This is a genomic window from Curtobacterium sp. SGAir0471 (assembly GCF_005490985.1).
GTDB lineage: Bacteria > Actinomycetota > Actinomycetes > Actinomycetales > Microbacteriaceae > Curtobacterium.
Map to the genome: position 1 here is coordinate 2,681,894 of NZ_CP027869.1, position 57,671 is coordinate 2,739,564.

The following is a 57,671-nucleotide window of genomic DNA, read 5'->3' on the forward strand; positions in this document are numbered from 1 at the left end:
ACGGGCGAGGTCCGGGTGCTCCACAGCGTGCAGGCCGTCGACGCCGGCACCGTGCTGAACCCCGAGCAGCTGCGCGGACAGGTCGAGGGCGGCGCCGCGCAGGCGATGGGCTCGACCCTGTACGAGGAGGTCGTGCTCGACGACACCGGCCGCGTGACCACCGACGCGTTCCGGTCGTACCGGGTGCCGAAGATCTCCGACGTGCCCCGCACTGAGGTCCGCTTCGCCGTCACGCACGACCCCCTCGGGCCGCTCGGGGCGAAGTCGATGAGCGAGGCGCCGTACAACCCCGTCGCACCAGCCGTCGCGAACGCCGTGCGGGACGCGATCGGCGTCCGGCCGTACCGGCTGCCGATGACCCGCGACCGCGTGTGGGCGCTGCTGCAGGACCCGGCCGTGGACAGCACCCGCGCCGGGGGTGCGTGATGTTCGAACTGGCACCGCGCCTCCTGGCCGTCCTCGACACGGGTGCACCGGTCGTCGTCGCGACGGCGGTCTCCATGACGGGCAGCGCACCGACCGGGGTCGGGACGTCGATGGCCGTGCTGCCGGGCGGACAGGTCGTCGGCACCATCTCGGGCGGCTGCGTCGAGGGGTCGCTGTTCCTCATCGCCGAGCAGGTGCTCGAGACCGGCGAACCGGTGCTCGAGCGGTTCGGCTTCGACGACGACCCGGACGATCTCGACGCCGTGTGGGCGCCGGCGCTCCGGTGCGGCGGTCGCGTCGAGGTGCTCGTCCACCGGGTGACGACGGACGACCTCCTGCTCGTGGGTGCACTCCGTGACGCCGCGGCCGGTCTGCCGACCTCGCTCGCCCTCTCGCTCGAGCCGGAGTCGCTCGCTGCCGTCGTCACTGCTCCGGACGGGTGCGGCGACCGGGTCTTCGTCGAGCGCAGCGACCACCGCCCGCGCTGCGTCGTCGTCGGTGCCGTCGAGACCGCCGTCGCGGTGACGAACGCCGCCGCGGTGCTCGGCTACGCGGTGACCGTGGTCGACCCGCGCCCGGTGTTCCTGACCGACGAGCGCTTCCCGGCCGCGGACGAGCGGATCGTGGGGTGGCCGACGCGCGTGCTCGAGGGGATGCACGTGGACGGGACGACGGCCGTCGTGGTGCTCTCGCACGACGACCGGTTCGACGCCGAGGTCGTCGACCAGGCGCTCCGCCGCCGGGCCGGGTACGTCGGCGCGATGGGCTCCCGATCGACCCACGAGCGGCGACTCGCGGAACTGCACGCGATGGGGACCCCGGACCTCGACCGGCTCCGGTCCCCGATCGGTCTCGACATCGGTGCCCGGACCCCGGCCGAGATGGCACTCGCGATCATGGCCGAGGTCGTCGCCGTTCGGACGGGCTCCTCGGGCGGCGCCCTCGCCGACGGCTCCGGCCCGATCCACCGGCGCGCGGCCCGCACGCCCTGACGGCGGCGCGGCCCGGCGTCCGCGGCGGCGCCGGCGTCGGGCGTCGGGCGTCGGCGTCGCGTGCCCGGCGTCGAACCACGTTCCCGACGTCGAACCAAGTGCCGCGCGTGGTTCCATGTCGGTTCCGTGGTTCGACGCGGCCCTGATGCTCGATCGGCGCGCGCTCGTCGAGGCGCGGCGAGACCGGGCCGGCGGAGCGCGGTGTCGCGGCGCCTTGAACGGTATGACGATTCAAGCGCGCGGGGTGCCTCCCCAGCGCCGGGGACTTTCGTCCGGGTGCCACATGACGTCGGCCCAGCGACTGGCACTCAGCGCCGTGCGACGACACGGCGGCGTCATCACGAAACGGTCCGACGCGTCCGAGACACCGCCGGATCTGCCGTCGTCTCGACCGCACCGCGGCGTCTCGACGTCACGACGGCGTCTCGACATCACGCCGGCGTCTCGAACACCGGCGTCTCGACGTCACGACAGCGTCTCGACATCACGCCGGCGTCTCGAACAGACACTGCGTCTCGGCGGCTCACCGGCGACGCGAGGCCGGCGAGGGAGCGCGCGCTCAGACGGCTGCGGGCGTCCGTGCGAGCCGCTCGGCCAGCCGGGCAGCGATCTCGCGCTCGTCGCCCGTGACGAGCCGGAAGTCCCGGACCACCACGCGCCCGCCGACCACGACGTGCCGCGGTCGCCGCCCCGGGGATGCCCAGAGGAGTCCTGCGACCGGGTCAGCGACGCCGGCGTCGGCGACGCCCGAGACGTCCCACACGCACAGGTCGCCCGCGGTGCCTGCGCCGAGGTGCCCGAGCTCCGGCCGGCCGAGACCCGCTGCCGACCCCTCCGTCATCATCCCGAGCACCTGGCGCGCGGGCAGCTGCGGCCCCACGAGCGCGGACACCTGCATCGCCAGCCGCCCGTCCGCCAGCAGGTGCCCGGCGTCGTTGCTGCCCCCGCCGCTCGTGCCGAGGCCGACCGGGACCCCGGCTGCCGCGAGCCGGGCGACCGGGGCGATCCCCCACCCCATCGGCACGTCGCAGCCCGGGGCGTGCGTCGCCGTCACCCCGGCGGACGCCACCCGTGCGATCTCGTCGTCGGTGACGTCGCAGAGGTGCGCGATCGTGACGTCGGGTGCGAGCCAACCCCACTCCTCGAGCAGGTCGAGGGGCCGTCGGCCGTACCGCTCGAGCGCGATGGCGGTGTCGACCTGCTCGTTCGCCTGGGTGCGACGACGGAGACCGTGCCGCGCCGCGACCTCGCCGAGCGCCCGGAACGTGGCCTCGCCGTCGGAGTGCACCCCGGCCGGTCCCACGGCGAGCTGGAGTCCACCGTCCGGGTCGACTCCCCCCTCCGCTCGCTCGTGCAGCAGTCCGGTCGCGATCGCCTCTGCCGAGGCCGCAGCACGCTCCGGCTCGTCCCGCGCCGACCCGCGCACGAAGACCAGCCGTCCGCCGAGTCCCCGGACGGCGTCGACGGTCGCCGCGGCGAGCGCCACCGTGTCGTCGGCGGTCGCGTCCACGGGCCAGTTCAGGTGGTGGTCGGCCACGGTCGTGACGCCGGACAGGAGGCCCTCCGCGGCTCCGGCAGCCGCCGCCAGTCCGTACAGCTCGGGGTCGTGCCCGGCCCGGCCGTACGCCGCGGCCATCGTCGGCAGCCACTCGGCCATCGGGACGCCGCGGGTGCCGGGGAGGGTGCGGAAGGCGGTCTGCAGCAGGTGGTGGTGCGCGTTGACGAGGCCGGGCGTGACGACGCAGCCGGACGCGTCGAGCGTCGTGGCGAGGTCGCTGCCGTCGTCGAGGACGACGTCGCCCTCCCGTTCGGTGCGGGGGTCGACGAGGACGCGGCGGGCACCGGTGACGGTCAGCATGCGAGGGATTCTGGCAGCCGCCTGTTTCCGGCCCGTGTCACGGTCGTGACGCCTTCCGGCCGCGTTGCGGTCGCGTTCCTGCCGTGTTCCGACGGGGGTCGCGGGCACCGTGGGGAAACCGGGCGGTGACACCCGCGAAACACGGGCACCCTAGGTTCGCCCCATGACGCAGACCCTGATCCGCGCCGGCTGGGTGCTCACCGCCGCACCGGACGACTCCACCACGCCCGCAGCGATCCGCGACGGCGCCGTGCTGCTCGACGGGGACCGCATCGCCGCCGTCGGCACCTTCGCCGAGCTGTCCGCCGCGCACCCGGACGCACCGGTCCGCGGCGGCGCGTACGACATCGTGACGCCGGGCTTCGTGAACACGCACGGCCACTTCAGCGAGGGGCTCATCACGGGCATCGGCTCCCAGTACACGCTGTGGGAGTGGCTCACCGCGCTGATCGGCCGGGTCAACCCGGTGATGACCCGCGAGAAGGCGTACGCCGGCACGGTGCTGCAGGGGATCCAGCTGCTCCGGAGCGGCGTGACGACCGCGAACGACATGTTCTGCGCGGACCCGATGCCCGACGAGCCGGCCACGCCCGGCGTCGTGCAGGCGCTCGAGGACCTGGGCCTCCGCGGCGTCGTGTCGTTCGGCTCCGGCGACGTCGACCGCGACTTCGGCGCGACCCCGATCCTCGAGGAGTTCGAGGCCCTGCGCGAGGCCGCCGACGCCAGCCGCTACAGCACGTTCCGGGTCGGTGTCTCCTCGATCGGGCGGTACACCGACGACACCTGGCAGGAGCACGTCGACTACGCCGTCGCGGGCGGCCACGGGGTGCACGTGCACTTCCACGAGGTGCGCGAGGAGGTCACCGCCGCCCGGCAGCGCACCGGCCGGACGGCGATCGGCCACGCCGAGGCGACGGGCATGTTCCAGGTCCCGGTGATCGCCGCGCACAGCGTCTGGGTCGACCGCGAGGACCGCGAGCGCTACGCCACGAACGGCGTCGGCGTCGCGCACAACCCGGTCGCGAACGGCATCCTGGCGAGCGGCATCGCCCCGGTCGCCGAGCTGCGGGCACTCGGCGTCCCGGTCGGCATCGGCGTCGACGGCCCGGCCTCGAACGACTCGCAGGACTTCCTGCAGGCGATGAAGACCGCCGCGCTCCTCGCCCGCGTCCGCGACCTGCAGGCCACCGCGATGAGCGCCCGGGAGGCGTTCGAGACGGGCACGATCGGCGGCGCCCGAGCCCTGCGGATGGAGCAGGAGATCGGCTCGCTCGAGCCCGGCAAGCGCGCGGACCTGGTGGTGTTCGACGGCGACTCCCCCACGCTCGCGAACGTGCACGACCCCTACCAGGCGGTCGTCTTCGTCGCGGGCAGCCGGGAGGTCCGCGACGTCTGGGTCGACGGCGAGCTGAGCCTGGCCGACGGCGACGTCACGAAGGTCGACGTCCGCGAAGCGGTCGACCGGGCTCGACCGTTGGCGCGTCAGCTGGTCGCCGAGGCGGGACTGGAGCGCCTGTCGGCGCTCACCGGGGGCGCGCTCGACGACACCGAGCGTCCGTAGCGGCGCACACGGCCCGGGTCGGGGACGGTCCGGACGGGAGGCGGTGCGCACGTCGTGTGCACCGCCTCCCGTTGCGTCACAGCACCGGTCGACGGTCCGTCACAGTTCCAGGACCAGGCGCGGGCAGCCGCGCCGGGCACGTGAGACGCACACCATCATCGTCCGGTCGTCGGCCTGCTCCTCGGGACTGAGCACGGTGTCCCGGTGCTCCACCGCGCCCTCGAGGACGGGGGTCTCGCAGGTGCCGCACGTGCCCTCGCGGCACGAGGACAGGACGAAGGCGCCCGCCTCCTCGGCGACCTCGAGCAGCGTGCGGTCGGCCGGCACCGTGACGGTCACGCCGGTGACGGTGAGCTCGACCTCGAAGGGTTCCCCCGGGGCGTCCACGTCGGCCGCCGGCTCGAACCGCTCGACCCGGACGCTCCCGGTGGGCCAGTGCGCTGCGGCTCCCTCGACGGCGTCCATGAGCCCGCGCGGACCACAGCAGTACACGACGGCGTCGCGCGGTTCGGCGAGGAGTCCGACGACGTTCAGCCTCGGGTGCTCGTCCGCTGCGGCGACCACGACCCGGTCGGGGTGCGCCGCGACGAGCTCGTCGACGAAGGCCATGCGGCTCCGGCTGCGGCCGGCGTAGTGGAGCTCCCAGGGCGTGCCGGCGCGTTCCGCTGCGTTGATCATCGCCACCAGGGGCGTGATCCCGATGCCGCCGGCGACGAACACCGCGGGCCTGGTCGGGTCGAAACCGAAGTGGTTCCGCGGTCCGGCGACCACGACCTCGGCTCCCTCCGTGAGCCCGTCGTGCACGGCGAGCGATCCCCCGCGGCCGTCCGGTTCCCGGAGGACCGCGATGCGCCAGTGCCCCTCGGGCGTGGTCGTGACGAGCGAGTACTGCCGCTCGGTGCCCGGCGCGACCTCGAGGTCGACGTGCGCCCCGGGCTCCCAGTCGGGCAGCGGCGTGCCGTCGACCGGTGCGAGGTCGAGCGCGACGACGTCGGTCGCGACCTGACGGCGCGCGGCGACCCGCACGCGGCGACGCTCCGGCGCGGCGGTCACGCGACCACCCCGTTCGGGACCGGTCCGGCGCCCGCGACCACTGCGGCACGCGGCGTCTCCTTGACCACGATCATGTGGAACCGGCTGCCGTCGGCGCTGCACCAGCGGTGCCCGGTGCCGCCGCGGTAGTACGCGGAATCACCCGGTCCGAGGCGCAGGGGCTCCTGGCCGCGGAGGTCGAGCAGGACGTCGCCGGCGAGCACGGTGAGGAACTCGTCCTCGCGGTGCTCGAAGTAGTCGCCGAGGTCGGTGTTCTCCCCGGTCCACTCGAGCGGCTCGAAGGCGTGCGGGCCGGCGTGCACGAGGAGCCTCGCCTCGCCGCTCGAGAACGGGCCGCGGGCACCCTCGCCCGCGCGGATGACCTCGGGACCGCGGTCCTCCTGGTCCGACCGTTCCGGGGCGCCCGCGGCGAGCAGCTCGACCTGGGTGGTGCCGAGCGCCGCGGCGATCTTCTCGAGGGACACCATGCTCGCGCGGGAGTGCCCGCGTTCGACCTGGCTGAGGAACGGGTGTGACAGCCCGGTCAGCTCGGCGACCTGCACGAGGGTCAGCCGTGCGGCGCGTCTACGGGCGCGGATGTGCTCCCCGATCCGCTGGGTCTGGTCGTCGACGACGCGGTCGGTCTCGGTGGTGGTGCCGGTGCTCACGCGCACTCCTCTCGGCCTGGTGGTGGCGGCTCCGACGCCCTCGCGCGGACGGCTGACGACCCGCCCGCCGGAACCGTCGTTCCGAGTTCCCGGTCGGACCGGGACGGGTGTCACACACGGCAACCGCCTCGAAACGAGAGGGAAACACTGCCGCCCTAGCATCGGAGATGTTGATGCGATCAACATTCTCACACGCGATCAGGAGGCCCCGCATGGACGCCACAGCACCCCGTCAGGTCGGGCTCCTGCGCTCCGCGCTGCTGCCGGACGGCCGTCTGGTCGACGTCGCGATCGACGGGGACACCGTGTCCGCCGTCGCTCCGGCCGGCACCCTCACCGCACCCGACGACGCCGTGCTCGACCTCGACGGGCGCCTGCTGCTCACGGCCCCGGCCGAGCCGCACGCGCACCTCGACAAGGCCCTGAGCGCCGATGCCATCCGGCCGCCGCTCGGCGACCTCGGTGCCGCGATCGCCTCGTGGTCCGCGCACGCCACCACGATGACCGTCGAGGACGTCGCCGACCGGGCACGGACCGCCGCACTGGCCCTGCTCGCCGCCGGCACCACCTCCGTCCGCACCCACGTGGACGTGCTGAGCGGCCGCCGCACCGTCGCGGATGCTCCCGCACCGGTCGAGTCGGCCACCCGCGGCGCCCGGGCCCTCGTGCATGTCCGCGACGAGCTCGCCGGCCTGATGGACATCGAGCTCGTCGCCCTCGCCGGCCCGCTCGCCCCCGACCATCACGTCGAGGCCGTCCTCGACTGCGGCGTCGACCTGGTCGGCGGCGCCCCGCACCTCGCCGAGGATCCGCTCGCCGACGTCGACCGACTGCTCGCGATCGCCGAGCGCCGCGGGGTCGGGGTCGACCTGCACACCGACGAGAGCCTGGACGGGCCCGTCACCCTCGACCACTACGCCCGCGCCGTCACGCGGCTGTCGCGCGACGAGCGCACGGGCCGCCAGTACTCCGCCGGGCACTGCGTCCGGCTCGGCACGCTCGGCCCGGAGCGACTCGCGGAGGTCGTCGCCGACGTCGCTGCGGCGGACCTCGGCATCATCACCCTGCCGATCACCAACCTGTACCTGCAGGGGTGGCAGCACCCGGTGTCCACCCCGAGGGGACTCACCGCGATCCGCGCCCTCACCGAGGCCGGCGTGCGGGTCGCCGCGGGCGCGGACAACGTCCGCGACCCGTTCAACCCGGTCGGGCGGAGCGACGCCCTCGAGACGGCGAGCCTGCTCGTGTCGGCCGGGCACGTCACGCCGGACCAGGCGTACGCGATGGTGAGCGACACCGCCCGGAGCGTGATGGGCCTCCCGGCCGCCGGTCCCGTCCCCGGACGGCGAGCCGACCTGCTCGCGATCGCCGCGACGAGCGTCACCGACGCGGTCGCGAACGCGCCCGCCGACCGCATCGTCCTGTCCCGCGGGCGGCTCGTCGCCCACACCGAGGTCCGCACGACGGTCGCTGCACCGGCCTCCGCCCGTGCCGCGGCCCCCGTCCCCGCCTGACCCCTCGTCCCCCACCACCACGAACCCGTGAACCGAGAACCCGAGGTGCCCGTGACCACCACCGCCCCGCCGCCCGTCACCACGACGGACACGCTGCTCGACTTCCGGAACGTCGAGATGACCTTCCCGAACGGCACCGTCGCCCTGCAGGGCGTCGACCTCACCGTCGACCGCGGGCAGTTCGTCTCCGTCGTCGGCCCCTCCGGCTGCGGCAAGTCGACCCTGCTGCGCATCGCCTCCGGCCTCGAGTCGGCGTCCGACGGGACCGCCGACGTCGCCGCCCACCGGATCGGGTACGTGTTCCAGGACGCGACCCTGCTGCCGTGGCGCACCGTGCAGGGCAACGTCGAGCTGCTCGCCGAGCTCGGGCACGTGTCGAAGGCCGAACGGGCCGCCAAGGCCGCGCGGGCGATCGACCTGGTCGGGCTGAACGGCTTCGAGACGAACCTGCCGAAGCAGCTGTCCGGCGGCATGCGGATGCGCGTCTCGCTCGCCCGGTCGCTGACGCTCGACCCCGAGCTGTTCCTGTTCGACGAGCCGTTCGGCGCCCTCGACGAGATCACCCGCGAGCGCCTGAACGACGAGCTCCTGCGGCTCTTCGTCGAGCAGCAGTTCGCCGGCCTGTTCATCACCCACTCGGTGTCCGAGGCCGTGTACCTGTCCACCGAGGTCGTCGTCATGTCGGGACGCCCGGGCAGCATCGTCGGCCGGTTCGACGTGCCGTTCCCGATGCCCCGCGACCCCGACATCCGCTTCACCCCCGAGTTCGCCGAGCTGGTCGGCGAGGTCTCGCACGCGCTCCGGGAAGGACACCGCTGATGGTCACCCTGCAGGAGGTCGCCGAGACCCGTGCCGTCCGAGCGGCCGCACGCCGCACCGCACCGCGCTCCCGCCGGAGCGTGTCCTGGTGGCAGCCCGTCGTCGTCCTCGCCGTGCTCGTCGGCATCTGGTACGCCGCTGCCGCCTACTACGACCACGTCCGCGGCCTCGCGTTCCTGGTGCCGTACCCGCACCTCGTGGCGAAGGCGATCGTCGCCCCCACGATGCCCGACGGATCGCCCTCGACCTTCGGCAGCGACCTGTGGTCCGCGCTCGGTCGCACCACGGTGGTGTCCCTCGTCGGCCTCGGCTTCGCGATCGTGATCGGCGTCGTCTGGGCGATGGCGATGGCGCAGGCGAAGTGGCTCGAGCGCTCGCTCTACCCGTACGCGGTGGTGCTGCAGTGCGTGCCGATCCTGGCGCTCGTGCCCCTCATCGGCGCCCTGTTCGGCTACGAGTTCGCGAGCCGGGTCATCGTCACGGTGATGATCGCCCTGTTCCCGATGGTGTCGAACACCCTGTTCGGGCTGCAGTCAGCCGACCGTGGGCAGCGTGAGCTCTTCCGGCTGCAGCGGGCGAGCCGGTTCGCCCAGCTGGTGAAGCTGCAGTTCCCCGCCGCGCTGCCGTCGATCTTCGTCGGCCTCCGGACCTCGGCCGGCCTCAGCGTCATCGGCGCGATCGTCGGCGACCAGTTCTTCCAGCGCGGCAACCCCGGGCTCGGCGTCCTCATCCAGGTGACCGCCTCGCGGCTGATGGGACCGGAGCTCTACGCGACGATCATCATCGCCTCGCTGTACGGCGTCGCCGTCTTCCTCGTGTTCGGACTGATCGGCCGTCTCGCCGTCGGCCGCTGGCACGACTTCAGCTGACCCGCGTCGCGGCGGCCTCCCCCCGGTGCGCCGCGGCGCGGGTCTCCCCCGCCTCCCCTTCCCTCCCGTCCCCTCACCCGACCCACAGCACCACGAGACCCGCACCACGAACGGAGCCTCCATGCGCACCACCACCCGACTCGGCGTCGCCACCGCAGCCCTCGCGGCGACCGCCCTCGCCCTGACCGGATGCGCCGCCGGCTCGTCCGCCGGCACCACGGCGTCGAGCGCCAGCGCGAAGGCCGCGACCGGCCCCGCGATCGACCTGTCCGACGTCTGCCCGGCGACGGTCGTCGTCCAGACCGACTGGAACCCCGAGGGCGAGCACGGCCACCTGTACGAGATGCTCGGCCCGAACCCGTCGATCGACGCCTCGGGCAAGACCGTCACCGGCGACCTGTACGCCAACGGCAAGAGCACCGGCGTGAAGCTCGAGATCCGCGCCGGCGGCCCCGCGATCGGCTACACGAAGGTCGCCTCGCAGATGTACCAGGACAAGGACATCACCCTCGGCTACATGTCCACCGACGAGCAGGTGCAGTTCTCCGGCAACCTGCCCACCACCGCCGTCTTCGCCGAGAACGACTCGTCCCCGATGTCCATCATGTGGGACCCGAAGACCTACCCCGACGTCGACTCCATCGAGGACCTCGGCAAGGAGCTCGAGAAGAACGGCGGCGTCGTCCGCTACTTCAACGGTGCCGCGTACATGACGTACCTCGAGCAGTCCGGCATCCTGCCGAAGAAGGTCCTCGACGGCAGCTACGACGGCACCCCGTCGAAGTTCGTCTCGGCCGGCGGCAAGGACGCACAGCAGGGCTTCGCGACCGCCGAGCCGTACATCTACCAGAACCAGGTCGCCGCCTGGGGCAAGAAGGTCGCCTACAAGCCGGTCTCGAGCACCGGGTGGAACCCGTACCCCGAGGCCATGTCCGTCCGCACCGGCGACCTGTCGAAGCTCACGCCCTGCCTGCAGAAGCTCGTCCCCGTCATGCAGCAGGCCGACGTCGACTACCTGAAGGCCCCCGAGGCGACGAACGACCTCATCACCCAGCTCGTGCAGCAGTACAACAACGGCTGGACCTACGACTCGAAGGTCGGCGCGTTCGCGGCGTCGCAGATGGTCAAGCTCGGTCTGGCGAAGGACACCGACGGCTACATCGGCTCGATGGACGAGCAGCGCATGCAGGACTTCATCGAGAAGGCCACGCCGGTGTTCGCCGGTACCGGTGACGTCAAGAGCGACCTGAAGCCGTCCGACCTGTACACGAACGAGTTCCTCGACAAGTCCATCGGTCTGGGCAACTGACACCGGGTCGGCTGAGCCGACCACATCCGGACGGGAGGCACGGCACACGTCGTGTGTCGCGCCTCCCGTCCGTCGTCTCCCGCACCACCCACCCCACAGGAGTGAGCATGACCACCGTCACCCCCACCTCCCCCACCGTCCCGGCCGAGGCGCTCGCGGCGCTCCGCGCCGAGCTCGTCGACCTGCTCGGTGAACGCGGCGTCAGCGCCGACGAGCGCACCCGCGCCCGCGCCTCCGTCGACGAGGCGACCATGAGCCCGATCCTCAGCGCGCAGCTGCCGCTCGGACTCGCCGACCTCGTCGCGTACCCGGCGTCCGCCGAGCACGTCGCCGCGACGCTCGCCGCGGCCGTCCGGCACGGTGTCCCGGTCACCACGCGCGGCAAGGGCACCGGCAACTACGGCCAGGGCATCCCGCTGCACGGCGGGCTCGTGCTCGACACCTCGCGGGCGCGGGCCGTCGTCGAGGTCGGCGACGGCTGGATCACCGCCGAGGCCGGCGCCTCGATGGTGGCCCTCGAGCAGGCCGCAGCCGCAGCCGGGCAGCAGCTCTGGATGTACCCGTCGACCGCGCAGTCCACCATCGGCGGGTTCCTGTCCGGCGGGTCCGGCGGCACCGGCTCGATCGCCCACGGCTCGAACTGGCAGGGGTTCGTCACCGCGCTCGACGTCGCTCTGCCCGGCTCGGGCGAGCTGCTGCACGTCGAGGGTGACGAGGCGCAGCCGTTCGTGCACACCTACGGCACCGCCGGCGTCATCGCCCGGGCGACCGTCCGGCTCGAGCCGCTGCAGGAGTGGCGCGCGGTGTACGCCTCGTTCCCGACCTTCGAGGACGCCCTCGTCGCGGTCCGGACCCTGCGTGGGCTCGACCCCGTGCCGCGACTCGTCAGCGCCGACCGGGCCGAGGTCGCCGCGACCCTGCCGTCGGACACCGCGATCCCGGACGACCGTGCGAGCCTGCGCGCGATCATCGACGACGTCATGCTCGACGAGGCCCGCGCCCTGATCGAGCAGGCCGGCGGCACCGTGTCCGACGTCCGCGAGGGCCTGCAGCAGACCACCAAGGTGTCGATGCTGTCCTACAACCACCCGATCTGGTGGCTGAAGCGGAACACGCCGGACACCGAGTACTTCCACGTCGAGGTCGGCGGCGAGGCGCTCATCGACCGGATCGCCGAGGTCGAGGCGGTCTACCCGGGCGGGATGCTGCACATCGAGGCGGCGCACGTCGGCCCGATCGGCATGCTCACCGCGCCCTACACCGGTGCCGAGGACGTCTACGCCGGGTACCCGGTGCTCCGTGACCTGGGCGTCCGGGTGCACAGCCCGCACCAGTACTACGTCGACCACGGCGTCGAGGAGCTCGTGGCCCTGAAGCGGCGCACCGACCCCGAGGGGCTGCTCAACCCGGGGCACGTCATCGACCCGTCGCTCGTCGTCAGCGGTGGTTCGACCGCCTCAGCGCAGCCCGTCGTGCCGGGGTTCGGCAAGTGAGCGGCGCGACGAACCCGGGTCCGGCCGCCCGCTCGCGTCTGCTCGCCGAGCTGTCGGGTCCGGCGGTCGCCGCCGGGATCGGTCCCGACTCGATCGTCGTGCAGCCGACCGGTGCCGTCGAGCACCACGGGCCGCACCTGCCGCTCGTCACCGACTTCCTGCTCGCCGACCACATCGGCGGTGCGGCCGTCGAGCGCGCCGCTGCCGAGGGCCTCGACGTGTGGCAGCTGCCGACGCTGGCGTTCACGAAGTCGGACGAGCACAGCTGGGCGCCGGGCACCGTGTGGCTCGACGAGTCGACGATGTTCGACACCGCCGTGCAGATCGGCCGGGCCGTGGCGCTCACGGGTGCCGGGTCGCTCGTCTTCGCGAACGGGCACGGTGGGAACGTCGCCCTGCTGCAGGTCGCCCTGCGGGAGATCCGGAAGCGGTACGGCCTGAAGACGTTCCTGATGCCCACGCTCGCGCGGATGCCCGGCCCGTCCGGCGAGGACGCCGACGAGCGCGGGCTCGGGATCCACGGCGGAGCGGCGGAGACGTCGATGATCCTGCACCTGCGGCCCGACCTGGTGGACATGTCGCTCGCGGAGCGGTGGGTACCGGACCACCTGGCGGAGTTCGAGAAGATCCGCTTCAACGGCGGGCCGGTGTCCTTCGGGTGGCTGTCGAACGACTTCGGGACGCCCGGGGTCGTCGGTGACGCGAGTCGGGCGACCGCGGCGTACGGGCAGGCGCTGTGGGACCTGTCGCTCGACGAGGCCGTGGCGTCCCTGCACGAGATCGCCCGGTTCGACCCGACGGTCGCGAAGCCCGCGATCGGTGCCGGCGCGGGTGCTGCCGGCGCAGGTACTGCCGGCTCGGGCGCTACCAGCGCGGGTGCTGCTGGTGCTGATGCCGGTGCCGGTGCCGGTGCCGGTGCCGGCGATGGTCCGCTCGCGGCGGACGTGGTGGCGGTGCCGTGACCGTCCTGCCGGGGCAGGCGGCTGCCGCCGACGACGCTGCCGCCGCGCAGCACGACGCTGCCGCTGCCCCGGCCGACCCGCTCGTCCTGGCGGCGTCGTGGTTGCCGTCCGCCGGGGACGGGCCCGGTCCGACCATGACCCTGTCCACGCTCGGCCTCGACGGCTACCCCGCCGCCCGGACCGTGCTGCTGTCGTGCTTCGACGGGGAGCGCCTGCACTTCCACACCGACAGCCGGAGCCGGAAGGCCGCCGAGCTCGCCGCACTCCCCCGCGCCGCCGTCACCCTCGTCTGGCCCGAGGCCGCACGGCAGCTCGTGGTCGTCGGCGACGTGACACCCGTCACCGACGCCGAAGCCCGCACCGCCTACGCCGCCCGGACCCGGTACCTGCAGGTGCTGGCGTGGGTGAACGACCACGCGGCCGCGGCCGACACCCCCGCACGCCGGCGGGAGCTCTGGGCGGCGTTCGAGCACGAGCGGCCGGGCACCGACCTGGAACCGCCGTCGACGTGGGCCGGGTTCGCGCTCACGCCGGTGCGGATGCTGTTCTGGCGGGGCGCGACCGATGCCGCGAGCAACCGGCTCGCCTACGAGCGCCAGGCCGACGGCTCCTGGTCGCAGGAGTCCTTGCCCGGCTGACCCGGCAACCCTCAGTTCTGTCGATCCCGCCAGATGAGTGCGCCAGCGTCGTACTGGTGCTTGACCTTCGACCAACAGGCCCTGACGCCAGCGAGTCGATCAGCGGAGATCCCCTTGCCGTAGCGGACCTTCACGCTCGCATCGTGCAACACGAGGTATTCGGCGTAGATGGGCCGGTAGAGCGTCCGGACGAGGTCGTTGACCCCGATGTCCCGCCTTCCGCCGAGGATGCGACCCTCGTGCCGGCTGGTCTCGCGGTGCTGCACGGAGATGCGAGGATCGACCTTCGGCAGATCGACCAGTGAATCGAAGACCGGATCCACCAGGATCGCCGCACGCACGCGATGGTACGAGGCGTAGAAGTACGCGACCGCTGCCCACTCCTCGCCCCGCCCGTCGAGCAGCTGCGCCGCGGTGTCGTGGCAGGCCGCGCGCGACAGGCAGTCCGTCGGCGCTGTCAGGTTCTGTGTCTGGGGCACGTCACACCATCGCGTAGCTCGGCCGGGACGTCACCGGCGCGGACCGGATCGTCTCGACGTCGACGAAACGGAGGCGGAGGACCGCGTCGGGGAGGAACAGCTCCTCGAGGTGCGCGAACGCGTTCGCGACGTCCAGCATCGCCTGCGTCGTCTCGTCAGCGAGCGCTGCGCTCACCGTCGCGGTCAGGTCGATAGCGTCGAGCGTCACGGACAGCGCTCTGAGTCGGTCGCGCCCGAATGATGCGACCGCGTGTTCCCCGATGGACTGCGCGAGTGCTCGAAGCTCAGTATCGCTCGTCATGGCGGCGACGGTAGCAGTGCGCATGGCCGGAACTCGCGTATTCCACATACCTGTTGGTCATGCAGACGAGGATCGGGTCGAGCGGGCGGTCGACGTCACGACCGGTCGCGCGAGCGCAGCGTGATCTCCTGGATCGTCGCCGACACCGTCGAGGGGTCGTCGGCCGAGGTCTGCACGGAGCACGACCACTCGATCGTCTCCGACGCCGTCCCACGCTCCTCGCGCTGCACGGACGACTCGCCCGTGACGGATGCCGATGCCGCCCCACTCGATCCGCCCGCACCCTGCTCGACGCCCGTCGAGTGGGTGTCGACGACCTTCCACGGGGTCATCCCGTACTCGTCCCGCCACCACGCGACGATGGCCGGCCCCGCCTTCGTCTCGCACGCCGCCCGCGCGACCCCGTCGAACGCGGTCTGCTGCCGTGTGCACCCGGTGAGCGCGACGAGGAGCACCACGACGGCCGTGGCCGCGACGGTGCGGCTCCTCATGCCCTCATCGTGCCGGACGCCGCGCCGGCCGTACAGCCCGGCGACGACGGAGCGCGCGTCGCGGCCCGCGGCGCTAGGCCCCGCCGAGCGCCCGCGTCGCCAGGTGCAGCGCGAGCCGGGTCTCCGGGTCGCCGAGGTCCACACCGAGCAGCCGCTGCACCCGGTCGATCCGGTCCGCCACGGTGTTCCGGTGCACCCCGAGCACCGCGGCGGTCTCCGCGACCGAGGACTCCGCGTCGAGGTACGCCGCGAGGGTCGAGCGGAGCGCCCCGCCCCCGCGCTCCAGCGGCGCGAGGAGCTGTTCGGCCGCGGGCAGGAACGTGTCCGTCTGCGTCCACGCGAGCAGCAGCTGCGCGAGCCCGAGCCGGTCGACGTGCACGAAGAAGCCCGACTCCGGACGCGCGGCGGCCAGGCGGACGGCGTCACCCGCCTCGCCGAGCGTCCGCACGAGTCCCGCCGGACCGGCGTGCACGCTGCCGACACCGGCGTTCGTGTCGACCGCGGAGCGCAGGGCGTTCTGCGCCGCACGGACCGAGGCGGCGAGCGCGGCGACCGCGGCACGATCGGGTTCGTCGGGCGTCGAGGACCACACTGCCCACCCGTCGGTCTGCTCCACGACCACGACGTCGAGTCCGTGCCCGCCGAAGGCCGTCTCGACCTCGCCCCGCAGCGCCACGGCGTCGACCGGACCCCGTGCGACGAGCCGGACGCCGACGTGCCAGGCGTCCAGCTCCCACCCGGCGGCGATGGTCCGTTGCACCAGGGGCGGGGCGGGTGCTCCGTCGGCGGCACGGAGGTCGTCGAGCATCGCCATCCGGTAGCGGGCGTCGCGCTCGTCGTCGAGCCGGGTGAGCACGAGCCGGTGGCCGGCCGCGACCGCCGCCACCCGGAGCGCGGTCGCCAGCACCGCCCGTTCGGCGCGCAACGGCGTCGTGGTCCCCACCGCGAGCCACGCCCGCGGTCCGATGCCGGTCGGGACGGGCACGGCCACGACGGTCTCACGGTCGTCGGTCGCCCAGACCGGTTCGCTCGTCCCCACCGTGCGCGCGAGCAGTGCGGCGGTCGCCGGTGCGACGCCCGCTCCGCGCAGGGGGCGCCCCGACGCGTCGAGGAACCGGATCGCGTGGCCGAGCTCGCGTTCGAGCCGCGCGAACAGCTCGTCCAGGGCGGGCCCGGCATCGAGCCCGACGCGCGCCGCGACGACGGCGGCGCGGGCAGCGGGCGCATCGCCCGACCCGATGAGCTCGTGCACCCGGACCGAGGCCGCCCACGGATCCGGGGTGACGACCACCGCCACGCCGAGTCGCTCGGCGAGGGCGGCGGTGCCGGCTCCCGGCCGCGGCGTGCCGTCGACGGTCCCGACGAGGAGCACGGGGACCCCGGCGGCCGCCGCGCGACGGAGCAGCACGTCGAAGCGCGCGTCGAACCGTTCGACCGGGGTGAGCAGGACGACCGCTCCGTCCTCCGTCCCGAGCAGCCGACCGACGTGCTCGGGTGGGCCGACGATGCCGCGGACGGTGGCGACCGTGCCCGACGCCGGTCCGACGAGCAGCGCGGTGCCCTCCGGCAGCAGGGGCAGGAACTCGGCGACCGGGATCACGCCGCGACCTCCGGCACGACATCGGCGTCGATCCCGAACGCCCGCGGCGACACGCGCGCCGTCCGGTCCGGAGTCGCCCACCACCACGGTGCGCCGGGCAGCACGAGCACGGCGAGCTCGTCCCCGACCCGTGCCCGCTCGGTGGCGACGGGACGCAGGGAGCGCGCGTCGACGACGACGATGCAGCTCGGCGTGCTCGCGACCGGCTCGCCGTCCACCAGGCAGTGCACCCACTCGCTGCCCGCCTCGACCCGGACGACGGCTCCGGTCGCCGCGTCACGGATCGCCATCGATCCGTGGACGAAGGCGACGACGTCGCCGCTGCGCTGGACGTCGAGCACGCGACCGCGGGCGACGACACGCGCGCCCTCGAGCCCGCGGACGAGGTCCTCGACCCCGGCCGCGGTCGCGGCGGCGCGACCGGCGCGCAGGGCCCGGTCGACACTCCCCGTGACGCAGCGTCCGGCGAGCACCCCGGCGTCGACCGGGCCGACCGCGAACGCCGCCCACCCGCCGCTGTGCGACACCGCCTCGCGCCACACGGTCTCCAGGTCGCGGGCATCGGCCGTGTCGACCACGATGCGCAGGCCGCTCGACGTCACCGCCGCCGCGGTGACCACCGGCAGCGCGTCGACGAACAGGGACAGCTGGTCGATGCGCGGCGTCGCCCGACCGACCAGGTCGGCGTCGACGAGCGGCAGGCCCGCCGCGTGCGCCGTGAGCGCCGCCGCCGGCCCGGTGACGCCACCGATCTGCGCGGCGACGACCGCGTCCGCCCGACGGCCGGTCCAGCGCTCGACGGCGGCGAGCGCGTCGGGCAGCTCACGACCGCTCGGCGTCTTCTCCTCGAGGACCGTGGTGGAGCCGACGAGTCCGACGGCGACCACCGCGCCGAGACCGGCGTCGACCGGGACGACGGGCACCCCGCCGGTCCCGAGCGCGCGCCGGAGCGCGTGCGCCGTGTGGTCCACCTGGCCGCCACCGCCGCACCCCAGGAGCGCGGTGCCGCGTGCGAAGTCGTCGACGTCGTCGGCCTGGAGGCCCGTCACGACCCCGTCACGCTGCTCACCACGGTGCACACCAGCGATCCTCGCGCATCGGCGCCGCTCAGCGCGGCCCCACCGGGGTGCGCTCGTGCAGCTGCTCGACCGGGACGAAGTCGTCGTCGAGGCCGAAGCACGACGGGCCGAAGACGGCGAGGGCCTCGGGTGTGCGCATCAGGTCGGGCGTCGACACCCCGATCACCCGGACACGCTGGCCGTAGCGCAGCCGCTCCGTCGTGATCGGTTCGGCGGTCTCCGCGTCGAGCACGCAGATCAGGTCCGGCACGACGGCGACCAGGCGGCCGTCCCGTCGGGCGACGAGGTTCTCGTTCTGGAAGGCGATCTCCAGCTCCGAACCGTCGGCACCCTGCACGACCGCGCGACCCTTCGCGAAGCCGTCGAGCGTCCGGCGCTCCACGTCGACGACCTTGCCGTCGAACAGCTCGCGCAGGTGCGTGTAGACCGTCTGCCCGAACGCCTCGGCGAGTCCCTCGACGGGGTCGCGGTGCTCCTCGCGTGCGCGGCGGATCGCACGCCCGACCGAGAGCGCCAGGGACAGCGTCCTGGGCACCGCGGTCGCGCGGACCTGACGGCCGGTCATCGCGTACTCGGCGATGTACGCGACGCCGCCGAGCCGGATCGTCACGCCGCGGGCGAGCCACTCCATCTGCCGGTTGTCGTGCCCGGTGTCGATGACGACGCCGTGGCCGTTCTCGTCGCTGATCGCGAGCGGGGACCCGGGCACCCCGTACACCGAGAACGTCTCCATCTGCAGCTCGGGGAACGCGCGCCCCATGCCGTCCGCGTCGACGACGGGCAGGCCGCCGGTCGCGCCGACGAGCAGCGGGATCATCGAGTTGATGCCGCCGCACTCGATCGGCATCGTCGCCGCGGCGGTCCGGCCGAGGTGTGCCTCGAGCCGCCGGAGGGCGCCGAGCGGCTCCGGACCGGCCGGCAGGCGCTCGAGCACGACGGTCGGGGCGCCCATCTGCGCGGTGGGGATGACGAGGGCGTCGTCCGGCACCTCGGACGGGTCGAGGACCGTCACCGGGCCGTGCTCCTCGATCGCCGCCTTGACGAGCAGCATCCCGATGAGCGGGTCGCCGCCACCGCCGGTGCCGAGCAGCGCGGCGCCGCGGGCGAGGTCGGGCAGGTCGTCGACGTCGATGGTCCAGCTCATGCGTGTTCTCCCTCGCTGACGGTGCCGTCGTGGCGGACCGCCGGGGTGTCGTAGCCGAAGTAGCGGGGTCCGGCGAGCGCGAGGCCCGCCGGGGTGTGCCAGCGCGGGTCGGCCGGGGCGGTCACGATGCGGATGCGCGCGCCGAACCGCAGTCCCTCGGTGGTGATCGGTTCGCCGGTCTCGGCGTCCAGGGTGACGATCAGGTCGGGGGTGGTGGTGCGGACCGACCCGGCCACCTCGACCAGGAGGTGCTCGTTCTGGAACCGGAGCACGGCCTCCAGGCCGGTGTCGCTGCCGGAGCCCGCGATGCGGGCGGTCCCACGGGCGAAGCCGGTGATGGTCTTCCGTTCGACGTCGGCGACCTTGCCCTCGAACACGACGGTGCCGCCGAGCACCGCGGTGACGGCGACGACGGGGTCCTCGTTCGCGGCACGGGCGTCGACGAGGGCCTCGCCGATCGCGACGCTGAGCGACAGGCTGCCGCGGACGTACGAGCGCTTGAGCTCGGCACCGGACATCGCGTACTGCGCCGTGATCGCCGAGCAGCCCATCTCGACCGTCGCGGTGCGGGCGAGCCGTTCCGCCCAGCGGTTGTCGACGGCGTCGAAGACGGCGGTGTTGCCCTTCTCGTCGGCGAGTGCCATCGGTGTGGCGCTGATGCCGGAGAGGGTCGGCAGGACCATCTGGACCTCGGGGAAGGCGCGGCCCATGCCGTCGCCGTCGACGAGCGGCAGGCCGAGCTCGGCCGCGGCGACGATCGGGCTGGTGGAGTTGACGCCGCCGACCTCGATGCAGGCGACGTGCGTCGGGGTGACACCGAGGTGGGTCGCCAGGCTGCGGATCGCCTCGGCGAACTGCGCGCCGGACGGCAGCTTCTCCACCATCACGGTCGGGGCGCCGATCATCGCGACGTTGAGCACCACGGCGTCGTCGGGCAGGTCCTCGACCTGCACGACCGGCACCGGGCCGTGCTCGCGGACCGCGGCCTCGGCGAGCAGGCGGCCGATGTACGGGTCACCACCGCCACCGGTGCCGAGCACGGCGGCGCCGCGGGCCAACGCCGAGCAGTCCGCACCGATCTCGGTGAGCGGTCGGACGGGAGCCGCACGCGTGGTCGCCGGGACCGCGCTCGGGGCCGCCTCTGTCGCTGGGCTCGTGGCCGTCTCCGTCGTCGTCATCGGACCAACGCCCCGAGCGCGAGGTCGCCGACGGCCTTCGCCCGGATCCGGGTGGCGTTGCCGGGCAGGTACGGGATCGGGACCTCGTCGAAGTCGACGATCGCGACGCTCGACGGGTCGGCACCCGCGGCGACGGCGCGGTCGACCGCTTCCTGCCGGGCCTCGTCGACCACGGCGGAGCGCCGGCCGTCGCTGATGGCGTAGACCTTGTCGACCTCACCGGAGACCTGGGCGATCGCGGCGCCGATCGCGTTCGCCACGGAGTAGTGCTCGGGACGGTGCACGGTGCCGAGTCCGGGCAGGGTGTCCGGCAACAGGACGGAGCCGCCGCCGACGGCGACCACGGGCAGCGGGTCCGACGAGGTGCGCATGCGCTCCACGACGTCGGCGACGCGCTCGGCGATCACCGCGAGGGCCCGCTCGGCGACCTCGGCCGGGACCCCGGCGACGCGCGAGACGTCACCGATCGCACCACGACCTCCGCGGACGGCGACGTCGGTCGCGGTCAGGGTGTCACCGCCGAAGACGAGTCCCTCCTCGGTGAGCCGGTAGCCGACCGAGTCCGGGCCGACGAGTGCGCCGTCCTCGCGGATGCGGGAGCCGCCGCCGATGCCGATCGACAGGACGTCCGGCATCCGGAAGTTCGTGCGGATGCCGGCGACGGCGACCTCGCCGGTGGCCTCGCGCGGGAATCCGCCGGTCAGCACGCCGACGTCGCTCGTGGTCCCGCCGACGTCGACGACCGCGCAGGTGTCGAAGCCGGACAGCACGGCCGCACCGCGCATCGAGTTCGTCGGGCCGGAGGCGAAGGTGGCGACCGGGTACCGACGGGCGTACTCGACGTCCATCAGCGTGCCGTCGTTCTGGCTGAGGAACAGGGGCGCGTCGATGCCGCTGCCGGCGACGGACCCGGACAGGCCGTCGACGATGCGTTCGGCGAGTTCACGCAGCGCGGCGTTGATGATCGTGGCGTTCTCGCGCTCGAGCAGCCCGATCCGGCCGATCTCGCTCGAGAGCGAGAACGCGACGCCCGGGCCGAGCTCGGCGGCCATGATCTCCTGTGCCCGCTGCTCGAACTCGTCGTTGATCGGCGAGAACACCGACGAGATCGCGATCGAGCGGATGCCGGCGGCGCCGATCGCCTCGGCGTGCCGCTTGAGTTCGTCCGGGTCGAGCTCGGAGATGACCCGCCCGTCGAACTCGTGACCGCCGTGTGCGAGGAACGCCCGGCCCTGCACGGCGCCGACCAGGTGCCCGGGCCAATCGGTGAACGGCGGCAGGGACGCGGTCGCGGGCAGGCCGAGGCGGACGGCCGCGGTGGGGGCGAGGCCACGCGCCTCGATCAACGCGTTGATGAAGTGGGTCGTGCCGATCATCACGCCGTCGATGTCCGCCGAGGTGAAGTCGCGCTGCTCGCGCAGGCCGGCCAGGGCGGCGACGATACCCGACGTGACGTCCTGGGTCGTCGACCGCTTCACGGCCGCGGCGACCGTGCTGCCGTCCATCAGGACGGCGTCCGTGTTCGTGCCGCCGACGTCGATGCCGATGCGCATGGGGATCCCTTCGGGGTGGTGCGTGCTGGTGGTGCGTGGTGGTGGTGCGTGCTCCTGTGGTGCTGGAGCGGGTGTCGGGCCGACCGTGCCGTGTCCGGATCAGGGTGCCGCGGCACGGTCGGCGACGAGGTGGCGGTCGGCGAGGGGGGACTGCCGACCGCCGGCTTCAGGGGGCCGGCGCGGGGGCGGGCGCGGCCGCCGGGGCCTCGCTCGTCGCGCCGTCACCGACCGCGGCCGGTGCCTGCTCGGTGCGGCTGACCCCGACCCCACGGACCCACCCGGCCTTGCCGGCGATCACGTAGAGCACGAAGGCGATGACGACCGAGTTGATCGACGGGATGCCGACGGCCACGAAGTAGCCGACCAGTGCCGCGACCGCCCAGATGACGAGCGTGGCGGGGACCCAGGTCGGGCTGGTCGCCGGCAGGCCCTCGCTCTCGCTGAGCTCGCGACGCCAGCGCTTCACGACGAAGTACTCGGCGACCATGATCCCGGCGATCGGCGGGAACACGACGCCCAGCACGATGAGGAACGGGGTGAACGCGTCGAGGAACCCGACCGCGGCGAGCACCGAGCCGACGACACCGAGCACGAGGGTGACGACACCGCGGTTCACCTTGCGGCCGAACACCACGTCGATGAAGTTCGTGACGCCGAGGCTCGAGCTGTAGATGTTCCAGTCGTTGATCTTGAACGTGCCGAGCAGGATCACGAGGATGCCGACCCAGCCGACGCTCGAGGTGATGACCCGGGTGATGTCGGACGACCCGACGGCGTGGGCGAGCAGCACACCCGCGAGCCCGATGACGTACTCCCCCAGGGTGACGCCGAGCGCGGTCTGCTTGACCACGTCACCGACGGAGCGGTTGAAGCGGGTCATGTCGGGCGTGATGACCGCGCCGACGATGAACCCGCCCGCGACCAGGGTCGTGCCTGCGACGAAGCTCAGCTCGGGGCCGGCCGGGGCCTTCGCGGCGAGCTCGGCGATCGAGTGCTTGCTCAGCTCGACGACCACCGCCCAGCCGACCAGGATCAGGAACAGCGGCACGGTGATGTTCGCGAGCCACTGCATCGAGTGGAACCCGCGGAGCACGATCGCGGTGACGAGCAGGCCGAACACGAGCGACCACGCCCACGCGGGGAGGATCGGCAGGATCGCGACGAGGCCGGCGGCGGAGACGCCCGACTGGATGCCGAACCAGCCGATCAGGCTCAGGCCGATCGCCAGACCGACCAGTGCCGAACCGGCCTTGCCGAACCCGGTCCACCGCGCGATGACCGACGTGTTGAGGCCCTCGCGCATGCCGATGATGCCGACGAAGACCGACACGATCTCCAGGATCACGGCGCCGAGGGTGATCGCCCAGAACGCCTGCCAGAAGCCCATGCCGAACCCGAGGGTGGCGCCGAGCAGGAACTGGGACAGGGCGGAGATCTGCCCGAAGCGCTGCACGGCGACCTGGAACCAGCCGTAGCGGGCGGAGGCGGGGACACGGGACAGGGAGTGGTCGTCGACGACGACGGACGGGGCTGGTGGTGCTGACGCTGCACTGGCCATCGGATGCTCCTGGGGGAAGGGGTGCCGGTCGGGGCGACCGGGTTGCGGCAACCGTAGTGACGACCCAGGAGCGGGTGTACGTGCAGGATGTCGTTACGGGCAGGTGAATCCGTGCAGGATGCACAGGGTCCCGCCTGGGAGCACGACGGCCGCAGACCAGGACCCGGCACGCTCGAACCCCGGGAACGACGAAGGCCCCGCCGCAGTGCGACGGGGCCTTCTCAGATGTGCGCTCGAAGGGACTCGAACCCCCAACCTTCTGATCCGTAGTCAGATGCTCTATCCATTGAGCTACGAGCGCATCCGGTCTTCCGACCGATGCTGGCCTTGCGGCCGTGGAAGACTCTACAACAGGTGCGGCGCGGAACGCGAATCGAACCCTGTCGCACCGAGCCCTCGGCGTGTCGCGGCGCTCACACCACGGTCGACTCCTCGTCGAACACCTCGGCCAGGAACACCTGCAGCGCCTGCCACGAGCGACGGTCGGCGCGCTCCTGGTACTGCGCCCCGTGGTCCGGTGCATCGGTGCCCGGCACGGCGAACGCGTGCATCGCGCCCGAGTAGGTCACGACCTGCCAGTCGACCGACGGCACGGCGCGCATCTCGTCCTGCCACTCGGCGACCTTGGTGTCCGGCACCATCGGGTCCGCTCCCCCGGTGAGCACCAGCAGCTTCGCCCGGATCGCGGACGCGTCCGACGGCTCGTGCACGATGAGTCCACCGTGGAACGACACCGCACCGACCAGGTCGGCGCCGGTACGGGCGAGTTCGATCGCGCCCGAGCCACCGAAGCAGTACCCCATCACGACGATGCGGGAGTGGTCGACGTCGGGGTCCTCGCGCAGGCGGTCGAGCCCGGCCGTCAGCCGCGCGCGGAACAGCGGCAGGTCCTGGTAGTACGAGCCGGCGACCTGTCCAGCGGTGTCGTCGCCGGGGCGGACGCCCTCGCCGTACACGTCGGCGCCGAACGCGACGTAGCCCAGCCGGGCGAGCATGGTCACCCGGGCCTCGACGTGCTCGTTGACGCCGTGCCAGTCGTGGACCACGAGGACGGCCGGGCGCGGGCCCGACACGGCGTGGTCCTTCGCCAGGACACCGAGGAGCGCCGTGCCCTCGTGGTCGTAGCGGACGGGCTCGACGCGGACGTCGGAACCGGCGGGAGCGGGGACGGTGGACAGGACGTCGTCGGTGGTCTTCACGTCACCGGACGCTACGCCGCCGTGCCGTCGTGCCGTCGAGACGCCACTCATCTGCCGAGACGCCGCAGCCCCGAGATGCCCTGGGACACCCCGGGCCGCCTGAGACGCCGCGAACTGCGCGAGACGCCGCCGGATCCGACGGCGTCTCAGCGGGTCGCGGGCGTCTCGCACGCACGCCGGCGTCTCGCACGCACGCCGCCGTCTCGCGGCCACCGCGGTGTCGCCGCGCAACCAGCGGACGGACGGGAGGCGCGTGGCGGGCCCGCCACGCGCCTCCCGTCCGACAGGGCGTCAGCGGACCGACACGGCAGCCCGCCGCGACGGCGTCAGCAGTCGATGTTGTCCCAGCTGTCGGGACCGGCGGACCCGGCCGCGTACTCGTCGAGCGGCGCCTTCCCGTCGCGCCACGCCTGCAGGAACGGCTCGACGACCCGCCACCCCTGCACCGCGCTGTCGCCGCGCACCGACAGCGTCGCATCGCCCTCGAGCACCCCGGCCAGGACCTCGCCGTACGCGCTGAGCCGACCCGGGTTGAAGGTCACCGACAGGGCCGTGTGGTCGATCGTGTACGGGTCGCCGGGGCCGTTCACGTTGAGCTCGAGCTGCATCTCGTCCGGGGCGATCCAGATCCGGAGCTTGTCCGGACGCTCGGCCCCGGTCAGCCCGTTCGGCACGTGCGGCGAGTCCTTGAAGGTGATGACGATCTCGCGGCGCTGCTGCTCGAGCGCCTTGCCGGAGCGGAGCGTGAACGGCACGCCTGCCCAGCGCCAGTTCGCGACCTCGAGGGTCAGCTGCGCGAGGGTCTCGGTGCCGAGCGACGGGTCGACGCCGTCCTCGTCGACGTACGACGGCAGCGACCGGTCGCCGACCGTGCCCGCCGTGTACCGGGCGCGCTTCCCGGCCGCGACGACGTCCCCGCCCCACGGCCGCACGGCACGGAGCACGAGTTCCTTCTGCGTGCGGAGGTCGTCGGCATCGATGGACGCGGGGGCCTCCATCGCGACGACGGCCATCACCTGGAGCAGGTGGCTCTGGATCATGTCGACCAGGGCACCGGCCTTGTCGTAGTAGCGTGCACGGCCCTCGAGCCCGAGGGTCTCGTCGTAGACGATGTCGACGCGGTCGACGTGCGCCGAGGACAGCAGCGGCTCGATGATGCGGTTCGCGAAGCGGAGCCCGAGCAGGTTGAGGACCGTGGAGCGGCCGAGGAAGTGGTCGACGCGGTGGATCCGTTCTTCGGGCAGGAACGAGTGCAGCAGGTCGTTGAGGTGCTCGGCGCTCTCGGCGTCGGTGCCGAAGGGCTTCTCGAGCGCGAGGCGCGTGCCACCGGGTAGGTCGAGGTCCTCGAGGACGGCGCAGCTCTTCTCGGTCACGGCCGGCGGCAGCGCGAAGTAGATCGCCGGGTCGTGGTCGCAGGCCGCCAGGAGCGCCTTCAGGTCGTCTGCGTCGGTGACGTCGGCCTTGCGGTACGTCGAGGCGTTCACCACGTCGACCAGCCGCTTGCTGAGCTTCTCGCCGCCGTCCTGCGCGCCCTCGTCCTCCTCGTTCTTCGAGGCCTGCGCGTTCTCGAACGACGTCCGTACCTGCGCCTTCCAGTCCTCGTCCGAGATGTCCTCGACACCGGCCCCGACGAGCTGGACGTCCCAGTCGTCCTTGACCTCGAGCAGGGTGGCGAGACCGGGCAGCAGCAGTCGTTTGGACAGGTCGCCGCTGGCTCCGAGGATGAGCAGGCTGGTCTGGAGGCTCGACATGCCCCCGACGGTACTCACGCGTCCCGGCGCGTGGCCGGGTTGCATCGGTACGGTGGGTCCAGTCCGGCGCGAGGGAGCACCATGAGCAGTGGGTACGGAGGGCGGCGCATCCGCGTCGCCGTCATCGGCACCGGGATGATCGCCGGGGTGCACGCCCGGGCCGCTCGGGCAGCGGGCGCCGAGGTCGTCGGGGTGCTCGGCCGGACGCCGTCCCGTTCGGAGCAGGTCGCCGCACAGCTCGACGTGCCCCGCGGCTACGGCTCGCTCGACGAGGTGATCGCCGACGCGCCCGACGTCGTGCACGTCTGCACGCCGAACGACCAGCACCACCCGCAGTCGATGGCGGTGATCCGCGCGGGCATCAACGTCGTGTGCGAGAAGCCGCTCGCGATCAGCGCCGCGCAGGCCGCCGAGCTGGTGGACGCCGCGGACGAGGCCGGCGTCGTCGCGACCGTGCCGTTCGTCTACCGGTACCACCCCGTCGTGCGGGAGATCCGCGCGCGGATCGCCGCCGGGGAGCTCGGACGGCTGCTCGCGGTGCACGGCCACTACCTGCAGGACTGGATGCTCGACGAGGACGCCTCGAGCTGGCGCGTCGACGCCGGCGCCGGCGGGGTGTCCCGGGCCTTCGCGGACATCGGCTCGCACTGGTGCGACCTGGTCGAGTTCGTCACCGGCGAGCCGTTCGCGTCCGTCAGCGCAGCGACCGACATCGTCTACCCGACCCGGCCGGCGGCGTCCGGCCCGTCGTTCTCCGGCTCCCCCGACCCGGACCCGGTGGCGGACGCCGGGCAGCGGGCGGAGGTCACCACGGAGGACACCGCGGTCGCGACCTTCCGGACCGGCACCGGACGCATCGGCAACGTCGTCGTCTCGCAGGTCGCGGCCGGGCGGAAGAACCGGCTGTGGTTCGAGGTCGACGGGACGCTCGGGTCGGCGGCGTTCGACCAGGAGCAGCCCGAGTCGGCGTGGTTCGGCAACGAGCGCGGTGCGCAGATCGTGGTCAGGGACCCCTCCCTCGGGTTCCCCGACCAGCGTCGCCTCGCGGTCGTGCCGGCCGGGCACCCGCAGGGGTACCTCGACGCCTTCGCGGCGTTCGTGGCCGACACCTACGCGGCGGTCCGCGCGGAGGGCGACCGTTCGGCCTGGCCCGACGGGCTGCCCACCTTCGCCGACGGTGCCCGCGCGGCGTCCGTCATCGAGAACGTGGTCGCGAGCGCCTCCGACGGCACCTGGCGCCCGATCCCCTGATCCGCTCCCGACCTGAGGGCGTACAGGAAGCGGCGAGCACGGTGGGTGCATGAGCACGACCGTGAGCGACTTCGTCATCGACCGCATCAAGGCATGGGGCGTCTCGCGCGTCTTCGGCTACCCCGGGGACGGGATCGGTGCGTTCGACGGGGCCCTCGGCAAGGCGGACGGCAGCGAGCGCGAGCTCGAGTACGTCCGCCCGACGCACGAGGAGATCGCCGCGCTGATGGCGACCGCGCACGCGAAGTTCACCGGCGAGGTCGGGGTCTGCGTCGCGACGTCGAGCCCGGGTGCCTTCCACCTGCTCAACGGCCTGTACGACGCGCAGATGGACAACCAGCCAGTCGTCGCGATCATCGGCCAGCAGGGTCTCGCCTCGATCGGCAGCTTCACGCAGCAGGAGTCGAACCTCGAGCGCGTGTTCGCCGACGTCGCCTGCTACGTGGAGACCGTCGCCACCCCGGACGCCGTCGGCGTCGTCGTCGACACGGCCTTCCGCACCGCGATGCTCCGGAAGCAGCCGGCCGTCGTCGTGCTCCCCCACGACGTGCAGGCGATGGCGTACGAGGCCCCGGCCGCCGAGCACTGGGTGTCCCGGTCGAGCGACGTCGCCCCGTCGACCCGGATCGTGCCGCCGCAGGACCAGATCGCACGCTTCGCCGAGATCCTGAACGCCGGCGAGCGCGTGACCTTCCTGGTCGGTGCCGGCGCACGCGGCGCCACGGACCTGGTGCTCGAGGCCGCCGAGAAGACCGGCGCCGGCATCATCACGGCGCTCCGCGGCAAGGACGTCGTGCCCTCCGACGTGCCGTACCACACGCAGCAGGTCGGGCTCCTCGGCTCCCGCCCGAGCCTGACGCAGATCAAGGAGTGCGACACGATCGTGCTCCTCGGCTCGAACTACCCCTACGGCGAGTACCTGCCCGCCTCCGGCCAAGCACGCGGCGTGCAGGTCGACATCAAGCCCGAGCAGATGGGCCTGCGGTACCCGACCGAGCTCAACCTGTGGGGAGACGTCGGCGCGACGCTGCAGGCGGTCATGCCGCTGCTCCGCGACAGGAAGGACACCGCGTGGCAGGACAGGCTCGCCGGCGAGATGCGCGAGTGGGAGGCGGAGATGCACCGCCAGGCCGAGGTGGCCTACGACGACGGCGTCAACCCGCGGCGCGTCATCCACGCCGTGAACGAGCGGCTCCCCGAGGGCGTCACGGTCACCTGCGACGCCGGGACCACGGCCGACTGGTACGGCCACCACATCCGGCTCCGCCGTGGCATGCACGGCGACATGTCCGGCCGGCTCGCGACGATGCTCGCGGCGATGCCCTACGCCGTCACCGCGAAGTTCGCGTTCCCGGACGCCCCGGCGGTGTGCACCATCGGCGACGGCGCGTTCCAGATGCTCGGCATGAACGAGCTCATCACGGTCAAGAAGTACATGGCCCAGTGGCCGAACCAGCAGCTCGTCATCGTGGTCATGCACAACGACGACCTCGGCCAGGTCTCGTGGGAGATGCGCACCGAGGACGGCAACCCGATGTGGTCCGGCTCGCAGGACGTCGAGTCGATGGACTACGCCGGGTACGCCAGACTGCTCGGCTTCGAGGGCATCGCCGTCCGCGGTGACGACGAGGTCGAGGCAGCGGTCGAACGGGCGTTCGCGAACCCCGGCGTGACGCTCATCGACGCGTACGTCAGCCGCAACGTGCCGCCGCTCCCCCCGCACATCACCGCCGAGTACGCGGTGAACACCGCGAAGAGCCTGCTGAAGGGCGACCCGGCGGAACTCGGCGTGATCAAGGACTCGGCGAAGGCGATGGCCGCCGAGGCCGTCGAGCGGGTGAAGGGCGCTCTGGGGCGCGACTGACGTGTGACCGGGTCGGGATCTGTCCCCCGAACGAGAGGAACGTCCCCCGTGGTGTGAACAACACGTGACGTGTTGTGGCAACACCTGGCGCGTTGCCTGTGCGGTTTCGTAGGTTCAGCGCCGATGAACGCTCACACTCCCCCGCGTCGCCGGCGCCTGGCCGGGGCCTCCGCCCTGGTCGCCGCCGGCGTCCTCACCGCCCTCACCGTTCCCTCTGCCGCCCTCGCCGCCGAGGGTGACACCACGATCGACCTGTACAACGTCAACGACTTCCACGGCCGCATCGCGAAGTCGCTCAACACTCCGCCGCGGGACGGCGACGCTGCCGGCGCCGCCACCCTCGCCGGTGCACTGGAGCAGCTCCGCGGCGCCGACCCGTCGACCTCCGCCTTCGTCAGCTCCGGCGACAACATCGGTGGCTCGACCTTCGAGTCGTTCATCCAGGACGACCAGCCGACGATCGACGTCCTCAACCAGATGGACCTGTCGGTCAGCGCCATCGGCAACCACGAGCTCGACAAGGGTCAGGACGACCTGCGCGACCGCGTGATCGGTGGCCAGGGCGAGGGCGTCCGTGCGGCGCAGTGGGACTACGTCTCCGCGAACATCCTCGACTCGGCCACGGGCAAGCCCGCGTTCCAGCCGTACTCGATCCAGGAGATCAGCGGCAAGCGCGTCGGCTTCATCGGCGCGACGGTGGACCTGATCGGCCAGGGCCTCGTCGCCCCGGACGGCATCGCCGGGCTCGAGATGGGCGACATCACGACCGAGGTGAACAAGGTCGCCACCCAGCTCACCGACGGTGACACGGCGAACGACGAGGCCGACGTGCTCGTGCTGCTCGTGCACGACGGTGCGGAGGGCACCACGAAGCCGAGTCCGAGCGACGACTCCGACTTCGCTCGCGCGGTCTACGGCGTCACCCCGAAGGTCTCGGCGATCCTGTCCGCCCACACGCACCAGACCTACGCGTACTCGATCGTCCCGACCGGCGGCACCGTCGCCCGTCCGGTGATCCAGACCGGCTCGTACGGCTTCAACCTCGGCCACGTGCGGCTCACCGTCGCGGCCGATGGCTCCGTCACCGCCGCAGCGCCCGAGAACCTGCGCCTGGTCGACGGGACCTACACGCCCGACCCCGCCGTCCAGGCCACCGTCGACGCCGCGGTCAAGGAGGCCGACCGTCTCGGTGCCGTCGAGCTCGGCACGATCGACCGCGACCTGAAGCGCGCCGTGCAGTCGAACGGTTCCGAGAACCGGGGCGGCGAGTCCACCCTCGGCAACTTCGTCGCCGAGGTCCAGCGCGACCAGACGCAGCGCCAGGGCTCGCAGATCGCCTTCATGAACCCGGGCGGCCTCCGGGCCGACATCGCCTCCGGTGCGGTCACCTACAAGGAGGCCGCGGTCGTCCAGCCGTTCGCGAACACGCTCGTCGTGCTCGACCTGACCGGGGACCAGATCCGCCGCGCCCTCGAGCAGCAGTGGCAGCCGTCCACCGCGAGCCGCCCGTTCCTCAAGCTCGGCGCGTCCGCGGGCTTCGCGTACACGTACGACCCGCTGGCCGCCCCCGGCGAGCGCATCACGGGCATGACGCTCGACGGCGAGCCGATCGCGGCCGACCGCACGTACAAGGTCACCGTGAACTCGTTCCTCGCGACCGGCGGCGACAACTTCGGTGCCTTCAAGGAGGCCGCTGTCAAGCAGGACAGCGGCATGGTCGACCTCGAGGCACAGGTCCAGTACTTCCGCGAGCACCCGACCGTCGCGGTCCAGGAGGACCAGCGATCGGTCGGCGTCCGGGTCTCCGAGGCACCCGACGGAGGCTTCGGCCCCGGTGATGCCGTCCGCATCGACCTGTCGTCCCTGACCTTCAGCAACGCGGCCGACCAGGGCGGCACCGTCTCGGTCAGCGCCGGCGGCCAGGAGCTCGCGACCGCAGAGATCGACCCGACCGTCGTGGACACCACGGACGAGCAGGGTCGTGCGACCCTCGACTTCACCGTGCCGGGCGCCCCGGCCACGGGCTCGGAGCCGACCGCCGCAGCCCGCGTCGCGGCCCTCGCTGCGCCGACCGCGACGACCGACGAGCCGCTCGTCGTCACCCTGCCGAACGGTCAGACGATCACCCTCGCGGTGACGATCCCGGTCGAGACGGCTGCGGAGCCGGAGCCGACCGACCCCGGCGCCGGTGACCCCACCGACCCGGGCACGCCGGGTGCAGGGACGCCGGGTGCGGGAACCCCGAGCGCCGGCGCCCCCGTCGGCGGCGTCTCGGACGGCGGCCGACCGGGCGCCGCCAGCGGCGACCTGGCGTTCACGGGTGCCGACCTGGTGGTCCCGGGGATCGCTGCCGGCGTCCTGCTGCTCGCCGGCGCCGTGGCACTCGTGCTCGCACGCCGGAAGCGCGCCGTCGAGGAGGCGCCGGTCCTGACGGACTGACACCGCGCCTCCAGGCCGCACGGCGCACGACGGGCCGCCCCACCTGGTGGGGCGGCCCGTTCCGCTCTCTGTTCCCGCGCGGACACCGCTCGACACCAGACGAGCGAGGTACGCTCCCCCTTGTCGCATCGCGACGCGTCGCGCCGGGTCGTTCCCCCCAGGGGGTGGACGGTGGTTCCGTCCGCCGGACTCCGCGGCGCGGGTGCTCTCCGTCTCCAGGGAAACGACGGAGGGCACCCACCTCGGCCTCCAGGGCTCAGTGGAAGAGCTGCTCCCCGATGTACGAGCCCTTCCGCGGCGCCGGCGGCACGGCGAAGACGCCGGACCCGATGTGCGACACGTACTCGTTCAGGCGGTCGGACGCCCCGAGCCTCCGCTGCAGCGTCGTGAAGTGCTCCGGGTCGTTCACGAACGCCGCGAAGAGCAACCCGGCGTCGAGCTGGCCGTACTGGTTCAGTCCGTCCGTGTAGTTGTACCCGCGGCGCAGGATCTTCACGCCGCCGTTGTTCTCGTGTGCGGCGAGGGCAACGTGCGAGCGCGCGTCGATCGCGGTCCCGCCCTCGGTGCCGTGCGGCGCCCGGGCATGGAAGTCCGGCGTCGTGTGCTCGGCCCCACCGGACAGGGGCCCGCCCTCGACCTTCGTCCGACCGAACACGCGCTGCTGGTCGCTGACGACGTCGGCGTCCCACGTCTCGAGGTTCATCCGGATCTTCCGGACCACCTGGTAGGTGCCACCGGCCATCCACCCGGCGTCGTCGTCGAGCCACACGAAGCGGTCGTACTCGTCGTCCGTGGTGATGTTCCGGGTACCGTCCTTGAACCCCATCAGGTTGCGGGGCGTCGACTGCGTCGGACCGGCCGAGGCGCGCCCGAACCCGATGACGGTCCACCGCACGGTCGCGGTCCCGCGGGCCATCCGCGCCAGGTCCCGGACGGCGTGGTACGCCACCTGCGGGTCGTCGGCACAGGCCTGCAGGGACAGGTCCCCACCGGTCAGCTGCTCGTCGAGGGCGTCACTCGGCAGGGTCGGGATCGCCGCGAGGTGCGCGGGACGCTTCGCCGCCAGACCGAACCGCTCGTCGAAGACCCCTGGGCCGAGTCCGACGGTGACGGTGAGCGACGCCGGGCCGAGGTCGAGTGCCTCGCCCGTGTCGGCACCGACGCCGTCGCCGTGCGCGGGTTCGACGCTGCCGATCGTCCGGCCGGCCTGCAGCTGTGCGATCGCGGCGGACCAGCGCGCGAGCAGGACCTGCAGCTCGGTCGCGGTCGACGCCGTCAGGTCGAACACCATGAAGACGCAGTGCCGCTGCGGCGTCGTGCGGATCCCGCCCTGCGGCTGCCGGGCGGCGGTCGCGTAGAACGGGACCGACTGCGACAGGTCGATCGACTCGTCGCCGTTCGCGGCCGCCGTGAACGGGTCGACCCCGGTCGCGACGGCCGACCCGGCGACGCCCGCGACGGCACCGACGCCCGCACCGGCGGCTGCGAGCCCGGCGCCGATGAGCCCGCGTCGGGAGAAACGGGACGCGGTCACGCCGTCGCGACCTTCTCGGCCAGGCGGGACAGCGGGTCCTGCAGCGCCTGGACCTGCTGCGAGATCCGGTTGGCGTCCTTCGCCTTCGCAGCGGCGTCCCACGTGGCGAAGCCGCCGAGCGAGTCCGCGTCGCGGAAGCCGTCCATCAGCGTGTTCGTGGTGTCGAACTGCGCGGCGATCTGCTTCGTCAGCGCCGGGTCCACCTTCGTCAGACCGGGCTTGAGGTACGCGAAGGCCTGTCGGGCGCCCTCGACGTTCGCGGCGAGGTCGACGAGGTCGATGTGGCTGTACGCCTCCTCCTCCCCGGTGATCTTGTTCGACTGGACCTCCTCGAGCAGCCCCGCGGCACCGTTCGCCAGGTCCTCGGGCTTGTACTCGATCGACGGCACGCGCTTCGCCAGGAGCTCGACGTCGGCGGTGAGCGCCGCGGCCGTCTGCTTCGTCGACGCGGTGATCGCGCCGGTCTCGAAGAGGTCCTTCTCGACGGCGTGGAAGCCGCTCCAACCGACGGCGTCGTCGAGGTTGGACGCGCGCATGTCGATCAGGTAGTCGAGGTTGCCGGCGTTGTCGGTGGCCGAGAAGCCCTTCTTGACGAAGCCGTCGACGTCGCTCTCCACGTGCTCGTAGAACGGACGGGCGGCGGCGTAGTCCTTCTTCGCCGCATCGAGGTCGCCCGCGTCGACGTCGTGCTGCAGCTGCTGCACCGCCGCGACCATGTCGGTCACCTGCCCGTCGACGTAGGTCGCGTAGCCCTTCGCACCGTCGGCCAGCAGGGTCGCCGCACTGCTGTTCGCGGTCGAGGCGGCCTTGCCCGTGACGGTGAAGTCGGTGAGCTCGCGCTCCGCACCGGGGCAGTACACCTGGTACTTCCCCCCGCCCAGCGTGGCGGTGAACCGGACGGCGTCGAGCCCGGGGGCCAGGTTCTCCTTCTCACCCAGGATGCGCTGGTCCTGCAGGAGCTCCACCTCGGTGATGGCGGTGGACGACTCGTTGTGCACCGTGAACGTGACGGGGCCCGCGGGGACCGTCGTGGTCGACACGGCGCAGGCGTCGGAGCCGTCGTTCGTCAGGGTGATCGTGACGCGGGAGACCTTCCCGCTGCTCGACGCGTCGTCGGCGGGCGAGCCGGCCGAGCAGCCGGTCAGGGCGAGGGTGGTGACGGCGCCGAGGGCGCCGAGGACGATCAGGGGGCGGGCGACGCGGGGTCGGGCGGCCAGGGGGCGTGCGGTCCTACCGAACGGCATGGTCGAGGCTCCTTGCAGGGACGTCGGCGGGCGGTCCGCGCGACGGGTCGGTTCCGGGGGTGGTGGTCGGTGGGGCGACCGCACGCCGGCGGTCGCGGAGGGCGAGCAGCGCCTGGACGGCGGCGGCGGCGAGGAGAACTGCTGGCAGCCAGGTGTCCCAGAGCCGCAACTCGGCAGCACGGGTCCGGGCGGCGGCCAGGTCCGCGGCCGTACGGTCGACACGGTCGGTCGGCACCGCCCAGACCGAGCGTCCCAGCGTCGTGGTCCGAGCGGCCGGGAGGCCCCCACCGCTCAGCGTGAGCACGTCGCGTTCCGAGCGGGTCGCGTCCAGGACGCCCCCACCGACGGTCGTCAGGGCGACGGTGTCGCGGACGGCCCAGCGGGCCGTGAACGGCCCCGGGTTCGTGCTCGGCGAGATACCGACGGGGACCCGACCGAACAGGCCGACCAGGTCGTCGAGCGTCAGCGAGGTGGGGCGGTCGGTCGCCGGGACGTCCTCGGTGACCTGCCAGCGGTCGGCGGCGACGCCCGAGCGGGTGACGCGACGGTGGGCCGACGCGGGGAGGGTGATTCGTGCCTCCCGGCCGGCGCCCGCGACGCGGAGGACGGCGGCCGCACCGTCGACGTCGGCCGTGACGGAGCGTGCGTCCCCGGAGACCGCGGTCGTGCGCGGCAGGTCGACGCCCGCGCTCGGGACGGCCAGCGCCAGGACGACCGCCGCGGCCGCGAGTCCGGCGGCGACCAGCGAGCGGGCCAGCGGGACGCGGGCCGTCGACGGACGCCAGCGGCGCGGCCAGACCGCGATCGCCAGGACCGGGACGACGTAGAGCAGCCAGCCGGCCACCTCGATCACGCGGGGGTCGGCGGGGATGCCGAGCACACCGGTGACGAGCGCGCCGCGCAGCGACCCGTTCGGGGCGAGCCAGCCGAGGTCGACGGTGCGCTGCTGGCCGATGACGATCCAGCCCGCCTCGTGCGCGTGCCGCAGCGCGGTCAGGACGAGGCCGCCGGCGACGAAGACGAGGAAGACGCCGGTGCCGGTGAAGAAGCGGCCGAGGTCGAGGCGGACACCACCCGTGTAGATGCCGTACCCGATCGCGACGGCGACGGCGATGCCGATCACCGCACCGAGGGCGGCCGAGCCGGTGTCGGACGAGGCCTGGAAGGTGGCGAGGAGGAAGACCGAGGTCTCGAAGCCCTCCTTGAGGACGGCGAGGAACGCCATGCCGGCGAGGGCCCACGCGGTGCCCTGTCCGAGCGCGGCCGAGGCGCTGGCCTGCAGGTCCCGCGAGAGGGTGCGCGCGTGGGTGCGCATCCAGACGATCATGCCGGTGACGAAGACCACGGCGACGGCACCGATGATCGTCTCCATGCCCTCCTGCTGGGCCTGCGGCAGGGCCTGCTCGACGAGCTGCAGCCCGAAGCCGACGGCGATGCTCAGCGCGACCGCGAGCCCGACCCCGGCCCACATCGGGGCGAGGGGCGCGCGGTTGCGACGGAGGAACGCGGCGATGATGCCGACGATGAGCGTCGCTTCGAGGCCTTCGCGGAGGCCGATGACGAGGGTGGCGATCATGGCGAAGGTGAGGCTAACCTAACCAGCCCGCGGCTCGCCACTCCCGCGACGTGGGGTTTGATTGTTCTCATGAACGTGCTGACCCCGGAGGCCCTGGCGTCGGTCACCGACGTGCTCGACCTCGCCGGGGTGTTCGCGTCGGCGCTGCTCGGCGGATCGCTCGCACGCACGATGGACTTCGACCTGTTCGGGTTCCTCGTGGTCGGGTTCGTCTCCGGACTCGGCGGCGGCATGCTCCGCGACACCCTGCTGCAGAACGGCCCACCGGTCGCGCTCGTCGACCCGCTGTACCTACCGGTGGCGATCGCTGGCGCGCTGGTCGCGTTCCTCGTGTCGTTCTCGGAGCTCACCTGGGACCGGCTCTTCACCGTGCTCGACGCCGCCGTCATCGGGTTCTGGTCCGTGGTCGGGGTCCAGCGCACCTTCGACGCCGGGCTCGGCTGGCCGGCCGCGATCATCATGGGCACGATCACCGCGGTCGGCGGCGGCGCGATGCGCGACCTGCTGCTCCGGCGCGTGCCCGCGGTGTTCGGCGGCAACGCGCTGTACGCGACCGTGGCCGTCGCCGCGTCGGCGGTGATGGTGGTCGCGTCGTACCTCGGGTCGCCGTCGATCGGGATCATCGCCGCCATCGTGCTGTCGCTCGGGCTCCGGTACGGCGCCGTCAAGCGCGGGTGGGGGCTGCCGAACGGTCGCGACTGGCAGCCGAAGTCGACGCTCGGCGCACTGCTGCAGCGCGGCCGGCGGCTCCGACCGGACGCGATCCGGCTGCTCCGACGTCCCGGCCGCCGGACCGGCCGCGGTGCCGTGCGGAGCGACCGGGACACGCCCGACGACGCCTGAGCCGCCCGCGACCGCAGCGCCGTGACGACGGTGCACCGCCCGCCCCGGACGACCGGACCGGCGTCATCGGGGCACCCGCGAGGTACCATCGCTACCGCCGGGTATCGACCCGGTGACCACCGTCCTCGACGCACCGACACGACCCGAACGTGGCGGTCCACCGAGCGACGGGGCCGGGGGCCCAGCTGGTGCCGCGCGTGATGTCGACGCGCGGCTCGGCAGGTCTCCGAGGACCGCACCGTCAGCGGGTGCGGCACGGCCCGTGCGCCACCGACGCGCGGGGATCGACCGGACGGCGCACCACCGTCCACGACGACGATCACGGACCAGGACCAATGAGCGACGACGCCTCCTCCCCCACCCCCAGGACGCCCCGCGCCGAGGTGCGCGAACGACTGCTCGTCGCCGGAGCGGACGTGTTCGCCGAGTCCGGCGTGCACGGTGCCCGGCTCGACGACGTCGCCGCACGCGCCGGCTTCAGCAAGGGCGCCGTGTACTCGAACTTCTCGTCGAAGCAGGACCTCGTCGCGCAGGTCATGCAGCGTTCGACGAACCGGATCCTGGCGGCGCTGCAGGAGGTCGTGCGCGAGGACGTCGCCGCCACGAGCATCGCCGACGTCGTCCGGGCGGCCTTCGGGCGGTACGACCAGGGCCGGCAGTTCGCCCTCGTCTCGGAGCTCCGTGGGTACGCCCTGCGGCACCCGGAGTTCATGCCGGAGTTCGTCCGGCAGCGCCGCGAGCTGCAGGACGGCGTGCTCGACCTGGTGCGCCTGTGGTTCGGCGCGCACCCGGAGGTCGAGCCGGGCATGCCGCTCGAGGACTTCGCCGTGCTGCTCGTCGGCGCCAACGTGGGGATCGTCTTCGATGGGCCGGCGCTGCCCGGGGTGAACCCGGGCGACGTCATCGCGAGCCTGGTCGACGCGGTGGTGCGCCCAGGGCGCTGAGGCGCGCGGCGCTGACGCGCGGCGCTGACGCGCGGCGCGCGCAGTGGCGGCGGTCGGCGGCGCTGCCCGCGCGGCCGGCCGCCGCCACGCACGGCGCCTAGGCCGTGCGGCGGCTCCGCCGGCCCTCGTGGGACCAGGCGGACGAGGGCAGCAGGCTCGGCGGGAACAGGCGTGCCCGGACCACGCGGGCCCGCGGAACGGACGCGTCGAGGACGACCCGCGCCTCCAGGACGGCCCGCCGGAGCGCACCGGTGTCCACGCTCGCCGCACCGTCCGCGGCGAAGCGCTCGACGTCGACCGCGTCGACGATGCTCGTCAGGTGCGGGAGGACGGCCGCGGGCACGGCGTCCGTCAGTCGACCGAGCACGGCACGCGCTGTGCGGGCCGCCGCAGCGGCGTCGCCCGGCGGCGCCAGCCCCGGGGCGTACCCGTGGTCGGCGACGTCGTCGAGCACCTCGCGCCAGGCGTTCAGGGCGGGCGAGCGCCCGGCACGCACGGCGGCGAGCCGACGCCGCCGACGCACGACGCGGACGACCCCCGGAGCGACGAGCACGGCGAGGAGGAGCAGCAGCCCGACCGCCAGACCGGCGGCTCCCGGACCGTCGGAGCCGCCCGACGCGGCCGCGGCGCTCGGTTCGGTCGACGCCGAGGGGGTCGGGGTCGGCGAGGCCTCGGCGGGTGCGGTCTCACCCGGGGCCGGCAGCGGGGTCTCGGACGGCGCCGGTGCTGCCGTGGCGGACGACTCGGTCCCCGCCTGGGCCGCGGCGTCGGAGCTCGGGGTGGGCTCGAAGGACACCCACCCGGCACCACGGATGTACAGCTCGGGCCACGAGTGCAGCTGACGGTTCGAGACCGTGTACTCGCCGTCCTCGGTCTGGTCGCTGCTGGCCCGGTACCCGACCGCGATGCGCGACGGGATCCCGAGCGTGCGGGCCATCACCGCCATCGACGACGCGAAGTGCACGCAGTACCCCTGGCGGACGCGCAGGAACGTGTCGATCACGTCCATGCTGTCGCCGTCGTAGCCCTGCTCGACCGGGGCCGTCTCGGAGTAGGTGAAGAGGTCGCTCCGGAACCACTGCTCGAGTGCACGAGCCCTGGCGTAGTCGTTCGGCAGACCGCCGGCCACACGCTGGGCAGCCGCGCGGATGTCGCGGGGGAGGTCCTTCGGCAGCGCCAGGTCGGTGCGCAGCTGGGCGTCGCTCGGCGCCGTGAAGCCCCGGCCGTCGGTCCGCCCGAGGATCCCGCTCGCGGCGATCGCGTCGAGGTACTCCCCCGACCACGTCGAGGCGCCGAACACCTGGTACGTCGAGCCGCGCTGGGTCACGGGACCGGTCGAGCGGACCGTGTTCGAGTCCCCCATCCAGCGCCACTGCGACAGGTCGAGGTTCGTCGACTGCGACTCGACGGACACGGCGCCGCCCGGCACGGGCAGGTAGTTGCTCGACAGGCCGCTGATCCGGATCGTCAGGTCGCCGCGGCTGGCCAGGCGCGGGTTCACGCCGACCGCCCACTGCTGCTGGTCCGCGGTCTCCGCGTCGCTGGCATCGGTCACCGTCGGTACCCAGTCACCGGTGCCGAACTCGTCGAGGTCGGCGAGCTTGAGGTACTCCGGCTGCCCGTCGGCGGTCCGGTAGCGGAACACCTCGAGCTCGTTCGGCTGGCGCAGGTCGCGGCCGAGTTCGAGCAGCGTGCCGGGACGACCGGGCTGGATCGGCGCCTGCAGGGCACCGGTGACCCCGGACAGCCAGCTGGCGTTGATCGGGACGAGCACCGGGAGCCCGACGGCGACGACGAGTCCGATGGCCCCCACGACGGCGGCCGGGAAGGCTCGTTGCACCGGGCGGACGGACAGCCACAGGAGCCCGAGGAACGCGATGCCGACCAGGACGACGAGCACCGGCGACGCGGCCTCCCCGGTCACGACGCCGGGGACGATGAGCACGACGAGCGCGGGGACGGCGGCGAGCGCGACCGTCGGGGCGATCGCGGCGAGGAACAGGGACACCCCGGCGACCCAGCCGATCGCGATGGTGACGATCAGCCGGATCGCGTCGCTCTGCGGCAACGGCGCGGGGTTCAGCCGGATGGCGGCGAGCGCCTCGCCGAGCGCGCCCTGCCGGTCGAGCCACCCGAGCGGGGGCACGTCGTTGGCGACGGCGGCCACGCAGGACCCGACCACCAGCGCGACGACGAGGGCGATGAAGCGCACGCCGGGCGCCCGACGGCGGACGGCGAGGACGACGGCGACGAGCACGGCGGCGAAGACCACGCCGGACACCCACCAGGCGGTGCCCTGCACGAGCGGACGCATCGACAGCGCCGCGATCAGGACCGGGAGCGGCGCGAGGGCGACGACCCAGGGGCCGGGGGCGTCGGAGCGCTCGGCCGGACGCCCTGGGCGCTCGGTGCCCGCGGGTGTCCGGACCCGGTCCGCCGTCGAGGTCCCGCTCACCGGGTGCTCCCCTGCGACCGGGCGCCTGCGACGGGCACCACGAGGGTGCGCCACCCGGCGCGGTCGAGGATGCCGCGCACCAGGGGGTCCGGCGGCACGATCGTGGCGAGGATGCCCCGGCTCGAACCGCTCGTCGCGGCGACGAGCTCCGCGGCCTGCTCGGCGGTGCAGCGGCCGGTGACGACGGCGGTCATGCCGTGCACGTCGCGCCCGTGCACCTCCGGCAGGACCTCGGTGACGGGACGGGCGTCCGACCGGAGCCGGACGTCGGCGAGCCCGACGAGCACGTCGGTCAGACTGCCGGCGTCGCCGGAGTGCCGATCCGCCCGCGGGGTGTCGTCGCTCACGAGCACCACGCGCGAGGTCCGCGCGCTGAGCGCCCGGGCGACGCTCGCGGCGACGACGACCGCGTGCTCGAAGGCGGCGTCGCCACCGAGGTCGCTGAGCTCGGCGAGGTCGTCGCGACCGAGTGCCTGGTACGACTCGCGTCGGACGTCGATCGCGATGACGGCTTCGGGCGGTTGCGCCTGGGTGGTCTGACGGACGTGGAGCTCACCGCGTCGGGCGCTCTGGGCCCAGTGCACGCGCCGGATCGGGTCGCCCTGGCGGTACGGCCGGAGTTCGCTGTCGTCGGCGGAACCGCCCTGACCGACACGGCCCTCGTCGGCGGAGACGGCACCTGCGAGCGCCCCGGTGTCGATCGCCCCGAGGGTGGTGGACGCGGGGACGATCACGAGTTCCTCGGCGGGGACGACGGGCCGGTCGATCCGGAGCAGCCCGAACGGGTCCTCGACGCGGATGGTCACCGGGCCGACCAGGGTCCGGCCGCGGTGCATCGCCAGGGCCTCGACGTCGAGCACCGCCGGCGGTTCGTTCGGACCGACCAGCGCGTAGGTCTCGGCGTCGGACACGCTGACCAGGGCGTCCTCGAGCTGCTCCCGCACAAGCAGCGTCGTCCGCGGTCCGATCGGCAGCGAGGTCCCCCGCAGGGTGATCCGCTCGCGGTGCACCTCGCCGACCTGCACGACCGCGCGGGCCGTCGACCGGGTGGCGCGCAGGGGCGCCGCGACGACGAGTGCCATCACGATGCCGAGCACGAGCAGCACGAGCAGCAGCAGTCCCGCGGAGACGGCGATGCTCGTCGTGGCGACGAGCCCGCCGCCGACCAGGGCGATCCCCGACCCGAGCACCGTCCACCCCCTCGCCGTCGGCCGCGGGAACGGCGTGCGGCGGAGCATGGCCGCTCCGCGCCGACCGGTGCGGAGCGCCCACGACCGCACCGCGCCGGCACGCAGCGCGGTCGTCGAGGGCCCTCTGCCGTCGGGCATCAGGAGCGGACGGCGGCCGAGGCGAAGGGCACGGCGGTGTCGGACACGATCCGGACGACCACGTCGCGGGCGGTGTCCTCGGCACCCCCGCCGAGGCCGCGGGCGACCGGGACGAGCCGGTGGGACAGGATCACCGGCGCGAGGTGGGCGACGTCGTCGGGGGTGACGAACGCGCGGCCGAGCAGCGCGGCGTGGGCACGGGCGGCCTGGGCCAGGTGCAGGGTCGCGCGGGGGCTCGCGCCGAGCACGAGGTCCGGGTGCGACCGGGTGGCGCGGACGATCGCGACGATGTACGCCTCGACGTCGGGGGCGACGTGCACCCCGCGGACCGCGTGCACGATCGCGCGCAGCGTCTGGACGTCGACGATCGGTCGGAGCGAGGACAGCGGGTCGCGGGTCCCGCGCGCAGCGAGCATCTGACGCTCGGCGTCGGCGCTGGGGTAGCCCATCGCGATGCGTGCCATGAACCGGTCGCGCTGGGCCTCGGGCAGCGGGTAGGTGCCCTCCATGTCGATCGGGTTCTGCGTCGCCACGATCATGAACGGCGACTCGAGCGGCCGCGTGACACCGTCGACGGTGACCTGCGCCTCGGCCATCGCCTCGAGCAGGGCCGACTGGGTCTTCGGGCTGGTGCGGTTGATCTCGTCGCCGATCACGACGTTCGCGAACACCGGGCCGGGCGAGAACCGGAAGGTGCCCGACGACTGGTCGTAGATGTTCACGCCGGTGACGTCGGACGGGAGCATGTCCGAGGTGAACTGGATGCGGTTGACCGTGCCGCCGACCGAGGCGCCGAGCGCCTTCGCGAGCACGGTCTTGCCGACGCCGGGGACGTCCTCGACGAGCAGGTGGCCCTCGGCGAGCATCACCGTGAAGGCGGTGCGGATGGCGTCGACCTTGCCGTCCACCACGGTGGAGACGGCAGCGACGACGTCGTCACCCACCGCCCGGACGTGCTCGATCGGGAAGGCTCGGTCGGTGTGGTCCGGCACGCAGGCCTCCTCGTCTCGGGACAGGTGTCGTGCATGCTACAACGGCGCGGTGACAGCCACCGGGGGATGCGTCACCGATCATCCGGAAGGCACACCCGGACGCGGCCACGGGACGGACGGGAGGCGCGCGGCGGGCCCGCCACGCGCCTCCCGTCCGCCCGTCCGCACCTCAGGACGCCGGTCGCCCGACCGCGTCCGTCGCGTGCTCGTCCGGACCGCCCGCGTCCGCGATGGCTCCTGCCGTCCGGGCGGGCGCCGCCGCTCACCGAGACGCCGTCGTCCCGCTGAGACGCCGGCGTCCGAGCGAAGCGCCGTCGTCGCGCCGAGACGCCGTGGGATCCGGCGTCGTTTCGTCGACGGGAGGGCGTCTCGCGTGAACGCCCCGCCTCGGTGGTCCTCCAGCGCATGCTTCTCCGCTACGCGCTCGACCCGATCGGCTCCGGAACGACGAAACCCCCGCAGTCAGCGGGGGTTTCGTGGAGTGCGGGTAGTTGATGAGTCAGTAGAAAGCCCTGTTCAGGGCGGCCGCATCTACATGAGGAAGGAAGCTGTTGGCACAGTGCATGGGCGCGATTTGGCACAGTTCACCATGTACGCCTGCCGAGAAAGGTGTGATCACAGCGCTGTGATCGGCGGATCGATGTGCTTACTCGGACGATCTCGATGCCGGGGATGAAGCAACGAGCCGGCGGGTAGCGGGGTCGATCTCGGGGAAGGGCCATTCGACGATCAGGGTGCCCGCGAGCGACAGCAGCCAGGAAGGGCCGGACTCCATCGTCTTGTTGCGGAGCAACGCCAGCGGGATACCTGCGGGCTTGCCTGTTCGAAAGAACCGCAACGTCCGGGCGTGGGGACCCACCTTCAGGTCGGCGCGCGACCGTGCGGCCACAACTCCGAGGAGTTCAGTTCGGATCTGCTTCGCGGAGTCCACGTGAGGCACCCCACGGAGGTGGAGGCAGGCAGCGAGATAGGCGCTTTTCAGTACGCCGTTTCGAACTTCGGCTTCACCTGGCTGGCTCACGTGGTGCTCGAGACTCGCTGCCGTCCGCATTCGCCGACTGAACTCCTCACCCGGGTCGGATCCCTTTTCGGGAAGGAGGAGGGACTTCCCGTCGTCGGTCTGGAGCACCAGGGCGCGCGTTGCTCCGAAGGGTCGCGGGTCGCCGTCCGCCGTGTAACGGATTCGAACCATTCGGTCGAACCAGTCCTGCAGTCCTGCTTCGACGCGAGCCCCGAAAGCGTTATTGCAGCGGGTGCAAGTGGTGGTCATGATGCTCCCACCGAGCCCCCTCGGTGGAACGTGCTCGTCAGAATCGGCCGGCTGCTCGAAGCAGATCGGGCAGAGGGCGAAGTGTTCGGCCTGGATGACGTTTTCCAGCGTGGCTTCGCCAGCTTTACGATGAGCCGTGTTCGGGACGACCGCCGCGCGAGTCGTGTTCCCTACCTCGTCCGAAAACTCGATCTCGCTGACTTTCGGGAGCCCTCGGCGGCCGTCTTTCGCCTGACGCCCAGAGACCGAGACGATTGTGGATCGGATCGGGCTGCGGCTTCCGTCATCGTTCATGTGCCGAGCATTGCATAGAGCGCTTTGAACGACATCGTGATCCGCCGCGGGTGTTGCTCTTCGCATGCTGAGCGGTGGCGCTTAACCTCGTCCTCACCATCGCCCCGGATGCTATGTTGGCTAAATCGCCTTCCAACCCCCAGCGACGGCGACACCCCGCTCCCGTTCGGGATCACTCCCCCTCCGCCGTGAAAGCCTCGGTGCGCCGCCGCACGATCTTTACAGCTACGTGATTCGGCCGGTGAGGGCGATCATTGACTGATCTGATCGGTACCACCACGCGGTGGCGCTGCCTAACCGGTCGCACGTGCCTGGGAATCCATAGCTGCCTCACTCGGCCGTACATCATCAGCCTCAGTTGTGTCGAGAGTGACGTCGATGGTGATTGGCGACTTGGCGCCACGTTTGATGACATGGCGGAGACCGGCGCCGAACAAGATAATCGCGCGTGACGCCGCGATGACCGTCCACGCTCCAGCAATGGCCACAGCCGCGACGAGGAGAGTCGCGGGACGCGCGGCGATCCCCGCGAGCACCGCACGCCAGGGGCCATCCGTGCTGGTGGCTGCGGACCGGAGGACGTGCAGTGCGTCTGGGACGACGGGAACTGCGGCGATGGCGGCCACAATGATGCCGAGCGCTGCGAGACGGTTGGCCAGACGTGCGGTTCGGGCATCGCTACGGGCACCGGAAACGGCGCTGAGGAGACCGAGCCCCTGCTCGATGGTTGCGCGTATGTCGGTCGCGCCCAGCTGGTTGAGGAGGTGCGTGTGCTGATCTCGGGCAGTGCCGTATCGCAGTTCCGAACCGCGCATCTCCCCGAACAGTCTGACGGCACGGCGGGATGCTTGTTCAACGGCGCGTGCTCGTGTTCGGAACCGCTTGATGGTCTGTTCGAGGTGCGCCAGCCTCATGTACACGGATATGGCGTGTTCAATCAGGAGGACCGTGTTGAGATCATGGATCCCTGGTGCCCAGGGGCGATAACTGACGTGGAGCGATGAGCCGGCGTTCAGTCGGTCGGACGTGCCGTCGGTTGTGGCGAATTCTGGGCCGCCGTCAATACGCAGCTGTTCGCCGTCAATCGGTGACTTCCTCAATGCGAGCTGGTCCATGTCGGACACGTGCTGGACACGCCAATCCTCGAGGTTGTCGCAGCACGAGCCGGGTGCGGTCATCACGACGGCGTACGTCAACCACGACCCCGACGGTCGCGCCTTGGTGACATCGAAGACGACTTCCGCGAGGAGGTTGAGGGTTTCCGAGATCGTCGTAGGCTCATCGAACGTGATGGCGCGAAGCCTGCGGCCCTGGTCTTCAATGTCGGACCATTCTCCAGCGAGGTGTTCCTCCTTCGCGCGCAGGTATACATCAGGAATGAGGATGCTGGAGAAGATGGGGTGGGTGCTGTGGGACAAATCGATGGCGTCTCTCGTCGCGATCTCGTCCGGCGCGTTGAGCGCGAGCGTGAGCTGCATGAGACCGCGAGAATGCAGCAGCAGGCGGGGTTCCAGAACAACCTCGTGACCACCGAGTTCCGATGTGAGGGCGAGGTAGATGTTGCGAAGGAAGAGCCGAACGTACGGGTCGGCATCTTCCGGGTCCACGCCGTAGAGACGCGCATCGACCTCCCGCTCGATCGCGGAAACCTTGATGTTCTCGGCCAGTGCGTTGAAGCCTTGTCGGACGGCGGATTCGAGTCCGCGGACGGTGTCGGCCCAGTCGCCGTGGAACGACTCATCAGCGTTGGCTGCCGTCGGAGTTGAGACGGGCTCATCGATCTGTGCGCGGCGCATTCGCACGATGCGCACAGAAGTCACGATCTCCCACAACCCGCGCAGGACGGCCCTCACGTACGGCCCGGCCATCCGCGGATGCCGGAACAAGAACCGAGGCCACGACGTCGTGCCTTCCGGGCGCGGCAGATCGTTGGTGAGTCGACTCAGCTGCTCGACGTGGCGTCCGAAGGCCGCAAGGGAGGGCGCAACTCGCACTGAGGACTCCGACGGCCATCCTGCTGAGAGTGCGACTTCTTCGTCGAGCATTCGCTTCACTGCAGGACCAAGTGCGATCCGCTTTCGAAGGTGCTGGCTCAGGATGAAATGCACGGAGGCGCCGTCGAATCGGGCCTCATGCGGCGGCGCCACGTCGGTCATCCCCTCACCGTAGAGGCATCCTCGGACACCCCACGCGCCCCGATCGAGGCAGGTCTCTCTAGGATCCGACGGAGCGGATGCCTCACCAGATACGGTGACGGTCGAGTTCGTTCGGTTTAGGACTGCAGACGCGTGGTCCGAATTACGCTCCTGCTCGCGACGATCCACGCGGCTGCGCCACCGCGCAGGGTCATCCCTTCGCATTGCCTTTTGGCAGCGCCGAGCCCGGTCCCCATCCGGCCACCGCGTCAAACCTGGCTCGGGCCATGCGACGTCGGAGATGAAGTTGTGACATTACTGCGCAAGGGCGCCGCGGGTGTTTAGCCTGGCTGCCGACTGCGCTTGACGATGGACGGCGCAGGCCGCACCGTCGCGGCGAATTCGATCTCAGGGCTGAGCGGCAGCGCCATATCGATGGCATCTCGTACGCGCTCGACCTCCTAAAGCTGGTGACGCCATAACGCCGCTAGCGCGGCAGCCAGACCGGGTCGTTACCGGTTCGGAGACAGGCGAGGTACTGGGCCGAGTGAGCGGAGCGCCCGGCTGAAGCAGAAGCGGTCGCTCACGTGGCGCCTTCCAGCGCGAGAATCAACCGACGCGACACTGCCGATACCCTGTGCTCGTGACCGAAAGAGACGTGAGCTACCTTGCGTTCGAACCGGTCTTCCCTCTAACCAGAGATCCGGGACTAGTGCGGTGGCGTAAGTCGTTGGAGGCCCTCCCCCCGTCGCAACCGACGCTGCGTGAAGCAACTGTTGATCCAGGCGACGCACGCCGTCTCAAAGACTTGCAACTCGCATGCGAGCCGATCATGGTGCAAACGGTGCAGCACAACGCAACGATGATCGCGGAGCATCTGGTACTCCTCGCCGAGATCGGCAATGTGCACGTGGGATTCTGCATGGCGTCGATCGGCAGCGGCCCTCGTGACCCGACGTTCATCCAGGTCGTGGCCGTGGCGCCGCCCGCACAGCGAAGGGGCGTCGCGATGGCGCTGCTCGATTCGATCGGGGGGCGTGCGCCGCAGCATGACATCGCTTTCGCTACCCGCGACGACAACACGGCAGCTCTAGCGCTAACCACGCGATTCGCCGAACGCATCGGAGCAAGTCTGCGGCCGGTGCCGCCGGGAACCTACCGGCACGGCGATCTCGGCACCGCACGTGGCCTGGGTTACCGTCCATGGCTCATCACACAGTCGAGGAATCAAAACAGCCGGTGAACTAAGCCGAGCCGATGAGACCAGAGCCGCTGGACCGCTCGGTCGTTGCAGCGACGCCTTGCTGACCGCACCAGTGGCGCATCCCAGGGCAGTCTTAAGCCCGCTGCACTTGCCAAAGCGAAACGTCGGCAGCCCACCGGAATTTTAAAGATTATAGATCACGCCGTCCTCCTCGAAGCGGCGAGGCGGGCGAACGGGCACTGGCGTCCCGTGACCACGAACCCATGCCATCGATCAGTCGCGGTGCTTCACAACCCTGGTGACTCAGGACAAACTGATCCAATGATGTTTGAGTCCGACCGCAGCGGCGTTCCTCGTGCGTACGTGACGGCAGACGTAGCCGCCGTCGACGCGATAGGTCTCGCAGCCGACTGGGGCTGGAACCTCAACACCGGCCAGCGCCTCGGCATCCTGATACCCCACCGCACTGCCATCGAAGAGAACTCGGGACTCGCGCAGCTTGACCGGTCCGGCGAGGGGGTCTTCGCGACGTGGCGCTACTCCGCCGCCAACGCCAAGACTTCGGGTCCACAAATCGCCTACTACCCCGATCTTGAACACCTTCTTGAGGTGGAACGGCGGATGCCTGCTGGCATCGTGCTCGTTGGGGCTGACGAGACACACCGCTCATGGGTCACCGCCTACAGCCCGACGCTGCTCGCCGGTAAACCGATAGCAGCCGTCGAGCCGGCGATCGATCCGGTTGTGGCCGTAGCCGTGGCGACCTTCACCGACTCCGTCAACTCCAGCACGGGGCTGGTCGACCGTCGCGACCGCTCGAAGGTGACGGACGGTCTGCAACGCCTGCTTCGCCACGGGTACGCGTTCACTCCGGAGCAGCTCATCGCAGCGGCCCTCAGCGCTAACTGGCAAGGGCGAGCGGCGTTCGCGTTGGGTGCACTAGCCGACGACGTCCTACGCGGGGTTCGCAAGCAGGTACGCGAGCGTTACGCGGACGGAATCGTCGAACGATGGCAAGCGGCGGCCTCCGACCGAGGTCGAGAGGGCGGACCCTGACGCGGACAACGCGGTCTTCCACTGGCGTTGAGAGCAGTGCTACGGCGGGCCGCCGCGCACTGCACCCCTGTCACCTTGGCTCGATAGGATGTTTCCGTGTCCCACAACGGGACGCACCCGGAAAGGAACCTCATGCCGCAGGAGTACGCCCCGGTCACACCGGCGCCGCTTCCGCACGCTCAGATCCGAGACTGGGCAGAACGAGTCGGCGAGCACTACAAGATCTACGGCTCATCCGGCCACGCCGATCTCGACACGCTCATCAAGTCGCTGGGCGGCAGCATCGACTACCGAGACGGCGAGGAATCTCTTCGGGTTCGGGCCCGTCGGGACTTCACCATCTACCTTCCGCACATGACCTCGGCGCGGCGAGATCGGTTCACCCAGTCACATGAGCTGGGTCACTATTTTCTGCATTACCTACTACCCGCGCGAGAAGGCGACATGGGATTCGGTCGTGGCGCCCGGAACGGAGCGGAGACGCAAGCCAACGTGTTCGCGTCGAGTCTGCTCATGCCGGAAAGCCACTTCCGCCGCGTTCATGAGCAAACCAACGGCGAGATCTGGCGGCTCGCTCAGCACTTCGACGTATCTCCAGATGCCGCACGAGTCCGCTGCGAAGTGCTGGGCCTCGGAAGTTGACCGGCAACTCCGACCAGGCGGATCCCCACTCACTGCTGTTCATGTCGGTCGACCTCGTCGGATCGACCAGCTACAAGCAGCAAAAGGGCAGTGACTGGCCACGTAAGTTCTTGCAGTTCTACCGTGAATTCCCGCAAGCCCTCGCCGAGGTGCAAAGCGATGTCTCGTCGGTGCGATTCTCCATGTGGAAGCCGATTGGCGACGAGCTTATCTTCACGTGCAGGGTCAATCACGAAGCCGAGGTAGTGGACGCGGTGCGGACGTGGCTGGCGGCGATGCGCCAGTACGAGGAACGGTCGCTTTCAGACGTGCCGCTGAAAACAAAAGGTGGCGCTTTCATCGCGACCTTCCCCGGTCCCGACACCCAAGCAACCGCTCCGCTGGACCCGTTCACGGAAACCTCTTCCCGCGATGTCCTCGACCTCAACGACGATGCGCTGCGAGAACGGGACCGGGACCGATTCATCTACGACTACATCGGACCAAGCATCGATACCGGGTTCCGAATCCTCTCCGCCTGCGACCAGCGCTACTTCACGATGAGCATCGAAGTCGCTTGGGCGTTCAGCTGGGGCGTTCGCGGACTTCAGCAGAAATCGCCCGACATTGCGTACCTTGGCGAACGTGACTTCAAGGGGGTGTGGGGTGGCCGGCGATACCCGGTGGTCGCGATCGATCGCCAATTCGAAGATGCCGTCAACGAAGCGATACGTGGCATGAGCAGCACGGCCGCCGTCGACGTCGAGGCGCTCTGCAAGGCATGTTTGGAATCCGAGGGATGGCCATCCCGAATGTATCTGCCGAAGTCAGACTTCGCTCCGTTCAAGCGGCTTCCCGAGGATGCACTGCGTGAACACCGCGTCCGAGACGTTGATGGAATTGAAAACGTCGCGACCGAGTTGGTACCCGCTCCCGCGAACGCCGAAATGTCACAGCTGCCGATGGGCGACGAGGACACGACCTCAGAGCCAGGTACGACAGGCACGCTTCCGCCGGCCGGAAGCATGCCTGAATCCTCCCTGGCGTGAGTGGATTGCAGTCCATCCGATTAAGGCTGGCAAGCGATTGCAAGCAAAGACAACGTTGGGCGCGATTGCTTTTACGTGCGCACCTTGGCGCCCCGGCCTGCCCGTCAGTCATGGCCCGCGGCTCGCCTTGAGTCACCCCAGAGTCATTTCTCACCAGTGCAGTTCTCTTCGAAGGCTGCGGACAGACGCACGCCGTCCTCAGGCACGAATATTGCCTTCGTCATGCGTGCATCGGACGTGGCGGGCGATATACGCCCACTTGAGTCGCGGGTGGTGGATTGGACCGTTCTGCGCAATGAGCCATCGCGCGCGAGGCATGAGGGACTCTTGGCGCGCAGTGGGAGCAATAGTACCGTGATGCGGAGCGAGGATCGTCATGTACCGCGCCCGCAGGTTCGGGTGCTGAAGCGATCGTCGAAGGCCAAACCCCTTCACATCCCCCATTGCAAGAAGCCGTCCACTTGCGCTGGAAAGTACGAGACTTAGCTCGTTGTTCAAACCTTGAAGGCGGCCGAACAGCTCTCGTATCGGTTGAGACTCAGAGACGCCTCTTGTCGTAGCGACGCTTGAACTGGTGGCAAGGCCGTCCCCTAGCTCGCGAGTGCCACCGCGGTCGCCCCTGTCGCCATGGTCGCTATCGTTATATAGCGCGTCTTCCGACTCATCGAACGGGCCGGCAAGGTCGTTCTGAGCTTGCTTCCACGGGTCGAAGGTTTCACGTTCGCTGACGTCGACCTCGATATCGGCTCCCCAGGACCTCCCGTAGGCTTTCCTGAAGGCCTCGTCGAGCCATCCGTTCTCCGGATGGTTCGCTAGTTCGCGGGCACGTCGGATGAGGGTTGTTGCCCGTTTCCCCCAGCCGACGGGCAATACGGCGGGCGGCCATAGCACATCCCAGTCTTCTCCTGCCATGTGGAAGGACTGACCGGCTTGCTTAGGGCGCGGGTTTAACTTGACCCCTCGTGCCGCCCAAGCGTCAACCACCTCCGCCATGCTGCCCGCCGGGTACGCAGGCATATGGGTTGCTAGAGCATGAAGCAGCGCGGGAACCCACCGGGCCGTCGCGGGCAGTTGCGGGTAAACGAACTCGAGAGACCCGCGCATGGCCGCCGATTGTGGCAGCAGCGCCGGCAGCGCCGCGAGTCCTTTCCAGTGGTCGGCGTCGAAGTGCGACACCGCAAGGCAGCGGAGTCGCGAGATACGCGGGAGGATCAGCGTCGCGAGCTGATGAGCTGACGGAGCGCCGGAGACGTCATGAAGGCTCCCGCAGTCGATGACCATCATCGAAGAAGTGCGGACACTATCGATCACGCTACAGGCGCCGTCGCCGACGTGGACAACCTCGACACTAGTCACGAGTTGTTCCAATTCCTCTCGTATGGGCACTTTTAGCGGCAGTTGCCGCCGAGATCAGCTGCGCCTGCCCGCCGCAGGCACGATGATTTGAAGACGACCTCTACCAAACACACATGTGTTGCCGACGGCATGCGCTAGACGTTCAAATCGGCCGTCACGAACGAGTGGTCCAGGCCAGCGTGCTGCATATCCGCGGCGTCGCTAACTGTTCCAGCTGTAGCCGGGAAGGTTCATGCTGGCGAGCACACGTTGGCGTTTCCAGCAGCCGGGGCAAGCACCGCAGGGAAAGTTTGACCGGTGGCACGATGCTGTTTCGGCGATGATGTTTGCACCGAGGCCTGCGGCGACTAGCAGTTCTTCGGTGGTGTAATTGATGGCTGGGGCTGAAATACGGATGCCGCCTTCCTGGTAGGCAACCAGTGCATCCAGCAGCCGGTAGAACTCTTCGGTACCGTCGAGGTGCCGATCTCCGTCGCCGCGGACAGTCCCGAGCGCGATGGCCTCCGACCCAGTTTTCAAAGCCAACGCCGAAGCGGCTGTTGCGAGGAACTGGTTGCGATACGGCCACCATTCGGGACTCGGAGCATCCTTCACTGCGTCTGCGTCGTCGTGCAGGATGCCCGATCCGAAGTCACGGATGCCGAGCGTGGCGACGTGCAGCCTAATGCCGTATTCCGTGGCGATTCGCTCGGCGGCACGTTGCTCCGTATGCGCTGGGCGTTGTCCATAGTCGAGATACAGCGCGTGCTGCGGACGGAGAAGCGCAGCGAGGGCGGAGCTGTCAAGGCCACCCGAGAGAAGCAGAAGCGTGTTGGGTTGCGAGTCAATCGACACGGGCACGTCTCCGACGCGGCGTGCCGAGGCCGATCCAAATGGCTCGGTAGAGCGCCGTCGTGACGTCCTGGTGCAGTTCGGCGTTCGTACCTGCGAGCATCGTTGTCTGGATGCCCCCCAGATTCGCGGCGACCCCGACGATCGGGATGTTGCGGGCTGTTGCCCATCCAGTTTCGAAGAGGGTCCCGGCGTCCCATCCGTCGAGTAGCGCCAGAACTACATCGCTGTCAGCGAGCCCGTCGAGGTCGGCTTGTGCCACTTCCTCAGCGCCGGGCCCGACGTCGTGGATGGGGCTGAAGACGTTCGCACCGGCTTCGAGAAGGAACATACGGCATGTGTCGACGAGCCATCGCTCGGCGACGGTGAAGAACGGGCCGGCCAGGTAAACCGTCGGCTGTCGGCCGTCGTTGTCGAGGTGCGTTCCCGTAAGCCCGTCAACGTCAAGTCCGGTCAGGAGTTGAGGTGGCAGCGCCATAGTGCGCGTCGAACAACACCATGCGGCTGCCCGGCTCGCAACGCGCGTTGCGTCCGTAGGGAACGCTCCGTTTCCCCACGCGTAAGCGAAGCCCGCTGAGAAGGCGTCCCCGCTTCCGATCTTCCAGACCTCGTCGGTAGGGATCGCACCGACCCACTGAGCGTCTTCGGCAGTTGCATCGACGACGAGGGCGCCTCGTGCGCCCGCCTTGACGACGACCACGTCGAGGTTCAGGTCGGCGATAGCTGCTCGCGCAGCGGCTTCGACGTCTTCGCGACGACCGATCGATCGAACTTCGCGCGCATTTGCGATGAGGGCGGTGGGACCGGCGGTGGAGCGCAACAGCTGATCGGTTCGTGCGTCGGTGACGCTTTGCGGGTCATAAATCAGGCGTTCCGAAGTGACCGAGATATCGCCGTCCTCGATCATGCCAAACGCCAGCACGGTGTCGTCCGCGACGTGACATGGCTGCTCAAGTCGCGCGGGGCGGCCGCTGATGGATGGCTCAGCGAATGGCGCGAGGTAGTTGAACGAGATCGCGTGGTCGCGCGGGACGGACTCCCCCGCAATGCCAAGCGTCGAGAGTCCTGAGCGGAAGAGTGCGTCCCCGGCGGCTTCAACGCTGCTCGTGAACGACACGTCGGGCATTCTGCTGAGCGCCGCCGCCGCGCGGAATCCGCTGCCACCGAGGTCCTCATGATGCTCCGGAGCCGTGACGCGCTCCTGGTAGGTGCCCCCTAAAATCTTCACGCAGCGCTCACTCGAAGCGTGATCGCGCCGGAAGTGCGGCTGACCTCCGCGAAGTATCGGAACCCAGCGCGGAGGCAATTGATGAGGCGTTGGTCCGGCATGACGGCGCCGGCAACTTGGCCTTCAGCAAGCACCGCCACGATCGTGGGGAAATCTCCTTCGACGAGTTGCAGGGTCAGAATGGTGCCATTACGTAGCTGATCGTCGAGGTGCGGGTCGGGCTGCTCGAGCGCCTTAAGAGTCGACACGCTGCCGCAGTCGTCTTCACGTCCACCGCCACCGAAATCAAGGTCCGGCCCCTCGCTACCACTCATGACGTCCCCTCGTTTCTGAGTACTGTAGCGGGTTTCGGGTCCAGCAGTTGGGATCGGTTCGGAGAGGGCCTGCGACGTGCCGCAGCTGCCTGGTCCATCCACACGACGGCGTCGAGATCTTGCGCGGGCACGCCGCCCACATCTGCCCACGAAATGAACGCTGACTCCATGAGCCGATAGTCCTTTGCCGGCGTCCATCTGCCGTCGAACACGCCGGCCTGGACGCCAGCACGCATGAGATGGATATCGATGATCGCTACGTCGGCAGATCCGAAGTGATTCCGGACGACCCAGCTCGCAGTCTTGAGTCCGACGCCCGGGAACGTCAGGAGCCATTCCCTTGCAGCGAGTGGCTCCGGCGGAGCTTGCTCGAACCGAAGTCGGTCGAGCGCGGCGGCGATACGAGCAGCCTTCTGGCGAGGAAATCGGTAGCGGAAGCTGCGCCCCGCATAGACGATCGGCTCGACCAGTCTTGAGTACAGCACTTCGGCGGACGCGGAGGAGCCTTCCGCGAGCAGACCAGCCGCACGAAGCGCGCGGAACGCTGCGACGTTCGCCTCGTACGTGATCCCATGGCCTCCGAGTAAACAGGCGACCACCTCTTCGGCGAAGGTCACGCCCAGGCGGTGGGGGGTGCGCGCAGTGGAAGCGCGGAGGAGCCACTCCTCGGTACGTGCGATCCAGTAGGCGGGCGATTGGAAGTGCCACGGTAATCCCCACCGGACTGGTCGCAAGGAACCGTCGATGAGCCGGAGTTGACGAACGTCTTCGGTCGGGCCGCCGCCGCCACTCGCATACGATCCAGTACAACGTGACACGACTCGACGGTAGCTCACAACAAAGCAACTGCGCGCGACCCGTGCCGCGACACGATCCACCGCCGACGTTCGCAATCGCTCGAACGCATCGAAATTTGACCCAAGAGGGGGACCATGAAACATAGCCTGACCCGCAGTTTCCGATTCGAGGCTGCACACGTGTTGCCGTGGCACCGAGGCAAGTGCTCGAGACTTCACGGGCACAGCTACCGCCTGGAAGTCACCATCACAGGTCCACTGGATGTGAACGGCATTGTTACGGACTTCGGTGAAATCCGGCAGATCGTGGATGCACACGTCGTACAGGTTCTCGACCATACTTACTTGAACGACCGCTTCGATAATCCGACCGTAGAGCTTGTCGCAAGCTGGGTTTTCGAGACGCTCGAGCCTCATTTGCGCGGGCTCACCTCGGTCCGGATGTGGGAGACCGCCGACTCGAGTGTGGCCGTGCACCGATGAGAGACCGATTACACGTTTCGGAGATTTTCACCTCCCTGCAGGGCGAGGGGCCGAGCCTGGGCGAGTACGCCGTATTTCTTCGACTGGGGCGATGCAACCTCAGCTGCAGCTGGTGTGACACCGCCTACTCGTGGGACTGGACGCGGTTCAACGAAGCGGAGGAGATCACCTCGATGCCGATCAGCGACGTAGTCGCGCACGTGCTGGCCATCAACCCGCGACCGTCTCTTCTCGTTGTCTCGGGTGGAGAGCCGCTTCTGCAGCAACCCGCGCTAACGCGACTTCTCGTGACGCTGAACGAGGCAGCGCCCGAATTGCGGGTGGAATTCGAGACTAATGGCACTATTCGCCCATCCCGCATGCTCGCTACGCGAGCAAACCGATTCGTCGTGTCACCTAAATTGAGTAACAGCGACGTGCCTCTCGAGCGCCGGATACGGCCGGAGACCCTTCGGACGTTCGCCACGGCCGACGCAAACGCCTTCAAGTTCGTAGTGTCGAATGTCGAGGATGTCTCTGAGGTCGTGGCTCTCAGCCGAGAGGTCGGTTTCTCGCGAAATCGGGTGTGGTTGATGCCAGAAGGAGCGACTGAACGTCAGCAGCAGCGATCGATGCGCCTCCTCGCCGACGCGGCAATCAAGGAGGGTTTCAACTTCACGCCGCGCCTGCAGGTCATCCTTTGGGGTGACGAGCGCGGTACATGACCCAGAACAGGCCACATACGGGGCGCGATGCAGTCGTCAATTCGTCGATTCGTCGGACGGCAGTCGACGATCGCAGTCTGCTGGACGCCGACCGCAGTGCGTGCGGCCTCAGCGTTGTTCGACGGGTCGCTCTTGACAGAGACTTTGGGCCGAACATCCTGCAGTTGCTTTCGGCGAGCTAGCGCTCGCGGTGTGAGCGTTGCGCGGTCTCTAGACGCGACGCGCACGCGGGGCCATAGAAGACCAACGCCACCTACCAGGCTGCGAACGCTGAAAAGACCGTGACCTCTATACTCGATGGCGCAAATCTCAGGGCAAATTTCTTCGCAACTCTGAGAAAGTAACGCGGCCTGCTGGCCGCGCTCTTCTAAGACCGGCCATGACCACCGACCTGACGTCTGCTGCCACCCGGTCGCCCTCGCTGGCGACCGGTGTCGCTCGACCCGCTGCGTCCCCGACGTTCCCTGGCGGGTGCCCGGACGCCGTGCGGCGAGACGGGAGCGCGCCGAGCGATTGCCATCGCAGCCGCCGCACCCGAGGATGACAGCAGCGGATGCGCCTTGTTCGCCCCTTCCAATCGCAACCCGAATCGACTGGACCGCGCATGAGAAAAGCAGAGTTCCCGGGCACGGCGTGGGCTGACGTCGTGTTCACCGGCGCCGGAGTCTCCATGGGACCGCCGACCGCATTGCCGTCCGGAGCGGATCTGACGGCTGTGGCCTGGCAAGCGGTCCGCGAATCGCTACCTGATTACCAGGCCGTGCTTAGCGATGCGGCGGAGGTGATTTCGACCCCGACCGCGTCCGATGATGGCGGCCTGCGCCTCGAACACCTCATGAATCTCATTGATCGGGTGCGCGCAGATCGTCCGCTGGTCGAAATCTACGACCTCGTGAAGGGTGGGCAGCCCAACGAACTGCACGCGCTGATCGCTGAGCTTCCTGCCCAGGTAGCGACGGTCAACATGGACCTTCTGCACGAGGCAGCAAGCCCTGGTGGCGTGAACGTGATGCATCTCCACGGTGACGTCGACCACGAGGACCGGATCTCGACCACGATCGAGCAGTACCTCATCGGGGTTCCGGACGCACTTGCGGAGCCCTTTGTTGACGCCATCGCGGGTCGTCGCGTCCTTGTCGTCGGCTGGGGCTCCCGCGATCTCGACATCGTCGAACTGTTCCTCCGCCACCCTCCCGCAGCGGTACATCTGATTCAGCACGGAAGTGCAGAAACGCAAGATCCGCAGTTGAGTGACCCTGCACGGATCTTCCTGCAACGCGTTGCAGCTCAGACCCGGCATGGGGCAGCGCCCGAGGTGACGTGGCAGCAGGCGGACGCCACCGAACTGCTTCGCACCGCAATGGGCCGCGAGCAGGAACGGCTGC

At 70.8% G+C, this 57,671-nt stretch carries 49 protein-coding genes and 1 tRNA gene (2 of these 50 running past the window's edge); 22 read left to right on the forward strand and 28 right to left on the reverse strand.

Annotated elements, in window-relative coordinates; all coding sequences use genetic code 11:
* Both C1N91_RS12430 and C1N91_RS12435 read left to right on the forward strand, forming a co-directional pair.
* On the forward strand, nucleotides 1–426 hold the 3' portion of the coding sequence (locus C1N91_RS12430) for a molybdopterin-dependent oxidoreductase (RefSeq protein WP_137767961.1). Its footprint begins 2,421 nt before the window's first position; 426 of the gene's 2,847 nt are visible here — the last part of the coding sequence; its start codon lies off the left edge, out of view; it ends in the stop codon at nucleotides 424–426.
* The gene (locus tag C1N91_RS12435) at nucleotides 426–1,418 is read left to right on the forward strand and encodes an XdhC family protein (RefSeq protein ID WP_137767962.1); all 993 of its coding nucleotides are present in this window, start codon (nucleotides 426–428) and stop codon (nucleotides 1,416–1,418) included. Before C1N91_RS12430 ends, C1N91_RS12435 begins: the two co-directional genes overlap by 1 nt.
* Nucleotides 1,419–1,977: 559 nt before the next feature.
* Here C1N91_RS12435 and C1N91_RS12440 read toward each other — a convergent pair.
* Entirely contained in the window at nucleotides 1,978–3,276 is a 1,299-nt protein-coding gene (locus C1N91_RS12440; RefSeq protein WP_137767963.1) for an amidohydrolase family protein, read from the reverse strand.
* 163 nt (nucleotides 3,277–3,439) lie between these two features.
* Between C1N91_RS12440 and C1N91_RS12445 the strand changes: the two genes are divergently transcribed.
* On the forward strand, nucleotides 3,440–4,837 hold the full coding sequence (locus tag C1N91_RS12445; protein WP_137767964.1) for an amidohydrolase family protein: 1,398 nt from the start codon (nucleotides 3,440–3,442) through the stop codon (nucleotides 4,835–4,837).
* 99 nt (nucleotides 4,838–4,936) lie between these two features.
* Here C1N91_RS12445 and C1N91_RS12450 read toward each other — a convergent pair whose 3' ends face one another.
* Nucleotides 4,937–5,890, reverse strand: a complete 954-nt coding sequence (locus C1N91_RS12450; RefSeq protein WP_137767965.1) for a PDR/VanB family oxidoreductase — start codon at nucleotides 5,888–5,890, stop codon at nucleotides 4,937–4,939.
* Nucleotides 5,887–6,537 (reverse strand): helix-turn-helix domain-containing protein, encoded by a 651-nt coding sequence (locus tag C1N91_RS12455; RefSeq protein WP_254678247.1) that lies wholly within the window; start codon nucleotides 6,535–6,537, stop codon nucleotides 5,887–5,889. Before C1N91_RS12455 ends, C1N91_RS12450 begins: the two co-directional genes overlap by 4 nt.
* Before the next feature lie 212 nt (nucleotides 6,538–6,749).
* Here C1N91_RS12455 and C1N91_RS12460 point away from each other — a divergent pair, with 212 nt between their 5' ends.
* The 7 genes from C1N91_RS12460 to C1N91_RS12490 all read left to right on the forward strand — a co-directional run bounded on the left by C1N91_RS12460 (nucleotide 6,750) and on the right by C1N91_RS12490 (nucleotide 14,141).
* Nucleotides 6,750–8,051 carry an amidohydrolase family protein gene (locus C1N91_RS12460; protein WP_137767967.1) on the forward strand — a complete coding sequence of 434 codons (1,302 nt, stop codon included), beginning with the start codon at nucleotides 6,750–6,752 and terminating at the stop codon, nucleotides 8,049–8,051.
* 27 nt (nucleotides 8,052–8,078) lie between these two features.
* Nucleotides 8,079–8,870 carry an ABC transporter ATP-binding protein gene (locus tag C1N91_RS12465; RefSeq protein ID WP_224441522.1) on the forward strand — a complete coding sequence of 264 codons (792 nt, stop codon included), beginning with the start codon at nucleotides 8,079–8,081 and terminating at the stop codon, nucleotides 8,868–8,870.
* Complete coding sequence (locus C1N91_RS12470) at nucleotides 8,870–9,739, forward strand: ABC transporter permease (protein ID WP_137767968.1); 870 nt, start codon at nucleotides 8,870–8,872, stop codon at nucleotides 9,737–9,739. The genes C1N91_RS12465 and C1N91_RS12470 overlap by 1 nt, the downstream gene beginning before the upstream one ends.
* 121 nt (nucleotides 9,740–9,860) lie before the next feature.
* Nucleotides 9,861–11,048 (forward strand): ABC transporter substrate-binding protein, encoded by a 1,188-nt coding sequence (locus tag C1N91_RS12475; RefSeq protein WP_137767969.1) that lies wholly within the window; start codon nucleotides 9,861–9,863, stop codon nucleotides 11,046–11,048.
* A gap of 107 nt (nucleotides 11,049–11,155) precedes the next feature.
* Nucleotides 11,156–12,541: an FAD-binding oxidoreductase gene (locus tag C1N91_RS12480; protein ID WP_137767970.1), complete on the forward strand. Its 1,386-nt coding sequence runs from the start codon at nucleotides 11,156–11,158 to the stop codon at nucleotides 12,539–12,541.
* Entirely contained in the window at nucleotides 12,538–13,503 is a 966-nt protein-coding gene (locus C1N91_RS12485) for a creatininase family protein (RefSeq protein WP_175416012.1), read from the forward strand. The genes C1N91_RS12480 and C1N91_RS12485 overlap by 4 nt, the downstream gene beginning before the upstream one ends.
* The gene (locus C1N91_RS12490) at nucleotides 13,500–14,141 is read left to right on the forward strand and encodes a pyridoxine/pyridoxamine 5'-phosphate oxidase (RefSeq protein WP_137767971.1); all 642 of its coding nucleotides are present in this window, start codon (nucleotides 13,500–13,502) and stop codon (nucleotides 14,139–14,141) included. The genes C1N91_RS12485 and C1N91_RS12490 overlap by 4 nt, the downstream gene beginning before the upstream one ends.
* 11 nt (nucleotides 14,142–14,152) lie before the next feature.
* On the opposite strand, the gene C1N91_RS12495 is transcribed toward C1N91_RS12490, so the two are convergent.
* The 12 genes from C1N91_RS12495 to C1N91_RS12550 all read right to left on the reverse strand — a co-directional run bounded on the left by C1N91_RS12495 (nucleotide 14,153) and on the right by C1N91_RS12550 (nucleotide 26,474).
* Nucleotides 14,153–14,620, reverse strand: coding sequence for a hypothetical protein (locus C1N91_RS12495; protein WP_137767972.1), 468 nt, complete (start codon nucleotides 14,618–14,620; stop codon nucleotides 14,153–14,155).
* A gap of 1 nt (nucleotide 14,621) precedes the next feature.
* Complete coding sequence (locus tag C1N91_RS12500) at nucleotides 14,622–14,828, reverse strand: hypothetical protein (protein ID WP_137767973.1); 207 nt, start codon at nucleotides 14,826–14,828, stop codon at nucleotides 14,622–14,624.
* A gap of 188 nt (nucleotides 14,829–15,016) precedes the next feature.
* On the reverse strand, nucleotides 15,017–15,412 hold the full coding sequence (locus C1N91_RS12505; protein WP_137767974.1) for a hypothetical protein: 396 nt from the start codon (nucleotides 15,410–15,412) through the stop codon (nucleotides 15,017–15,019).
* 73 nt (nucleotides 15,413–15,485) lie between these two features.
* On the reverse strand, nucleotides 15,486–17,012 hold the full coding sequence (locus C1N91_RS12510; RefSeq protein ID WP_137767975.1) for a PucR family transcriptional regulator: 1,527 nt from the start codon (nucleotides 17,010–17,012) through the stop codon (nucleotides 15,486–15,488).
* Nucleotides 17,009–18,091: a DUF917 domain-containing protein gene (locus C1N91_RS12515; protein WP_175416013.1), complete on the reverse strand. Its 1,083-nt coding sequence runs from the start codon at nucleotides 18,089–18,091 to the stop codon at nucleotides 17,009–17,011. Before C1N91_RS12515 ends, C1N91_RS12510 begins: the two co-directional genes overlap by 4 nt.
* 28 nt (nucleotides 18,092–18,119) lie before the next feature.
* Entirely contained in the window at nucleotides 18,120–19,235 is a 1,116-nt protein-coding gene (locus C1N91_RS12520; RefSeq protein WP_137767977.1) for a DUF917 domain-containing protein, read from the reverse strand.
* Nucleotides 19,232–20,413, reverse strand: coding sequence for a DUF917 domain-containing protein (locus C1N91_RS12525; protein WP_137767978.1), 1,182 nt, complete (start codon nucleotides 20,411–20,413; stop codon nucleotides 19,232–19,234). The genes C1N91_RS12520 and C1N91_RS12525 overlap by 4 nt, the downstream gene beginning before the upstream one ends.
* A complete protein-coding gene (locus C1N91_RS12530; protein ID WP_137767979.1) occupies nucleotides 20,410–21,966 on the reverse strand; it encodes a hydantoinase/oxoprolinase N-terminal domain-containing protein in 1,557 nt (518 codons plus the stop codon). Before C1N91_RS12530 ends, C1N91_RS12525 begins: the two co-directional genes overlap by 4 nt.
* 166 nt (nucleotides 21,967–22,132) lie before the next feature.
* Entirely contained in the window at nucleotides 22,133–23,524 is a 1,392-nt protein-coding gene (locus C1N91_RS12535) for a purine-cytosine permease family protein (protein WP_217496429.1), read from the reverse strand.
* Between the two features lie 228 nt (nucleotides 23,525–23,752).
* Nucleotides 23,753–23,825 (reverse strand) — tRNA-Arg (locus C1N91_RS12540).
* A 112-nt stretch (nucleotides 23,826–23,937) separates the two neighbouring features.
* Nucleotides 23,938–24,723, reverse strand: a complete 786-nt coding sequence (locus C1N91_RS12545; protein ID WP_254678248.1) for a dienelactone hydrolase family protein — start codon at nucleotides 24,721–24,723, stop codon at nucleotides 23,938–23,940.
* Nucleotides 24,724–25,049: 326 nt separating this feature from the next.
* Nucleotides 25,050–26,474, reverse strand: a complete 1,425-nt coding sequence (locus tag C1N91_RS12550) for a glucose-6-phosphate dehydrogenase (RefSeq protein WP_137767981.1) — start codon at nucleotides 26,472–26,474, stop codon at nucleotides 25,050–25,052.
* Between the two features lie 81 nt (nucleotides 26,475–26,555).
* Here C1N91_RS12550 and C1N91_RS12555 point away from each other — a divergent pair, with 81 nt between their 5' ends.
* The 3 genes from C1N91_RS12555 (at nucleotide 26,556) to C1N91_RS12565 (ending at nucleotide 32,028) form a co-directional block, all read left to right on the forward strand.
* Nucleotides 26,556–27,725: a Gfo/Idh/MocA family protein gene (locus C1N91_RS12555; protein ID WP_137767982.1), complete on the forward strand. Its 1,170-nt coding sequence runs from the start codon at nucleotides 26,556–26,558 to the stop codon at nucleotides 27,723–27,725.
* Nucleotides 27,726–27,774: 49 nt separating this feature from the next.
* Nucleotides 27,775–29,589 carry a thiamine pyrophosphate-requiring protein gene (locus tag C1N91_RS12560; RefSeq protein ID WP_137767983.1) on the forward strand — a complete coding sequence of 605 codons (1,815 nt, stop codon included), beginning with the start codon at nucleotides 27,775–27,777 and terminating at the stop codon, nucleotides 29,587–29,589.
* Nucleotides 29,590–29,712: 123 nt separating this feature from the next.
* The gene (locus tag C1N91_RS12565; RefSeq protein ID WP_137767984.1) at nucleotides 29,713–32,028 is read left to right on the forward strand and encodes a bifunctional metallophosphatase/5'-nucleotidase; all 2,316 of its coding nucleotides are present in this window, start codon (nucleotides 29,713–29,715) and stop codon (nucleotides 32,026–32,028) included.
* A gap of 256 nt (nucleotides 32,029–32,284) precedes the next feature.
* On the opposite strand, the gene C1N91_RS12570 is transcribed toward C1N91_RS12565, so the two are convergent.
* Genes C1N91_RS12570 through efeU form a run of 3 tightly spaced genes read right to left on the reverse strand, consistent with a single transcriptional unit; the run spans nucleotide 32,285 to nucleotide 36,382 of the window.
* Nucleotides 32,285–33,562: a Dyp-type peroxidase gene (locus C1N91_RS12570; RefSeq protein WP_137767985.1), complete on the reverse strand. Its 1,278-nt coding sequence runs from the start codon at nucleotides 33,560–33,562 to the stop codon at nucleotides 32,285–32,287.
* Nucleotides 33,559–34,806 (reverse strand): iron uptake system protein EfeO, encoded by a 1,248-nt coding sequence (gene efeO, locus C1N91_RS12575; protein ID WP_137767986.1) that lies wholly within the window; start codon nucleotides 34,804–34,806, stop codon nucleotides 33,559–33,561. The genes C1N91_RS12570 and efeO overlap by 4 nt, the downstream gene beginning before the upstream one ends.
* On the reverse strand, nucleotides 34,793–36,382 hold the full coding sequence (gene efeU / locus C1N91_RS12580) for an iron uptake transporter permease EfeU (RefSeq protein WP_137767987.1): 1,590 nt from the start codon (nucleotides 36,380–36,382) through the stop codon (nucleotides 34,793–34,795). The genes efeO and efeU overlap by 14 nt, the downstream gene beginning before the upstream one ends.
* A gap of 69 nt (nucleotides 36,383–36,451) precedes the next feature.
* Between efeU and C1N91_RS12585 the strand changes: the two genes are divergently transcribed.
* A complete protein-coding gene (locus C1N91_RS12585) occupies nucleotides 36,452–37,225 on the forward strand; it encodes a trimeric intracellular cation channel family protein (protein WP_137767988.1) in 774 nt (257 codons plus the stop codon).
* A gap of 335 nt (nucleotides 37,226–37,560) precedes the next feature.
* Complete coding sequence (locus tag C1N91_RS12590; RefSeq protein ID WP_175416014.1) at nucleotides 37,561–38,169, forward strand: TetR/AcrR family transcriptional regulator; 609 nt, start codon at nucleotides 37,561–37,563, stop codon at nucleotides 38,167–38,169.
* A gap of 97 nt (nucleotides 38,170–38,266) precedes the next feature.
* Here the strand turns inward: C1N91_RS12590 and C1N91_RS12595 are convergent, their stop codons facing one another.
* The 5 genes from C1N91_RS12595 to C1N91_RS12615 form a co-directional block, all read right to left on the reverse strand.
* Nucleotides 38,267–40,624, reverse strand: a complete 2,358-nt coding sequence (locus tag C1N91_RS12595) for a transglutaminase family protein (RefSeq protein ID WP_137767990.1) — start codon at nucleotides 40,622–40,624, stop codon at nucleotides 38,267–38,269.
* Nucleotides 40,621–41,952: a DUF58 domain-containing protein gene (locus C1N91_RS12600; protein WP_137767991.1), complete on the reverse strand. Its 1,332-nt coding sequence runs from the start codon at nucleotides 41,950–41,952 to the stop codon at nucleotides 40,621–40,623. Before C1N91_RS12600 ends, C1N91_RS12595 begins: the two co-directional genes overlap by 4 nt.
* On the reverse strand, nucleotides 41,952–42,944 hold the full coding sequence (locus C1N91_RS12605; protein WP_137767992.1) for an AAA family ATPase: 993 nt from the start codon (nucleotides 42,942–42,944) through the stop codon (nucleotides 41,952–41,954). The genes C1N91_RS12600 and C1N91_RS12605 overlap by 1 nt, the downstream gene beginning before the upstream one ends.
* Nucleotides 42,945–43,590: 646 nt before the next feature.
* On the reverse strand, nucleotides 43,591–44,508 hold the full coding sequence (locus C1N91_RS12610) for an HNH endonuclease (RefSeq protein WP_175416015.1): 918 nt from the start codon (nucleotides 44,506–44,508) through the stop codon (nucleotides 43,591–43,593).
* A gap of 293 nt (nucleotides 44,509–44,801) precedes the next feature.
* A complete protein-coding gene (locus C1N91_RS12615) occupies nucleotides 44,802–46,664 on the reverse strand; it encodes a hypothetical protein (RefSeq protein ID WP_137767994.1) in 1,863 nt (620 codons plus the stop codon).
* 622 nt (nucleotides 46,665–47,286) lie between these two features.
* On the opposite strand from C1N91_RS12615, the gene C1N91_RS12620 reads away from it, so the two are divergent.
* From C1N91_RS12620 to C1N91_RS12635, 4 genes are all read left to right on the forward strand, one after another.
* A complete protein-coding gene (locus C1N91_RS12620; RefSeq protein ID WP_137767995.1) occupies nucleotides 47,287–47,886 on the forward strand; it encodes a GNAT family N-acetyltransferase in 600 nt (199 codons plus the stop codon).
* 282 nt (nucleotides 47,887–48,168) lie between these two features.
* Nucleotides 48,169–48,903: a hypothetical protein gene (locus C1N91_RS12625; RefSeq protein WP_137767996.1), complete on the forward strand. Its 735-nt coding sequence runs from the start codon at nucleotides 48,169–48,171 to the stop codon at nucleotides 48,901–48,903.
* A 96-nt stretch (nucleotides 48,904–48,999) separates the two neighbouring features.
* The gene (locus C1N91_RS12630) at nucleotides 49,000–49,545 is read left to right on the forward strand and encodes an ImmA/IrrE family metallo-endopeptidase (protein WP_137767997.1); all 546 of its coding nucleotides are present in this window, start codon (nucleotides 49,000–49,002) and stop codon (nucleotides 49,543–49,545) included.
* Nucleotides 49,542–50,573, forward strand: coding sequence for a hypothetical protein (locus C1N91_RS12635; protein WP_137767998.1), 1,032 nt, complete (start codon nucleotides 49,542–49,544; stop codon nucleotides 50,571–50,573). The genes C1N91_RS12630 and C1N91_RS12635 overlap by 4 nt, the downstream gene beginning before the upstream one ends.
* A gap of 198 nt (nucleotides 50,574–50,771) precedes the next feature.
* Here the strand turns inward: C1N91_RS12635 and C1N91_RS12640 are convergent, their stop codons facing one another.
* The 5 genes from C1N91_RS12640 to C1N91_RS17240 form a co-directional block, all read right to left on the reverse strand.
* On the reverse strand, nucleotides 50,772–51,929 hold the full coding sequence (locus C1N91_RS12640) for a hypothetical protein (protein ID WP_137767999.1): 1,158 nt from the start codon (nucleotides 51,927–51,929) through the stop codon (nucleotides 50,772–50,774).
* A gap of 201 nt (nucleotides 51,930–52,130) precedes the next feature.
* Nucleotides 52,131–52,763, reverse strand: a complete 633-nt coding sequence (locus tag C1N91_RS12645; RefSeq protein ID WP_217496430.1) for a 7-cyano-7-deazaguanine synthase — start codon at nucleotides 52,761–52,763, stop codon at nucleotides 52,131–52,133.
* On the reverse strand, nucleotides 52,753–53,988 hold the full coding sequence (locus C1N91_RS12650; RefSeq protein WP_137768000.1) for a PfkB family carbohydrate kinase: 1,236 nt from the start codon (nucleotides 53,986–53,988) through the stop codon (nucleotides 52,753–52,755). Before C1N91_RS12650 ends, C1N91_RS12645 begins: the two co-directional genes overlap by 11 nt.
* The gene (locus tag C1N91_RS12655) at nucleotides 53,985–54,302 is read right to left on the reverse strand and encodes a hypothetical protein (RefSeq protein ID WP_137768001.1); all 318 of its coding nucleotides are present in this window, start codon (nucleotides 54,300–54,302) and stop codon (nucleotides 53,985–53,987) included. Before C1N91_RS12655 ends, C1N91_RS12650 begins: the two co-directional genes overlap by 4 nt.
* Nucleotides 54,299–55,243, reverse strand: a complete 945-nt coding sequence (locus C1N91_RS17240) for an 8-oxoguanine DNA glycosylase (RefSeq protein WP_394586654.1) — start codon at nucleotides 55,241–55,243, stop codon at nucleotides 54,299–54,301. Before C1N91_RS17240 ends, C1N91_RS12655 begins: the two co-directional genes overlap by 4 nt.
* On the opposite strand from C1N91_RS17240, the gene queD reads away from it, so the two are divergent.
* The 3 genes from queD to C1N91_RS12675 all read left to right on the forward strand — a co-directional run.
* Complete coding sequence (gene queD, locus C1N91_RS17245; RefSeq protein ID WP_137768003.1) at nucleotides 55,235–55,582, forward strand: 6-carboxytetrahydropterin synthase QueD; 348 nt, start codon at nucleotides 55,235–55,237, stop codon at nucleotides 55,580–55,582. The genes C1N91_RS17240 and queD overlap by 9 nt on opposite strands.
* The gene (locus C1N91_RS12670; protein ID WP_137768004.1) at nucleotides 55,579–56,286 is read left to right on the forward strand and encodes a 7-carboxy-7-deazaguanine synthase QueE; all 708 of its coding nucleotides are present in this window, start codon (nucleotides 55,579–55,581) and stop codon (nucleotides 56,284–56,286) included. The genes queD and C1N91_RS12670 overlap by 4 nt, the downstream gene beginning before the upstream one ends.
* A gap of 646 nt (nucleotides 56,287–56,932) precedes the next feature.
* Nucleotides 56,933–57,671, forward strand: partial view of a tetratricopeptide repeat protein gene (locus C1N91_RS12675; protein ID WP_137768005.1) — the beginning only. It continues 1,193 nt past the right edge of the window; 739 of the gene's 1,932 nt are visible here — the first part of the coding sequence; it begins with the start codon at nucleotides 56,933–56,935; its stop codon lies beyond the right edge, outside the window.

Coding starts and splice junctions, on each gene's coding strand:
- C1N91_RS12435 (WP_137767962.1), top strand. CDS start 426: ATGTTCGAACTGGCACCGCGCCTCCTGGCCGTCCTCGACACGGGTGCA.
- C1N91_RS12440 (WP_137767963.1), bottom strand. CDS start 3,276: ATGCTGACCGTCACCGGTGCCCGCCGCGTCCTCGTCGACCCCCGCACC.
- C1N91_RS12445 (WP_137767964.1), top strand. CDS start 3,440: ATGACGCAGACCCTGATCCGCGCCGGCTGGGTGCTCACCGCCGCACCG.
- C1N91_RS12460 (WP_137767967.1), top strand. CDS start 6,750: ATGGACGCCACAGCACCCCGTCAGGTCGGGCTCCTGCGCTCCGCGCTG.
- C1N91_RS12470 (WP_137767968.1), top strand. CDS start 8,870: ATGGTCACCCTGCAGGAGGTCGCCGAGACCCGTGCCGTCCGAGCGGCC.
- C1N91_RS12475 (WP_137767969.1), top strand. CDS start 9,861: ATGCGCACCACCACCCGACTCGGCGTCGCCACCGCAGCCCTCGCGGCG.
- C1N91_RS12480 (WP_137767970.1), top strand. CDS start 11,156: ATGACCACCGTCACCCCCACCTCCCCCACCGTCCCGGCCGAGGCGCTC.
- C1N91_RS12505 (WP_137767974.1), bottom strand. CDS start 15,412: ATGAGGAGCCGCACCGTCGCGGCCACGGCCGTCGTGGTGCTCCTCGTC.
- C1N91_RS12520 (WP_137767977.1), bottom strand. CDS start 19,235: ATGAGCTGGACCATCGACGTCGACGACCTGCCCGACCTCGCCCGCGGC.
- C1N91_RS12525 (WP_137767978.1), bottom strand. CDS start 20,413: ATGACGACGACGGAGACGGCCACGAGCCCAGCGACAGAGGCGGCCCCG.
- C1N91_RS12530 (WP_137767979.1), bottom strand. CDS start 21,966: ATGCGCATCGGCATCGACGTCGGCGGCACGAACACGGACGCCGTCCTG.
- C1N91_RS12535 (WP_217496429.1), bottom strand. CDS start 23,524: ATGGCCAGTGCAGCGTCAGCACCACCAGCCCCGTCCGTCGTCGTCGAC.
- C1N91_RS12550 (WP_137767981.1), bottom strand. CDS start 26,474: ATGTCGAGCCTCCAGACCAGCCTGCTCATCCTCGGAGCCAGCGGCGAC.
- C1N91_RS12555 (WP_137767982.1), top strand. CDS start 26,556: ATGAGCAGTGGGTACGGAGGGCGGCGCATCCGCGTCGCCGTCATCGGC.
- C1N91_RS12560 (WP_137767983.1), top strand. CDS start 27,775: ATGAGCACGACCGTGAGCGACTTCGTCATCGACCGCATCAAGGCATGG.
- C1N91_RS12565 (WP_137767984.1), top strand. CDS start 29,713: ATGAACGCTCACACTCCCCCGCGTCGCCGGCGCCTGGCCGGGGCCTCC.
- efeO (WP_137767986.1), bottom strand. CDS start 34,806: ATGCCGTTCGGTAGGACCGCACGCCCCCTGGCCGCCCGACCCCGCGTC.
- efeU (WP_137767987.1), bottom strand. CDS start 36,382: ATGATCGCCACCCTCGTCATCGGCCTCCGCGAAGGCCTCGAAGCGACG.
- C1N91_RS12585 (WP_137767988.1), top strand. CDS start 36,452: ATGAACGTGCTGACCCCGGAGGCCCTGGCGTCGGTCACCGACGTGCTC.
- C1N91_RS12590 (WP_175416014.1), top strand. CDS start 37,561: ATGAGCGACGACGCCTCCTCCCCCACCCCCAGGACGCCCCGCGCCGAG.
- C1N91_RS12600 (WP_137767991.1), bottom strand. CDS start 41,952: ATGCCCGACGGCAGAGGGCCCTCGACGACCGCGCTGCGTGCCGGCGCG.
- C1N91_RS12610 (WP_175416015.1), bottom strand. CDS start 44,508: ATGAACGATGACGGAAGCCGCAGCCCGATCCGATCCACAATCGTCTCG.
- C1N91_RS12615 (WP_137767994.1), bottom strand. CDS start 46,664: ATGACCGACGTGGCGCCGCCGCATGAGGCCCGATTCGACGGCGCCTCC.
- C1N91_RS12625 (WP_137767996.1), top strand. CDS start 48,169: ATGATGTTTGAGTCCGACCGCAGCGGCGTTCCTCGTGCGTACGTGACG.
- C1N91_RS12655 (WP_137768001.1), bottom strand. CDS start 54,302: ATGAGTGGTAGCGAGGGGCCGGACCTTGATTTCGGTGGCGGTGGACGT.
- queD (WP_137768003.1), top strand. CDS start 55,235: ATGAAACATAGCCTGACCCGCAGTTTCCGATTCGAGGCTGCACACGTG.
- C1N91_RS17240 (WP_394586654.1), bottom strand. CDS start 55,243: ATGTTTCATGGTCCCCCTCTTGGGTCAAATTTCGATGCGTTCGAGCGA.
- C1N91_RS12670 (WP_137768004.1), top strand. CDS start 55,579: ATGAGAGACCGATTACACGTTTCGGAGATTTTCACCTCCCTGCAGGGC.